This window comes from Candidatus Oscillochloris fontis, from assembly GCF_004138135.1.
Lineage (GTDB): Bacteria > Chloroflexota > Chloroflexia > Chloroflexales > Chloroflexaceae > Oscillochloris > Oscillochloris fontis.
Map to the genome: position 1 here is coordinate 1 of NZ_RYFD01000033.1, position 49,804 is coordinate 49,804.

Sequence of the window (49,804 nt, forward strand, 5' to 3'; positions counted from 1 at the left end):
CTAGGTAACTGTTCACACTTGGGGTAAAAGAAACCTCGTGTTGACGCAAAGGCGCAAGGACGCAAAGGTTTTGTTGCAGGCTTTGCGCCTCTGCGTCTTGGCGTCAAAACCTGGAAGCTAGGAGAAGTGTGAACTGTTACGATGCTAGGAAAACTGTGAACCGCCACAAAACCATGCGCCTACTCTATATTGCGTCCGGCATTCCCGTCCCCGGCGCGCTCGGTGGCAGCACCCACGCCTACGAAGTTGCACGTGGCCTCGCCCGGTTGGGCCACGCGGTACACTTGGTGGCGGCGGGGCCAGTGCGCCAACCGCGCCAACTCGATGGCTTTACGCTCTACCAGCGCCGCACGCCCAAGGCGCTCAGCCTGGCCGACACGCCGTTTGTGCTCGGTCTGGCGCGCCGCTTGCGCCCGGACGCGATCATCGAGCGCTACTACAACTTTGCCGGGGCCGGGATGCTGGCCGCCCGGTGGCTGGGCATCCCCAGTCTCCTCGAAGTCAACGCGCTGATGGTGGATCCACCCGCCGTGCGCAAGCGCCGCCTCGATGACCGGCTGGGCGGCCCGATGCGGCGCTACGCCGAACGCCAATGCGACTGGGCAGCGCGCATTGTCACCCCACTCCACACCACCGTTCCGGCACGCATCGCCCGCAGCAAGATCATCGAGATGCCCTGGGGAGCCGACGTAGATCGCTTCGATCCCACTGCCCGCCCGCCCCAGAACGGTGCGCCCAACATCGTCTTTATGGGCAGCTTCCGCGCATGGCATGGCGTCACCGACGGGGTGCGGGCAGTGTTACGCCTGCTCGACGCAGGCCACGATCTGCGTATGACCCTGATCGGTGACGGGCCGGAGCGCGGCGCAGCCGAAGAACTGGCCGCACCGCACCGCGAGCGTTTCCACTTCAGCGGAGCCATCCCCTACACCCAGATCCCCAGCGAACTCGCCCGCGCCGATCTGGGCATCGCACCCTTCAACACCGCCCCGCACCCAGCGCTGCGTAGCGCCGGATTCTTCTGGTCGCCGCTGAAGATCTACGAGTACATGGCGGCGGGGCTGCCGGTCGTCACCGCCGCGATCCCGCCCCTGGACACGATCATCCGCGAGGGGCAAGAGGGCGCACTCTACCCAGAGGGGGATGTGGACGCCCTGGCTGCCGCGATAGCGCGGGTGGTTGCCGACCGCGCCGCTGCGCAGGCGATGGGCCAACGCGCTCGCGAGCGGGTGGTGGCGCACTATTCGTGGCAGCAGCACTGCCGCGAGTTGGAGCGCGTGCTAGGGGAGATGCTCTAGCCCTGCCCCCACAGCAGCGCCATCAGGCTCGGATCGAGGTTGCCGCCACTGATCACCACCCCCACGCGCTGACAGTCGCTGGGCAGCATACTGCCCAAGACGGCGGCAAGGCCGACGGCACCGGTTGGCTCGACGACCATCTTGAGGCGCAGGAGGAGGATGCGCAGCGTATCGAGGACGGCGGTATCGCTCACCACCAACGCTTGTTCGAGATGGCGCTTGAGGATCGGGAAGGTGAGTTTGCCGGTGGTTGGGGTGCGAATACCGTCGGCGATAGTGGAGGGAGGTGGTACAGTGACCCGATGACCCTGCGCGAGGGACTGACGCAGATCGTCGGCACCCTCTGTCTCGACGGCAAAGATACGCAGGTTGGGGTTGATGGCGTGGGCCGCCACGGCACAGCCCGCGAGCAACCCACCCCCACCGACCGGGGCTACCAGGCTATCGAGATCGGGTACCTGATCGAGCAGTTCGAGTGCAGCAGTGCCCTGACCAGCGATAATATCGGGATGATCATAAGGCGGGATGAGCGTCATAGCACGCTCGAAGGCCGCATCACGCGCAAACGCCTCGCGGTCGGTGGTTTGGCGCGGGTAGGTCAGCACCTCAGCCCCGTAGCCACGGGTCGCGACGATCTTCACCGGTGGGGCATCGTCAGGCATACAGATCAGCGAAGGAACGCCGAGGAGTTGTGCGGCGAGGGCCACGCCCTGGGCGTGGTTGCCACTGCTGAACGCCACCACGCCCGCGCTGCGCTGGAGCGGACTGAGTTGGCTAATTGCGTTATACGCCCCGCGAAATTTGAAGGCACCACCGCGCTGGAAATTCTCACACTTGAGGTAGACTTCGCGCCCGGCGAGTGCATTTAGGGTGCGGCTGGTATAGATTGGGGTACGGTGGGCTACGCCATGTAGCCGTGCCGCCGCCCGGCGAACATCCTCCATGCAGATCGCTTGGGTTTCGCGCATAGTCGTTTCCTCATAGGGGTGGGTAGATGGTTGTGCTTTTTCTCCTACACAAGATAATAGCATATCGCGCTGGTTAGAGCATGCCTCCGGCTGGGGTTCGCAGGGCATGTGCAAAGTCACCTCCGGTGGGGGTGCGGGGGCGGTTGCGCCGCCCCCGCAGAATTTTTTTGTGGTGTTTTGGCGGCGAAGCCGCCAAAACACCACAAAAAATGAGGCTTGGGGTTCAGCCCCAAGGACTTTGCCCATGCCCTGCTGGGGTTCGGAGGAGGCGAAGCCTCCCCCGAAGAGCTTTTTTCTCTGATTTTGGCGGCGAAGCCGCCAAAATCAGAGAAAAAAGAGGGTTTGGGGCGCTGCCCCAAGAACTTTGGGTATAATGGGCATCTGTACCGCCACACCCTGAGGAGTCATCTCATGATCGTTATCGAGGCGCACCTGCAACCGGGCCATTTTTTTCGTGTCTCGCTCCTGCGTCATATCCAGCGCACCAGTTTCTACTTCTATGCACTTACTGCTGCCGGCTTGAGCGCCCTAGCCTATACGATGACAGTCAGTTATTTGGTGTTGCTGGTAGCCTGGATTCCCTTCGTCATCTACTTGGTTTTGGGCCTCGTGAATGCCATTGTTGGGAGTCGGCGCGCCGATCAGCCCTACTTTCTGCCCACGCGCTATGAGTTTGGCGACCATGCGCTCAAGTTGCGCACCATCCAAGGGGCGAGTGAGGTGGCATGGGACGATTTTCGTGAGTGGCGCAAGGTGGTGGGCTGTTATGTCCTCTATTTGAATGCCGGAGCGGTGATCGCTATTCCATTGGAGGATGTGACTAAGGGGCGCGAATCGGCAATTGAGGGTTTTTTGAAACAAAAAATTCCGGTGTAGAGACGCAAGATATGGCGTAGTAGAGACGCAAGATATTGCGTAGAGACGCAAGATATGGCGTAGAGACGCAAGATATGGCGTAGTAGAGACGCAATATCTTGCGTCTCCACACCATATTGCATGGCGACGTTATTCATACCGCAACGCCACAATCGGATCGAGGCGGGCCGCGCTACGCGCCGGGGCGATGCCAAAGAAGAGGCCGACTGCTAGGGCAAAGCCAAAGGCTAACAGCGCCACATCCCAACTTAGAACGGCGGTCATGAGTCCGGTCATGCTGACGGCAAGGGCGATCCCGGAGCCGATCAGCAACCCGACTATCCCCCCCACCCCGCTGAGTGCCAGCGACTCACACAGGAATTGGAGTAGGATGTCCTGCTCGCGGGCACCGAGCGCTTTGCGTAGCCCGATCTCGCGGGTGCGTTCGCGTACCGAGACGAGCATGATGTTCATGATCCCGATTCCTCCAACAAGGAGCGAGATCCCCGCAATCGCCGCCAGGAAGAAGGTGAGCATCTGGGTGGTCGAGGTCACTGTTTCGAGGATCTCTTGTTGGTTGATCACGCTGAAGTCATCGTCACTGCCATCAAATGCAAGATCATGCTCCTCGCGCATGGTGCTCTCGATCTGCGACTGGGCCGCATCAACCTCCTCGGCGCTGCCCGCTTGCACCACGATGGTCGAGACGCTCCAACTGCCCCCGACGGCCCGCGCCCCGAAGAGGCTGCGCTGGGCGGTGCTCAGCGGGACGATCACCCCGTCATCCACCGATCCAAACCCGGTGCCGCCACTGCTCGCCAACACTCCGATGACGCGGTATTGGCTGCCGTTGACCCGCACGTGTTGGCCAATCGCCCCGCCCTCCGCAAAGAGGCTTTCGGCTACATTGGCCCCCAGCACGATCACCTTGGCGGTCGCACTCACATCGGCGGCGCTGATGAATTCGCCCTCCGCCAGTGTGTTGTTGTGAACCTCGGCGTAGACCTCGGTGGCTCCGGTGACACGGGCGCTCATGTTGGCGCTGCTCGCCACGAGTTGGGCGTTGCCGCTATATTCGGGTGAAACCAGGGCGATGGCCGGGTTGTGGCTCGTGTCGGCTAAGGCGTCGGCATCGGCCATGGTGAGGCTGGCCCCCTCGCCAATCGCGCCGCGTACCCCCGCGCTGCTGGCGGCTCCGGCGCGGATGGTGAGCAGGTTGGCCCCGTTGGCGGTGATCGAGGCGGTGATCGATTCTTGTGAGCCGCGCCCGATGGCGAGTAGCGCCACTACCGCCGCCACGCCGATCAGCACCCCCAACGTGGTGAGCAGCGTCCGCATGGGGTTGGCACGCAGCGTCGCCAGCGCAAAACCTAGCGTCTCACCCCAACTGATGCCGTCGCTGAGCAGAGTGTCAATCTCGGTCTCCAACTCGGCATCACTGGGCGCAATCTCAATGGCTGCGGGCTGCATAGTACCTCCGCTTGCCGACAGAGCGGCGCTGCTGGCTCGGCTCAGTGCCGAGGCTAGGTGTGGGATGATCGCGCACCAACGCACCGTCGCGGATCTCCAAGAGCCGCCGCGTCTGGTGCGCCACGTCGGGTTCGTGGGTCACGATCAGCACCGTCATGCCGGAGTGGTTGAGGTCGCTGAAGAGTTGCATAATCTCCTGGCTCGTGCGGGTATCCAGCGCCCCGGTTGGCTCGTCGGCCAAGAGCAACGCCGGGTCGCTGACGAGGGCGCGCGCAATCGCCACGCGCTGCTGCTGGCCACCCGAAAGTTCCTGTGGGCGGTGGTGCATGCGGTCGCCCAACCCGACCCGTTCGAGCGCGGCGGCGGCGCGGTCGAGCCGCTCATGGGCTGCGATGCCGCCCCGGTAGGCCAGCGGCAGCGCCACATTCTCCAAGGCACTGCTGCGTGCCAACAGGTGGAACTGCTGAAAGACAAAGCCGATCTTGCGATTGCGCACCGCCGCCAAGAGCGCCGGATCGAGCCGTTCCACCGGCAACCCATCCAGGTCGTAGCGCCCCGCCGTGGGCGTATCGAGGCAACCGATCAGGTTCATCAGGGTTGATTTCCCCGACCCCGACGGCCCCATGATCGCCACAAACTCACCGCGCTGGATCTGGAAACTGACCCCACGCAGCGCGTGGACTTCAAACTCGCCCATCATGTAGGTGCGGCACAGATCCTGAACCGTGATCATCGCGTTCATGGGCGGCCTCCGCCATCGGGCGGCGGGCCACCCATGCCACCACTAAAGAGGCTGCTCTGCCGGGTTGTGCTACTACTGCTGCTGCTCGAACTGACGATCAGCACCGTATCGCCCGCCTGGAGGCATGTCGCCTCGCCTTCAGCACAACCAACAATCTCGGTCATCCCATCACTACTCAACCCGGTCTGCACCTGCACCACCCGTGGTGGCTGGCCACTCTGCTGCACACGCACCACCTTGGTATCATTCACCGTCTGAATGGCGCGGGTAGGTACGAGCAGCACATCGCGATGCTCCACCGTCTGGATGTCACCCGTGGCGCTCATCCCGGCCTTAATCGGCGCATCAGCAGCACGGAAACTGACCCGCACGGTATAGGTGGCCACATTCGAGGTAACAGTCGCAACCGGGGCGACACTTTGCACCTCGCCGGTAAGGCTGAGATCGCTCAGGGCATCGAAGCTGAGCGTCACCGGCTGCCCCACTGCAACCGTACCAATGTCGCTCTCACTTAGGCTGAGGTCAATCACAAACGCACTGGCATCAATCAGGGTGATCGTGGCCGCCGAGGCCGCATCACCGGGATCAGCGGCAACCTCGGCCACCACCCCGGCGAAGGGCGCGGTCAGGCTGGCGTTCGCGAGATCCAGTTTGGCCTGCGCGTAGGCCACCTGGGCCTGGGCCAGATTCGCCTCGGCACTGGCCAGTGTACTCGCCGAGCCGGGGCTACTCAGGTTCTCCAGGTTGAGTCGCGCCTGTTCCAAACTCGCCCGCGCCATAGCCAGATCCTGGGCACTAGCCGGGTGTTGCAGATTGGCCAAGTTGGACTTAGCCGAGGCCAAGGAAGCCCGCGCACTCGCAATCTCACTCGCGGTTACCCCATTTTGCACCTCGGCCAACTGCTGCTCGGCATCACTCAGATTGGCCTCGGCCTGCTGAATCCCAATCGTCTCGGCCTGTTGCGCCTGCTCATAGGCCAACTCAGCTTGGCGCAGATTCTCCTGCGCATTCTCAACCGCCCGCAGCGCCGCCGCCTCATCATCCTTGGCGCTCTGGGTCAGTTCGCCACGCGCACGCTCCTGCTCACGGTTGTTCCAGTAGATCGTACTGTAACTCTCCTGGGCATCGCGCAGCGTATTCGCCGCCGTCGTCAACCCACTCTCGGCCTTGGTCTTGGCCGCCGAGAGGCTGATGCGTTGCGATTCGAGGCTCAAACGGGCCTGCTCAACGCTACTCTGCGCATTGGCCAGATCAGTGCTACTCGGCCCATCCAAGAGATCATCGAGTTGCGCCTGGGCGCTCGCCACCTGCGCCTGTGCTGCCGCCACCTCCGCTGCGGTCACATCACCCGTGCGGGTCTTCTCATACGAAGCCTGGGCACTCGTCAGTTGCACCTGGGCCAGCGCCACCTCATTGGCGGTGGCCCCTTCACCCTGTGCCGCTGCGACATTGGCCTGCGCCGACTTCAGATTCGCCTCCGCCTGAAGCAACGCCATCTGCAAATCCTGCGTGTCCAGGCGGGCGAGCGGCTGCCCTTGCACAACCGTATCCCCTACCTGCACCAGCACCTCACTCACCGTCCCCGCCACCGCAAAGGTGAGGTTGCGCGTCTGGATGGGCTGCACCGTACCACTCCCCGAAACACTCAGGCTGAGCGTTCCAGTCGTAGCTGTCGCGGTAGTGATCGTCACCGCCGGGGTGGCGGGGGTACTCATACTGCGCCAGAGCCAAAAACCTGCACCGAGTAACAGCACAAGCGGAAGAAGGAGCCAGGGCGAGAAACGTCGCCGTGCCTTATGGCGCCCCAAACGACCAACAACCCGTTGTTCGACGGGTGGAGAAGAGACACTCATAACAAAACCTCCTTGGTAGGCGTTAGCGGTCGCCTACCTAAGGAGGGTACTGCGCAGATGTTTAGTTTTTGCGAAGATCTGGGGTACTTAGCGCTTGCGTCGCAGCAAGAAGAACCCCGCAAAGATCAACAGCGCCGGGAAGATCAAGCTCATATCCAAGCCGACCTGCTCAAGGAAGATCAGCCCACCGATGCCGATCAGGATCATGCCCAGTGTGCGCCAGTTGCGGGTGGGCTGCTGGGGCATCGGATTGTAGGGGGTGGACATGTTCAGGTTGACCGTCTCACCCGTTGCGGAGCGCTCCGGGTTAATCGGCTGGCCAGTGACGGGATCGAAGCGGTAATCGGGCGGCAATGGCGCTTGGGTTGCCACACCACTGCGCGCATGGCCCTGACTCTGGCCGCCTTGCCGCAGCACCTCACGCCCAATTCGCGCCGCCTCCTGACTTACCTCCTGGCCAAAGCGCGATGCTTCGCGGCTAAACTGCTCAACCCCTTGTTGGAATGTGTGTGATGTGGTGGTTGCATTGGGGCGCGGCATCACAATCCAGAGCAGCAGATAGACCGGCAGGCCAATCCCGCTCGTCAGTGTCACGAGGACAAAGATCAGCCGCACAATCACCGGATCAATATTGAAGTATTCAGCCAGACCGCCACAGACACCGGCGATCATCGTCTCAGTTGCACTACGGGTCAATCGGGGTTGCATGGTTCTTCTCCTTGGAACTCTGCTTGGATTCCTTGGGCCATGTCAATGTGATTGGGGCTGCGCCCCAATCCCCATGGTTGGGATTATGTGGCGGCTTCGCCGCCCCTGAAGATCGTTGTTTAATATCTTTTGGCGACGAAGCCGCCAAAAGATATTAAACATGAAGGTTTGGGGCGTAGCCCTGTTGGCATGGTAACGGCGATCAACATGGCCCGTTCGTTCTGTGCATTCGACGGTCACACATTCCTGAATGTTGCATTTGTGTTAACAGATATTGTGACAGTAGATGTCACAAGTACGATCTAGAATAGTTGTATCAAGAAGATTATCATCGCGAGTATCTAGGAGATCCTCTTTATGGCCAGCCAGACTGACTCCTCAGCCACACCGGGTGCATCGTGGCCAGCCAACGGACTCGCCTGGATCGGGCGGCAACTGCTCCTCGTTCCTGAGGCAATCCTCTTTGTTACGCTGCTCTGCATGCATAGCCTCTACGGGCCAAACCCCTTGCTGGCATTCCTCGGCATTATGCTGATGTTCTGGTTTTTGTTGCGGATTGGCCTCCTCGCCCTCGCCCGCCGCGCCGTTGATGCAGCCCACTATCAGCGCGGCTTGCAACTGGCGCAGATCGCCTTACGCCTCTACCCGCTCTCGGCAGATGCGCACGCACTCTTGGGCAGTATCTATTTGGGCATGGGCAAGCCGAGTGCAGCGATCAGCGCACTGCGCCAAGCGGTACGCTACTATCCGTTGCAAGCTGGGCTGTATGTGGCGTTGAGCGCGGCACTCTTAGAAGACGAGCAACCCCAAGCCGCACTCGAAGCGGCCAGCCTCGCGCTACGGCTCGACCCGCGCTACGCCCCGGCCTATCTGCACCACGCCAGCGCCTCCGAGGCGTTACGCAACAACCCGATCCTGATCGAATCCTACCTGCGCCATGGCCTCGCCCACCCGGCCACCCCCGCCGACGAAGCCGCATTGCGCTGTGCCTTAGCGCGGGTCTTGTTGCACCAGGGGCATATGAGCGAAGCCCGGCACATGCTAGAACATGCCGAAACATTGCTCCCAGCCAGCCCCACCCCGCAGCGGGCCGAACTCCACTTCCAGATCGGCGAGATCCTGCGCATGAGTGGCCAACCCGATGCCGCCCGCGACCATTTCCGCGCCAGCGAGCAGATTGATCCGCGTGGGCCATATGCCGCCGCCGCGTGGCGCGCCGCTCGGTTGTAGAATCGTCTGGCCCGATGGGCCTCAGGGGGAGAGCAGAACGCCTCGCGCTACTCCACCTGCACCATCTGCTGCGCACTCACCGTGGCTCCGCTGGGGCCAATGACGCGCAGGCGGATGCTGTAGGGGCCGGGTGGCAATCCGCCCAGCGACCAGACCCCCAACAGGCCGTTCTCTACTGGGGTGGCCCCTTGGCTGATCGGTTTCCATACCTCCGGGTTGCTGCCTGCCCCGTACTCTACGCTAAAGGGGCCACGCGCTGTCCCACTGATGAAGATCTGGCTGCCCCGCACCCGTCCAGCATCCCCGATGGGGTTGAGCAGCGCCACGGCTTGGGTCGGGTCGAGTGGTGGTGGGCAGGGCTTGGTGGGCGGTTGCGGCACATTCCGCGCCGCCCATTCGCGGAACTCCGGCGGGTAGATCGCATACTGCACCTCACGCACCTGATCCGTTGGGGTGTAGGGCTGCGCTAGGCACGTCCCGTCGCCACCCACGCGCACCATCTGGTAGACCACATCCACCGTCGTGGGGGCAGTTCCGGCCACAAACAGTTCGCTGATCGGACGTGGGCACGCCTCGCCCGCCCGCCCGCCCGTATCGCCACAGATCAGAACCTCCTCGATGCTCGGTGGACGGCTGAAGGGATGCGTCGGGCGTTGCTGGTGGTAGGCGAGCATCAGATCGCGCCAAATGAACCCGGCACCATTCGAGCCGGCCACTTCGGTCATCGGTGAGCCATCGTTATTGCCCACCCACACCCCCATCGTCACCTCGCTGGTATAGCCCAACGCCCACGAGTCGCGCCAATCGTTGCTGGTGCCGGTCTTCGCGGCGACGATCATGTCGGGGAGTTCGAGGACATTATTGCGCCCGAACATGAACCAGCGCGCCTGATTATCGCTGAGAATGTGCGAGATCAGGTAGGCAATCGCCTCGCTCGAAGGGCCAAGCAGCGCCGGGCCGCGCTGGGGCGTCCAGCGTTCAAGCACCGCCCCCCGGCTATTGGTGACGTTGAGGATCGCTACTGGTGGGGTGGCGTGGCCAGCGTTGCGCAGCCCATTGTAGGCTCCGGTCAGTTCGAGCAGGCGTACCTCGTTACTACCCAACGCCATCGCCAGCCCATACCGGCTAGGGTCATCAAAGGTCGTAACGCCGAGGCGACTCATCAGTTCAATGAAGTTACCCACGCCCACAAACTCCAACGCCTTCACAGCGGGAATATTGAGCGAATTGGCCAGACTCATCCGCAGGCTGAGCGGGCCGTGGAACGTGTCATCATAATTACGCGGCGCATAGAGCACCCCGTCGGGCATCCGCCACTCACTGGGCGTATCCCAGATCACCGTCGCCGGGGTCCAGCCGCGCTGAAGCGCCAGCGCATACACAAACGGCTTGAGCGCCGAACCGGGCTGACGGCGCGCCAGCGTCACATTGACCTGCCCATCGGGGGCGCTGTAATCCACACTGCCCACCATCGCCAGAATCTGGCCGTCGGGGGTAAGAATGACCACCCCGGCGTTCGAGACATTCCGCTCGCGCAGTTCGGCGACACGTTGCTGGGCCACCTGTTGTGCGGTGGTCTGCCAGGTGAGATCGAGGCTCGTCACAACACGCAGGCCAGCGCGGTAGAGCAGATCGGGGCCATAGCGTTGCTCAAGAATGTCGCGCACATAGAAGGCGAAGTGCGGGGCAAGCAGGTTGGTCTGGGGCGGGTTGAGCGTGATCGGGGTCGCAGCGATCTCTTCAGCCTGAGCCGCGCTGAGATAGCCCGCCTCCACCATCAGATTGAGCGTGACCCGTTGGCGCGCCTTGGCGGCCTCCATATTCTCAAACGGGTTGTAGGTGGTTGGCGACTGGGGCAAGCCCGCGATCAGGGTTGCCTCGGCAGCGCTCAGTTCCCCGACATGTTTGTTGAAGTAGGCTTGCGCGGCGGCCTCGACCCCATAGGCTTGGGCACCATAGTAGACCTCATTCAGATAGATCGTGAGGATCTGGTCTTTACTATACTCACGGCTCACCCGATAGGCTAGAATCGCCTCGCGCAGTTTACGCTCGTAGCTACGCTCGCTCCGTTCGCTCGGATCGAGCAGGATCGTGCGTACCAACTGCTGCGTGATCGTACTCGCCCCGCTGACAATCTCGCCACTCTGATAATTCTGCCATGCTGCACGCACAATCCCGCGCAGATCGACACCGGGATTCTCATAAAACCCCGCATCCTCTACCGCCACCGTCGCTTGGCGCAAAATCAGCGGAATCTGCTCGAAGGGCACCGGCGTGCGCCGCCCCGCATCGGGGCCAACCAACTCATAGAGCAACGTCGTCCCATCCCGCGCATAGATACGGGTGGTCTCGAAGTTACGATACTCACTGATCTGATCAGGATTGGGCAGATCGCTGCCATAGTGGTGGTAGAGCCAGGCTCCAAAAGCGACCAGCGCGAGTGCGGCCAAGAGACTCAGCTTGAGCAAGGCCAGCACGAGGCGACCCAAAAAAGCAAGCAGCGGGTAACGTTGACGGAAGGTGCCCTCCCGACGTGGTTGCGGGCGGCGGATAAAATGGGGAGGTGAGGGACGCTGGCGCACATGGGGATTATAGCATAACGAACTTTGTGGGTATGAAGATGTAGGGGCGAAGCATCGCCTGCGGGTGCATCACGGAGGTGGGGGTTCATGGGGGCGAAGTGCCCGCCGGGGTGGGGCGGGATACCCGGTGGCATCCCGCGTGATGCCCGTAGGGGCGAAGCATCGCCCCCACCGACAACGGACGATCCTCCCAGGGGGCGCTGGGGCGATGCTTCGCCCCCATGAACCCGCCGGGGCGAAGCATCGCCTGCGGGTTCATGGGGCGAAGTGCCCGCCGGGGCGGGGCGGGATACCCGGTGGCATCCCGCGTGATGCCCGTAGGGGCGAAGCATCGCCCCCACCGACAACAGACGATCCTCCCAGAGGGCGCTGGGGCGATGCTTCGCCCCCATGAACCCGCCGGGGCGGGGCGTGAGATGTTGCATGTGCGCGATTTGGTGGCATACCCTGAGGTTGCGGTTTTCTCTCTTGCATCCCACCTAGGTGCATAGTACAATTTAACCAAGGTTCGATGATTTATCTTCTCGCGTCACGACGTGGTGGCGCAGCGCGAGGAGAAGTGAGAAGCGATGGATAACCCTAATCGCTACCACACTTCAGATCGCGGAGCTTTGTGATAGTACGCAGAGCCCCTAGACACAGTGCGTGTTTAGGGGCTTTGCATACTCAGTGACCGCTCTGGGGCGACGGTTATCGTGTGTAACGCCCCTTTACCCGGATGGAGGACCGTAATGGATCTCACCGTCAAAAGCCGTAATGGAAAGATCACCGAGCGTCAGCGGCAACACATCGAAGAAAAGCTCGGCAAACTTGGGCGCTACATGGATCAGATCACCAGCGTGACGGTGGAAATACGCACCGAACAGCAACGTCAAGCGGGTGAGGTACATCGCGTTCAAGTCACTCTCACCGGCGACCGTGGGGTCATTCTGCGCGCTGAAGAGCAAGCCTCGGATCTCTACGGCGCGATTGACGAAGTACAGAGCGTACTCCAGCGACAAATTCAGCGCTATAAGGAGAAATATTGGCGGCGTGAACGCCAGCGTCGGCAGCCTGACAAGCTGGCCGTGGTTGATATGCCGGCTGTGGCGGTTGAAGAGCCACCACCGGTTGAGGAGCACGAGAGCCACGATATTGAGATCATCCGCACTAAGCAGCTCACCTTGCGCCCGATGTTCGTTGATGATGCCATCGAGCAGATGGAGTTGCTCGGTCACAGCTTCTTTGTCTTCCATGACGCTGAGAATGAGCGGATGAGTGTCCTCTACCGTCGCCGCGATGGGAACTATGGAATACTCGTTCCTGATCCGGTCTAGGTCGGTTCTCTCTAGTATCTATGGGGGTGGGCGACTGTGTCGCCCACCCCCATAGATTTGTCGAATACACCCGCTCTTATGGGTCGGGTATAATACAGCCTCAGGCTCCCCAGGAAAGAGGCATCCATGGCATCCCAATCGCTCTACCGCAAATGGCGTTCACAAACCTTTGCCGAACTGATCGGCCAAGAACATGTCGTCCAGACGCTGCGCAATGCGATCATTGAGGAGCGGGTGGCGCATGCCTATCTCTTCACCGGCCCGCGTGGGGTGGGCAAGACAACGATGGCGCGCCTGTTGGCGAAGGCGGTCAACTGTACTGACCCCAACCCCGCCGCACGGCCCTGTGGCCAGTGTGCGGCGTGTGTGGCGATTGCCGAGGGGCGTGCGGTGGATGTGATCGAGATGGATGCCGCTTCGCATACGTCGGTCGAGGATGCGCGTGAGATTATCGAGCGGGTGCAGTTCCGCCCGGCGGAGATGCGCTCGAAGGTCTATATTATTGACGAGACCCACATGCTCTCCACGGCGGCCTTCAATGCGCTGCTGAAGACGTTGGAGGAGCCACCCGACCACGCGATCTTTATTCTGGCCACCACCGAGGTGCATAAGGTTCCTGCAACGATCCTCTCGCGCTGCCAGCGCTTCACCTTCACCCGCCACGGCATCGCGGCCACCAGTAGCCACCTGCACCAGATCGCCAGCGCCGAGGGGCTGCGCCTGGAGGCGGGGGTTGCCGAGGCGATTGCGCGCGCCGCTACCGGCAGTATGCGCGATGCGTTGGGCGTGTTGGAGCAACTCGCCTCGTTTGGGCAGGGCGCGATCACACTCGAACAGGTGCATAGCCTCTTGGGCATGACCGCCGCTGCCGAGGTGAGTGCGCTGATCGAGGCGCTGCTCAATGCAGATGTCGGTGCCGCCCTGCGCGCCGTGAATGGGGTCGCCGAGCAGGGTGCCGATGTGCGCCAGTTCACCCGCGATGTCGTTGAGCGCTTGCGCACGCTGCTGCTCTTTCGCGCTACCAATGATCGTTCGCTGCTCGATGTGGGCGAGGACGAACTGCGCAACCTAGAGGTGTGGGCGCAACACGCTGATACCGGCGATCTGGTCGAGTGGATCAAACTGCTGAGTGGGCTGGACTATCAGTTGCGCACGACCCCCTATGGCCACTTGCCGTTGGAGTTGGCCGTAGTCGAGGCGCTGGTGGCTCCCAAGCGCCCAGAGGTGAGCGTGGCCCCGCGCACTGCCTCCAAACGCACAGAGCCAGTGCGGCGCTCAGAGGCCGGTGTGTTAGCGTGGCACCCAGAGGCCGGTGTGCCAGTGGTGGCACCAGCGCAACCGCCCCCCCCAGATGTCGTAGTGGCTCCGATGCTTAGACCCGTCGATCTCGATGATTTTGCACCGTCCCCACGCGCATCGCGTGGACTAAGCGCCAGTCCAGAGGAGTTCCAGGCCGCCAATGCCGAACTGAGCCTCTTGGAGCGCATCGAGGCCGAATGGGACACGATCAAGCGTAATGTTCGCCCGCATAGCCCCACTGTGCAGGCACTCCTCAACAGCATCCGCCCGATTGATGTTGAAGGTAACACCATCGTTCTGTTGGCCACCTCATCATTCCATAAAGATAATCTCGAACGCGCCTCAAATACCAAACTGGTCGAGCAGGTGATCAACAAACAGTTGGGTGGCACGTTTGCCATCCGTTGCACTATCGAAACCAAAGCCGAAGCGCGCGATATTCGCGGCCAGATCCGGCATGCCCGTAATGACGAACATGTGCGGTTTGCCCTTAACATTTTTGATGCCCATATCGTTGATATTGAGGAAGAAGATGCGTAAACCTTGTCGAAATATCTTGCTTTGTGGTAAGCTATCCAAATTCGGCTAGATAGCGCAAGGAGCGATTCCATGAACCCACGTCAACTACAACAGATGGCCCAGCAGATGCAGCGCCAGATGCAGCAGATCCAGGAAGAACTTGCCGTTGCAGAGGTTGAGGGCAGCGCTGGTGGTGGCGCGATCACAGTCAAGATGAACGGGCACCGCGAACTCAAGGCCATCAGCATTTCGCCCGATGCGATTGATCCTGATGACGTGGAGCTGCTTCAGGATATGTTGATGGCAGCGTTTAATGACGCCTCGAAGAAGGCTCAAGAGATGGCCGAAAAGCGGCTTGGCCCGCTGACGGGTGGTATGAAGGGGATTCCGGGGCTGTTTTAATAATACAGAGCTTCCGGGAAGCTAACAGCTTCTCGGAAGCTGCCTACGGGTAAGACGTATGCGTCCAGAGAGCGCCATTATCGTTGAGCCGGTCGCCCGGCTGATCGAGGAACTGAGTAAGTTGCCGGGGATCGGTCCCAAGACCGCCTCGCGACTCACCTTCTTCTTGTTACGCGCCGAAGAGGGCCAGGTGCAAGCATTAGCCCAGGCGCTCCTCGCGATGAAGGAGCAGGTGCATTTTTGTAGCCGCTGCTTCAATATTACGGTGGCTGCGCTCTGCCCGATCTGCCAGGATACCAACCGCGATCAGAGTAAGATCTGTGTGGTTGAGGAACCCCTTGATGTGCTGGCCATCGAACGCACCGCTGCCTATCGCGGCCTCTACCATGTCTTGCACGGCCATATTGCTCCCTTAGAGGGGATCTACCGTGAACATCTGAAGATTGATGAACTCTTAGCCCGTGTGCGTAGCGAACCTGTTGATGAGGTCGTCTTGGCGATGAACCCCAACACCGAAGGCGAGGCGACTGCCTTTCTCCTGCTGCGCGATCTGGTTCCCCTCGGTGTGCGGGTGACCCGTCCGGCACGCGGCTTGCCGACGGGTGGTGATCTGGAATGGGCCGACCCGGAGACGCTTGGATCCGCCATACACGGTCGGCGTGAGCTATAGACCAAGGAATCATTCCTATGAGCCTAAACGAGATTATCAATGAGGCGATCAGTACGACATCGGGCGCGCTCTTTGCCGGCGTAATCAGTACCGACGGACTAGGGGTGGAGATGGTCTTCACCGAGAGTGATGATCACTTGGATTTGGAGTTGGCGGATCTGGAACTGAGTAACCTCGCCGCAGCCGCAGCGGCCGCTTCCGAGCGGATTGGATCGGGCCAATTGCTCGATCTGATGCTGGAGACGGAGGATGTGACCTACTTGACTAGTGCGATTACGCCTGGTTACTATGCTTTGATGGGGGTTGACCCCGATGCGAGTTTGGGCAATGCGCGCTTTGCGGTGCGGCATATGGTGAGTCGGATTAAGAAGGAATTGTAGGGGAACTGTTCACACTTCATCCCGTAAGGGCGAAGCATCGCCCGCCATGGATCAGGGGAACCCGAACGAGGTTGGCGGGCGATGCTTCGCCCCTACGGCGTAATACTGGTAGCCAGCCGCTCCAGTGCAACACCAGGGTCATCACAGAGGCCGACATGCACTTCCGAGGGTTGGATGACGGCGCTGCGGGGGGCACTCAGCCAGCGGAAGCGTTCGTGAGCGGGGAGTTCGCCAATTGGGCCTGCTGCTCGCCCTCCGGCGCAGATGATCGGGATGTGTTCGAGCTGCGTGTGCAGGGTTTCGAGATCCAGATTGGGCGCCAGTGCCGCTAGTCGGGTCGGCTCGAAGATGAGACGGGAAGCCAAAAAGCGGCGCTCGCGGCAGAAGAGCACCACCCCAACATTGATGAACTCATCGCGCTCGACGCGGGGGACGGCGCGGATGAGGGTGTACTCATAGGCGCTGCGTGCGAGCATGGGCCGCCTCCTCAACAAAGAGTCGCGGGGCTTCAATGCGCTGGGTGAGGTACGCGCCATACGCGGCGCGGTCACTTGCAGCCTCCAACCAAGTATCAGGGATGGCGGCGATAATCGTGGCGATCAACTCCGGCGTGATCAGTGGGGCGAGTGCGGCATCGGCAGCAAAAAGATCACCGGCCCCGGCGAGCAGGATGTGGTCACGGATGGGCGCGAAACGCCCCGTCGCACGGGTATGCCAATCGGCCCCGCTGTGGTGGGTATAGAGCGCCGCCCCGTGGTCAATCAGCCAGAGTTTGCGGTGCCAGAGCAGCATGTTGGGGTTGCGCGGCGTGCGATCCACATTGGTGATGTAGGCATCAAACCAGACAATCTGCGCGGCTACGTCGGGGGCGACCTGGGCGGTATTTAGCGGATCGAAGTTGAACGACCCCGGCAGGTAGTCGAGCGCCAGATTGAGTCCCGCACTACGCACCACCAACTCCTGAATCTCAGCGTGGGGTTCGTTCCGCCCCAGCGCCCCATCAAAATCCACCAGCACCAACTCAGGTACCGGCAGACCCAGGGCACGCCCGATCAGCCCGCCGATTAGTTCGGCGATCAGCGCCTTGGGGCCTTGGGCTGCGCCGCGAAATTTGAGGACATACATCCCGTCATCATCGGCCTCGATGATGGCCGGGAGCGAGCCGCCTTCGCGCAGCGGGCGCACGTAGCGGGTAGCGGTTACGGTGCGGATCATGGGAATACCTGTCTGAATATGTAGAGTCTCGCAGCGCAGTATAGCATGCCGAGATGGATGGATCGCGCTTCGTCCCTGCTGGATCTCAGGTATACTCAGAGGGCTGAACCCGTCACGTATTCCTGTGCAGGAACGAGATACTATGTCTGAAATCATCCTGATCAATATCACCGGCAAAGACCGCCCTGGGCTGCTGACGCGCATCACCGGCGTACTGGCCGAGCACGATCTGAATGTCCTCGACATCGGGCAGGCGGTCATCCATGATTATATCTCGCTGGGCTTGTTGGTGGAGATCCCGGCCCCCCAACATGTCTCTTCCATGATCAAGGATCTCCTCTTTACCGGCCATGAGATGGGGATTGAGGTGCGTTTTCGCCCCACGACCCTCGAAGACTACGAGGCGTGGGTGCATGAACAGGGCAAGTCGCGCCATGTGATCACGCTCTTGGGGCGCAACCTGAGCGCGGCCCAGATCTCGCGGGTGGCGGCGGTCTGTGCTGCCAACCACCTGAATATTGATGTGATCACCCGCTTAACCGGACGCTCCTCGCTCCGCAACCCGGTGCGGCTACCCAAAGCCTGTGTGCAGATGACGGTCAGTGGACATCTCGCCGATGAAGCCGCCATGCGTCGCCAGTTATTGCCGCTCTCGCTGGAAATCGGGGTGGACATCTCCTTCCACGCCGATGACATCTACCGCCGCAATCGGCGCCTGGTGGTCTTCGATATGGACTCGACCTTGATCCAGGCCGAGGTGATTGACGAGTTGGCCAAGGAGGCCGGGGTTGGCGCGGAGGTCGCGGCGATCACGTCGGCGGCGATGCGCGGCGAACTCGATTTTTGCCAGAGCCTCACCCGGCGGGTCGCGCTGCTGGCCGGGTTGCCCGCAACGACTCTGGAGACAGTGGCGGCGCGCCTGCGCCTAACCGACGGGGCCGAACTGGTGGCCAGTACGCTCAAGCGGCTGGGCTATAAGATCGGGATTATCTCTGGTGGCTTCGACTATTTCGGGCGGCGTTTGCAGCAACAACTTGGCTTTGATTACATGCACGCCAATCAGTTGGAGATCATTGATGGGCAACTGACCGGGCGGGTGCTGGGGGAGATTATTGATGGGCCGCGCAAGGCGGCGCTGCTGCGCGAGATTGCCGCCGCCGAGGGCTTGCACCTTGAGCAGACGATTGCGGTTGGCGATGGGGCCAATGATCTGCCGATGCTCAGTATTGCGGGTTTGGGCGTGGCCTTTCATGCCAAACCTGTGGTGCGCCAACAGGCCAGCAGCGCCATCTCTGACATGGGCCTCGATGGCTTACTCTTTCTGATCGGTATTCGTGAGCGCGAATGGGTGTATCCGGAAGGGTAGGGGCGAAGCATCGCTCGCCAACCTTGTTCGGGTGCCCCTACCACATGGCGGGCGATGCTTCGCCCCTACGCGGGCTTGGACAAGCCCGCGTAGGTGGGCTTTGCATTACCTAGCCGGGGGCTTCAGCCCCACGGCAACCCGGCAAGGGAATAATGACGTGGCCCTGACCGCATCCCTATCTGGTATAGCCATTGTTCCCCCACTATGCTATAGTTCCCTACACTTCCCGTCACATAATCATGCTATCGCCACAATTATGACAATCAATCTGCGCTCCCTACGTGTACGCACGCTCCTCGCCATGCTGGCCATGTTGGTCGCGTTGGTGGCTGGCCTGCTCTTTCTGGCCGAGCGTATCATTGGGGAGAGCTTTGTCGAACTTGAAGAACGTACCACATTCATACGTGTAGAACAAGCAATAAATGCTATTGATAATAGTGTATTTAACCTGAGTCGTAGTACCCGCGATTATGCGTTTTGGGACAACACCTATGCATTTGTCGAAGCACCGAATGACGAATATATTGGAGAAAACCTAAACGATAGTGTCTTTATTGGCCTCAATATCTCATTGATGGCCATTATCAATCCTGCTGGTGAAGTGGTGCATGCACGCGCCTTTGATCTGATCACTGAAACAGAGATCGCCGTCCCCACCGAACTGCAAGATTTTACTGGCCCCATGGCGATCTTGTTGCAGCACGATTACGCTGGGAATGTGGAGCGTGAGCGCTCTGGATTGGTGCTCTTGCGCGATGGCCCCTGGCTGATCGCGGCACGCCCCATCCTCACCAATGAGATCCAAGGCCCCGCCGCCGGTACCTTGATCATGGGGCGGCGCTTGGATGCCCACGAGATTGAGCGACTGAGCGAGGTGACGCGCTTGCCGATGGTGATCACCCGTAGTGATGATCCCAATCTGGCTCCGACGTTGCAGCAGGCATTGAACCAGATCAATGCGGGTGCTGCGGTTGCGGTCATCCCACTTGATGACCAGCAGATTAGGGGTGTCAGTGGTATCCGTGATCTGTGGGGCGAGCCGAAGGTGCTGCTTTCGCTCGATCTGCCACGTGAGGTGTCGCTACTGGGTCGCCAAGCTACCGGCCAGTATACGCTGGCCCTGCTACTCGTTGGCCTGATCTTTGGTGCCTTGATCTTTGCAATGCTCGAACGCACCGTGTTGGCGCGTATCATCTCGTTGAGTAATCAGGTCGCTGCGATTGAGGCCAACCAAGTCGGGAGCCAGGTGATGCTGGTTGGCCGTGATGAGCTTGGGCATTTAGCCACCACGATCAACCAGATGCTGGGGCGCTTGGCCCAGGCTCAGCGCCGGATCGCCGAGAATGAGCGTCGCTATCGCCAATTGATCGAACTGACCCCCGATGCGATCATTGTGCATGATGGCCAGCAGATTCGCTACATCAACAGTGCGGGGCATCAATTGCTTGGTGCCGAGGTGCAGGTCGGGCAAGCGCTCGAACCCGCACTGGCGGCGGTGCTGCCCCAACCCGATGGGACTCCGATTCTGAAGGAGCAACGCATTACCCGCGCCGATGGGAGTGTGATCGAGGCCGAATTGCTGGCGCTCTCCTTCCTTGATGATGATACCGTGGCGACCGAACTGATCGTGCGCAATATCACCGAACGGAAAGAGGTGGAACGTACCCTGCGTGAGGCCAAAGAGGCCGCCGATTCGGCGAACCGCGCCAAGAGCCAGTTCTTGGCCACCATGAGCCACGAACTGCGCACGCCACTGACCTCGATCATCGGTTATGCCGAGTTGCTCAATCGCGCCCTCACTCCCATCGCCAACGATGAAGTCATGCACGATCTGCGCCGCATCCAAGTGGCCGGGGCGCATCTGTTGGCGATCATCAATGATGTGCTCGATCTCTCCAAGATCGAGGCCGGTCAGATGCATGTGCATTCCGCTCCGGTGCATCTCGATAAGCTCATCCAAACGGTAGTGGATAGTGTGCAGCCGCTGATTGCCCGCAATGGTAATCAGTTGACGGTGCAGGGTGTGGACGCTGCTGGCCTTATGGTGACGGACGAGGTGCATGTGCGCCAGATCCTGCTCAATCTGTTGAGTAATGCGGGGAAATTCACCGACCACGGTCAGATTACGCTGCGGGTCTTTGATGACGCGGCACGGGTGCATTTTGAGGTGCGTGATACGGGCATCGGTATCCATCCGAACCAAGCCCAACACCTCTTCCGCGATTTTGTGCAGGCCGATGCCTCGACTACCCGCAGATATGGTGGTACGGGCTTGGGTCTGGCGCTTAGCCGTCGTTTGGCGCGCTTGTTGGGTGGCGATATTACGCTGGAGAGTGCTTTAGGTGCGGGTTCGACCTTTACGCTGAGTCTGCCGCGTACCATGGAACTGGCGGAGAGTGAAGCGCCAGCGCAAATAACGGATTCGCGCCGCACGAGTGAGGCGATAACTGAGGATAGAACCCTGCAAACCCGGATCATCCTCGTGATTGACGATGATCCGGCGGTGCTCGATCTGGTGCCGCGTGTGCTGGCGCACCCCGGCTTGCACTTCGAGACGGCAACGAGTGGCGCGGAGGGCTTGGAGTTGGCAACTGCGCTCCTGCCCGATCTGATCATTCTTGATGTGTTGCTGCCCGAACTTGATGGCTGGGATGTCTTGCGTCAGTTGAAGGCCAATCCCGAAACGACCAACATCCCAGTGCTGATGCAGAGTATTGACCCCAACGCGGATCATGGCTTGGTGTTGGGAGCCGCTGGGGTGTTACACAAACCAGTAGATATGTTACGATTAGCCCAGGAGATGCGTACCCTCCTCAACCCCTCAACATCCCCCATGCATGTGCTCCTCGTTGAGGATGATGCCGAATTACGTGAATATCTGCAACGAACCCTGGAACAGCATGGCTGGCAGGTCAGGGTTGCTGGTGATGGGCCAACTGCCCTGAACCTCTTTGACCAACAACAGCCCAATTTAGCGATTGTTGATCTCATGTTACCGGGTATGGATGGGATTAGCCTGATCGCCGCGCTCCGTGAGCGCCCAGGAGGGGAAAGCCTCCCGATTCTGGTGGTGACGGCGAAGGATTTGACGGTTGCTGAACAGGATCATCTAAGCCGCTCGGTTGAGCAGGTTTTACATAAAGGGGCCTTCCGTGGTGATGATCTGGTGCGCTGTGCGCGCTCATTGGTGCAGATCAATCATGATGAGGGTTCCCGTCCATGAGGTACGCCTATGCCGCGTATTTTAGTTGTTGAAGATGACGAAACTATCCGCGAGATGGTGGCGACCTATCTGCGCCTCTCAGGGTTTACTGTAGAACTGGCCGTTGATGGGATTGATGCGCTGACGAAGGTACGTGGTACACAGCCCGAATTGATTATTATGGATATGGGGATTCCCAAGCTGAATGGCTGGCAAACAACCCAGCGCCTGCGCGCCCGTAAGGAGACGGCCCAGACGCCGATTATTGCGCTGACGGCCTATGCCTTGGATGAGGATCGCGAACGTGCCTTCAATGTGGGGTGTGATGCGTTTGAGAGTAAGCCGATTGATTTCAATAGCCTGATCGGGAAGATTCATACGCTGCTGGCACGTTCGAATACGCCGGTATGATACACGCCCTGTACCCTACGCTGCTATACTAGCTATGAAGACTCGTGCCTAGCACCACGGGCTAGAGATGTCTGTGGGGTATCTAGAAAGTAGCAGCTATACCGTGACAACGGATAACAAACTCATTCAATCCGACCTCGCCCACCTTATCCATCCGCTCTACCACCCAAGCGGCCACCAGTCGCCGAAGATCTGGGTCGAGGGGAAGGGTTCGATCATCAAAGATAGCGAGGGTCATACCTACCTTGATGGTCTCAGTTCGCTCTGGAATGTGAATGTGGGCCACGGGCGTGAAGAGTTGGCCGAGGTGGCCTACAATCAGATGAAGCAACTGGCCTACTATTCGACCTACACTGGTTCGACGAATCTGCCAGTTATTCAGTTGGCCGAAAAGCTGAGCGAGTTGATCTACCCCAGCATTAACCACTTTTTCTTTACGAGTGGTGGTGGTGAGAGTACCGAGTCGTCCATCAAGACCGCACGCTTCTACTGGAAGGTCAAGGGGAAGCCTGAGAAGGTCAAGTTCATTTCGCGCATGCGCGGCTACCACGGGGTGACGCTGGCGGCGATGAGTGCAACTGGCCTGACGGCCTATTGGCCCATGTTTGAGCCGCGTGTGCCCGGTTTCATGCATATTGAGTCGCCCTATCCCTACCGCTTCGTCAATCCTACTCCCGAACTGAGTGATGGGGTGGCCGCCGCGAATCTGCTTGAGGAGGCGATTCTGCGCGAGGGGCCAGAGACGGTGGCGGGTTTTATTGCCGAGCCGATCCAGGGGGCGGGTGGGGTGATCCCACCGCAGGACGACTACTTCAAGCGTATCCGCGAGATCTGCGATCAGTATGAGGTGTTGCTGATCTCGGACGAGGTGATCACCGGCTTTGGCCGCACCGGGCGCTGGTTTGGGCTAGAGCATTATGGTATCGAACCCGATATTGCCCAGTTCGCCAAAGGCATCACCTCCGGCTACATCCCGCTCGGTGGGATTGGTGTCTCCGATGCGATCAGCGAGGCGATCAATACCGTCGCCCCCGATAAGCGCTGGATGCACGCCTTCACCTACTCTGGCCACCCGACCGCCTGTGCGGTGGCGTTGGCGAATATCGCGATCATTGAGCGCGAGGGCATGGTGGAGCACGCCGCCGTGCAGGGGGCGCGGCTGATGGCCGGGTTGCAGGAGCTTGAGGAGATGCCCCATGTCGGTAATGTGCGCGGCAAGGGACTGATGGCGGGGGTAGAGTTGGTGGCCGATAAGACGACCAAGGAACTCTTCCCGGCCTCGGCCAATATTACCGTGCGCCTAGGCAACGAATTGATGCAGCGCGGCCTCTTCACCCGCGTCTTCAATGATACCGTGCTGCTGGCACCGCCGCTCTGCACCACCCCCGAACAGATCGATCAGATCGTGCAGATCGTTGGCGAATCGATAGCGGCACTGGGGTAATTGTAGGTTGCAAACGCCCCAAATTCTTTTGTTGTTGTTTACAACAACAAAAATCTTCGGGGGCGGCGTAGCCGCCTCCGAACCCCCACCAGAGGTAACATTGCCCATTCCTTGAGGTTGAGTATCGCCGACTATGCAGATCACCATACAACTGGCTTGGCTGGGTGAAGGCATTGATCGCTGGTTGCCTACGGTCGCCTTGATTGGCTTACTGGCGACGTTAGCAACCCTGATTGGGTTTGCGATCAGTGATTGGCGTGCCCATCGGCAGCGTAAGCCGCGCACTGGCTATCGTTACCGGCGCAGTGCGTATGATCGCTTTGCCTCTGGGGTAAGCTACCAGCGCCAGCATACTACCCCACCCGCACAGGAACCCCCTCCGCCCGTGCCTCCCCGCACTACCCTGCCCGCGCAGGATGATTCCGATGATCTGCTGCGCCAGTTGTTGGATATGTAGGGGCGGGGTCTGGGGCGTAGCCCTAAAGTTCATGTCAATGGGCGATGTGTCGCTCCTACAAGTTCCGCCCAGCGCGGAGGGTCGCCTCAGCGACCCATGCTTCGGCATTGATCGGGAGTTTCGTTGGGCCAATAATGGCACGTACCTGATCCACACTCGTCTCGGCGAGTTGGGCGAAGGTGGTAATACCAGCATCACCGAGGCGGCGGGCATAGGCTGGGCCAACCCCGTTGATCAGGGCTAGATCTTCACCCCGGTTATGCTTTGTAGACGCTTCGGTGCAGATCGCTCCTCCGCCAATCATCTGACTCCAGGCATACTCTTTGGGCTGGTTACGCCCAGCAAGGGCCATACTGATCGTCACATCGGCCATTGTCTTGACCACCCAATCGAAGTAGTGGGGCGTCAGGGCATTGACATCAAAGTTAGGGGCCGGATTCGTGAGATCAATCGCGAAGGGAATACCATCTTTGATCGCAAACTCGACGGTATTCATTTCATAGCCTAGCGCACGATTGATTCTGAGGGCGTTATCAACAACCAGATAGCCCTCTTCAAGCGTGAGGTAGTGGTCATCGCGGAAGTAGCGATTGGGCCAAGCGGCATTGGCATCGAACTTAATCGTCATCACATGCTCTTGGCCGATCACAATGCAGCGCACATACTTTTCCCAGGCGATATACTCCTGGAGCATCATACACTCAGCACCGGTATCGTTATAGGCGCGCCATAGTTCATCAAAGTTGTTGATCTTATAGACGCGCTTGAAGTCACCGTTGGTGATCGGCTTGAGGATCGCTGGGAAGCCGCCAACATACTCGACATGATCCTGCCAAGGGATGGGATAGCGCAGGTTGCGGAGTGCTTCCTCGGTAATACCGTCGGTGTAGGAATGGGAGGGCAGCGCGATAGTTTTGGGATGGGGAATACCGAGATTCGTGCAGAGACTTGCGCCGAAGAACTTATCATCAGCGCTCCACCAGAAGGGGTTATTGATCACCCGTGTGCCACTCAGGGCGGCAGTCTTGAGGAAGGTGCGGTAGTAGGGGATCTCGTGGCTGATGCGGTCAATGATCACATCATACTCGCACACCTCAGCCATGCGGGTTCCACCGATTTTGATAAACTCGGCGATCACCCCAGCATTGCGGCGGTTGACCTCCTCGATGAAGGCAGGCGGCCACGACCACTCACGACCAACCAACACGCCGATCTTTTTGGTGCTCACAGGCGTTCTCAGAATCTGCTCCGTCGTATACGCAGGTGGGGAGGAACCTACATCAGCATTAGGGCTACGTCAAAGTTGTCGGCATACCATCACCCAGCCCGTAAACGGGCGAGCTATCACGGCGAAGGCCGCCGACGCGGCCTAAGTTTAGCCCGCGTCGGCGGGCTTTGCGAACCTAGCCCGCCCGTTTACGGGCTGGGTAAAGAACGTTGACGCGGCCCCCCCCCATCAGCATGGATTGTACCATACCGATCATAGATATATCCTGCCTTTAGGCGCGGAAACCCACGAGCTTTAGCCGTGGGAGGAGCGCCCCGCTTGAGCGGCTTTAATCCAGAGTTGTACGGATGTTCGATATGTGGTAGAATGCTCATGGTATGAGACTTACCGCACAGCTCAAATTGCAGCCCACTCCTGAACAGGCCGATGCGCTGCTGCGCACACTGGTTCGGGCGAATGAGGCGTGCGACTATATCAGTCAGGTTGCCTGGGAGACGAAAACCTTTCGTCAGTTCCCCATCCACCGACTGACCTATACGGCAGTGCGTGAGACGTTCGGGCTTGCCGCCCAACTCACGGTGCGCTGCATCGCGAAAGTGGCCGATGCCTACAAGCTGGATACGAAGGCCCAGCGCACCTTTGCCTCGCATGGTGCGATTGCCTACGATGACCGCATTCTCTCGTTTGCCCTGCCCAATGCGCACGTGTCGATCTGGACCCTGGATGGCCGGCAGCGCATTCCGTTTGTCTGCGGTGCGCGGCAGCGCCAGTTGCTCGCCGCGCAGCACGGCGAGACCGATCTGGCCCTGGTCAACGGCGCGTGGTACCTGTTCGCCGTGTGTGAGGCCGAAACCCCAGAGTTGATCGACGTAGAAGGCGTGCTGGGCATTGACATGGGCGTCACGAATATTGCCGTCGATAACGATGGGGAGACGCATTCGGGCAAGGCGATCAAGAACATTCGCTATCGGCATCGAAGCCTGCGAAACAAGCTTCAACGCAAGCGCACCCATGGCGCCCGCCGCCGCTTGCGAAAGCTGGCGGGGCAGGAACGTCGCTTCGCTACCTGGGTGAACCATAACCTCTCCAAACGGGTTGTCGCGAAGGCCGAACGCACGAAGCGGGCGATAGCGTTGGAAGATCTGACGCACATTCGCACGCGGGTCAGGGCTCGCAGGTCTCAGCGTGCGACGCTCCATAGCTGGGCATTCGCTCAACTGCGTGCCTTTATTGCCTATAAAGCTGCGCTGGCGGGCGTTCCTGTCCATGCGGTTGACCCGCGGAATACTTCTCGTACCTGCCCCGCGTGCGGTTGTATCGACAAGGCCAACCGCAAAACCCAGGCTTCGTTTCTCTGCACATCTTGTGGCTTCGCTGGGCCAGCAGATGTGATCGCGGCGGTGACTATTTCCCGCCGGGCGCCTGTAAGTGCGCCACACTACCCGGTTGCCGACTCGTCGGTAGTGCAGGGTAAAGCCCACCAGCTTTAGCGGTGGGTAGCTTACACTATCTGTGCTATACTTTCCTTTAACGGTTGAATTATTTGTCCAAGGCAAGGTTGCGGGCGCCATGCGCCTGCGGAGGATCACGTATCATGGAGAGCTCCCGCATGCGGGATGCGCTGCCCGATGTAGACCCATTCGCGCGCGACGACAAACCCGCGCATGAGTGTGGTGTCTTTGGGATTGTCGCTCCCGACGCTGATGTCGCCCGTCTGACCTTCTTTGGTCTCTACGCCCTCCAACATCGCGGTCAGGAGAGCGCTGGTATTGCTGTCTCCAACGGGCGCGGGCTACGCTATTTCAAGGAGATGGGGCTGGTGTCGCAGGTCTTCAACGAGGAGAAGTTGCGCCCACTGGTGGGCCACATGGCGATTGGACACACGCGCTATTCCACCACTGGCTCCTCCAAACTTGAGAATGCCCAGCCATTTGTGGTTGAGAGTGTGCTTGGCCCATTAGCCGTGGGGCATAATGGGAATTTGACCAATGCGGCCGCGCTGCGTCGCGAACTGCTCCAACGTGGGGTGGGGTTGACCGGAACGAGTGACTCGGAGGTGATCACCCAGATGCTCGCCGGTGGCGACGGGCGCACCTGGGAGGAGAAGTTCAAGGTCTTTATGGTGCGTGCCCAAGGGGCGTATTGTCTGACGGTTCTGACCCGCACTGCGCTCTTTGCGGTGCGTGATCCGTGGGGCTTACACCCGCTCTGTTTGGGGCGCTTGGGTGATACGGGTTGGGTGGTGGCTTCGGAGAGTTGTGCGTTGGGCACGATTGGGGCCGAGTTTGTGCGCGAGATTGATCCGGGTGAGATCCTCATGATTACGGAGGAGGATGGCCCGCAGACAATTGCGCGCATGCCAGCGGCGCACCCAGCGGGATGCCTCTTCGAGTATATCTACTTTGCCCGCCCGGACAGTGTTTTGTATGGGGCGACCCTGCATGCGGTTCGGGTTGCGCAGGGGCGGGAATTGGCCCGTGAGTCACCCTGCGAGGCCGATGTGGTCATTCCGGTGCCCGATAGTGCCGTACCAGCAGCGATTGGGTATGCGCAGCAGTCGGGGATTCCCTACTCCGAGGGTTTGATCAAGAATCGCTACATTGGGCGAACCTTCATCCAGCCCGATGATCGTCTGCGTAAGTTGGGTATTTCGCTCAAGTTTAACGCCCTGACAGAGAATCTGGCCAATAAGCGCGTGGTGCTGATTGATGATAGCATCGTGCGCGGCAATACCTCTGGCCCGATTCTGCGGCTGTTGCGCGATGCCGGGGCAACCGAAGTGCATGTGCGTGTTTCGTCACCTCCTATTCGCCACCCGTGTTTCCTTGGGGTGGACATGGCTACCTACCCGGAACTGATTGCCCACCGTCTCAGCATTCCAGAGATTCAGGCCCATCTTGGCGCGGATAGCCTTGCCTACCTGAGTCTGGAGGGGTTGATCCGTTCAACCCGCCGCGAACCGGACAGTTTCTGTCGGGGCTGTTTTACCGGTGAGTACCCTGTGGATATTGAGGTGGTTGACAAGGAAGTCTTTGAGGTGCGGTAGATTAGTCTCTCTATCCGTTATCTGTATATCATAATCTGCACATAATATTCTATGTGCAGATTATTTTTAGCCGAAAGTAATATAAATGAAAATTAAACTCCTCAATCGTTATACTACAAATTTAACATCTGGAATAGTAAAAGTTGTTGTCATGTCAATTTTATTTATTTTTGGGATTATTATATTCTTCAGTCCGACTGATAACTGGATTTGGGATCCTTCTTTCTATTATGCACAAATGCGATCACCTATTGTTGAACATGATCTTGATTTGCGCAATGAAACACTTACTGGAAATTATGTATTTGAGTATACCAAAACCGGATTACAAGAGAGTCCCTGGCCAATTGGGCCAAGTATATTATGGTCGCCCTCTTTTCTTATGACCCATACTATTATGCGTTGGGTCAATTCTTCGCAAGCAAATGGCTTTGATCTACTCTCTTTGACAAGTGTTGCGCTAAGTTCTATTGGGTATGGGGCCGCAGGATTGATACTTATCTATGCGATTTGTCGTTACTCAACAGATCTATACACGTCATTATTGATAACTACTCTGAGTCTATTCGCAACACCACTCTTCTATTATATGTTTCGTCAGCCAATTATGGCACATACTGCTAGTTTGTTTGCATTTTCCTTAGTAGTATGGATATATCTTCATCTGAATCAACATGATGGTGTTGACCCGCTCAGCGGTTTGCTCTTTGGGGTCGCTCTGGGTTTGTGTTTTCTTACGCGCTGGACTGGTTTTGTGATGGCAATCATTCCTGGGGTCTATTTTGTACCACGGATGTTCTATGCACTCAAAGAGCGTTCTTTCACTCTAGCAAAACAGACAATACTTCAAATTATCATTTTATCGTTACTTGCCTTTATTACGATAATGCCACAACTCTCTTTCTGGTACCGATTACATCTTGATTTCTTTGTTATGCCACAAAGCAAAGATGCGTTTGTTGATAGTATTTTACCTATAAATACATTGAGTATATTCTTTCATTCCAATCGTGGAATTTTCTTTTGGGCACCATTTATTCTACTAGGCATGTTCGGTCTTTGGTTTATTCCTGATACACCAATTCGATTTGCTGCTATTTCGATTATAATATTACAAATTATTTTAATCGGTTATCGGGTTGATTGGTATAGTGGTGGTGGTTTTGGTGTTCGCTATATGATTGAGAATTTACCATTATTGGTCTTAGGTGTGGTTGCTCTGTTTAATGAAATCAAACAAAAGGTTTCTTTTATACCGAAAATCGGTTTAAGGTTTATTTCCGTGTTTTTTTGTACTGTTCTGATTATACACCAATGTGTGCTTATCGCTTCATATCATAATATAGGTATTGGATGGATTGATCCGGGTTATGGAAAAGGTGCTGATATAGGTGTTGCGTGGCAGTGGGAGAATTTTTTACGTTTATGGCACGATCCAAGCTTCTGGATGGCACCACGCCTATTTGTTGGCCAAAATCGTCAAGCCGCGATTGTCAACTATCTTGCAGGTATCCGTGAACCGCAAGCGTATGTGATACCATATGTGAGTAGTATTCTTACTCCATTGCTGGTTAGCGCACTTTTTGTCTTTGCTCACTTGTTGGATAGGCGTAGGTTGGCAGTTTTACTCAGCGTGATAGCTTGTTATTGCATTGCTTGGGCTGGGTTTTTATACCTTGTGTAAACAAGTCATGGCTCATTTGGCACATCCGAGTTTATCAAGTACTATGATCTATTATGGAAGAACTACTCTTGGAGATCCACGGCATCGCTCAGGGCGGTGACGGGGTTGGTCGTTTGGATGGGATGGTGGTGTTTGTGACCGGGGCGCTGCCGGGTGAGGTGGTGCGTATCCGGGTGAGCGAGCGCCGCCAGACCTATATTCGTGGCATGGTGCTGGAGGTGGTGACGCCTTCGCCGGATCGGATCGCGCCGATCACTAGCGATGATGGCCACGCGCCATGGCAGCATGTGGATTACTCAGCCCAACTGCGGCTGAAGGAACAGATCGTGCGCGAGCAGTTGGCGAAGCTGGCGGGGCTGGAAGCGCCGCCTCTTGCGCCGATTATCGCGGCTCCGCAGCCGTGGGGCTACCGCAATACGGCGCGCTTTCATGTGGATGGTGCGAAGATTGGCTACCACTATTCGGGTAGCCGTCATGTCTCTGATCTGACCAGCGATCCGCTGCTGTTGCCGGTGTTGAATACGGCGTTGGCCGGGTTGCGTGTGGTTTTACCGCCCTTCAAACACGCGATTGAGGGTGTGACGCTGCGCGCCAGTGCGAGCTATGGGTATGCGATTGGCTTGCTGCACGGCCATGCACGTTCCGCACCCGCCGATCTGGCTGACCTTGGGGTGGCATGGTGTGCGCAGACGCCTAATCTGGCGGGGGTGGCGGCGGAAGCGCCGGGTTATATTCAGCCGACGCCGGTGCAGTTGCATGATGATCTGGGTGGTGTGACCTTCATGCTCAGCCCGGAGAGTTTCTTTCAGGTGAATACGCCTCAGGCGGAGCGTATGCTCGATCTGATCCGCCACGAACTCGATCTTCAGCCGGGCGAGCGCTTGCTGGATGCCTATAGTGGGGTGGGCAGTTTTGCCTTGCCGCTGGCGTATGGGTTGACAGAGGTGGTGGCGGTTGAGGAGAACCCGAAGGCGGTTGCCGATGGGGTGAGTTGTTTGCCCTACAACGGGATCACCAATGTGTCGTTTGTGCAGGGCAGCGCCGAGCGCTTGCTGTCGCGCATAGAGGGCCAGTTTGATGCGGCGATCCTCGATCCACCCCGGCGCGGTTGCCACCCCGCCGTGATTGAGGAGCTTGCCCGGTTGGCTCCGGCGCGCTTGGCGTATATCTCGTGCCACCCCGGTATCCTCGCCCGTGATCTGGGGGCGTTCCTGCGCATCGGCTACTGCTTGGACCTGGTGCAGCCGATTGATCTCTTCCCGCAAACACCGCATATCGAGTGTCTGGTGGTGTTGCGGAAAGGGTAGGGTCGTAGGGGCGCATCGCGATGCGCCCCTGCAATCGATCATCAGAATGTGGCGGTCATGTCGGCGACCACCGCGTAGCGATCTTTGATCGCTGCGAGGAGGTTGGCGTCTACCTCGGCGGCGTTGCGGTAGACTTGCTTGTCGAGCATGCGCGTCTTGTCGCCGCCGGGCCAGATGCGCCACGAGTCGTTATCAATCACGTCGGCGAGGATGAGTTGGCCCGTGGCGCTGCGGCCAAACTCGATCTTGATGTCCACCAGGGTTACGTCTTGGGCGGCCCAGGCGCGGGCGAGTGCCTCGCAGACGGCGCGCCCGGTGTGGATCATCTGCGCGACCTCGGCGGGGCTGGCGAGGCCGCGCTCGACAATCTCGGCTTCGCTGATCTGCGGGTCGTGGGCGGCGTCGTCCTTGAAGAAGAACTCGACCAGCGGCGGCGTGAAGGTGTGCCCCTCGCTCACCTCTGGGTGGCGGCGCAGATAGGAGCCGGTGGCGAGGCGGCGCATGACCACTTCCAGTGGGAGCATGGTGCAGCGCTGGGCCACGGTTATGTCGTCGGCGGGGGCGCTGACGAAGTGGGTGGCGATGCCTTCGCGTTCCAGGTAGGCAAAGACGTTGGCGGTAGTGCGCCCCGCCAGTGCGCCCTTACCGGGGATCTCGTTGCGGCGTGCGCCATCTCCGGCGGTGATGCCGTCTTTGTGGCAGATCACCACTAGGTTCGGATCGTGGGGGTGCAGGTAGATGATTTTGGTCTTGCCCTCGGCGATGGGTGCTCCGAGTTGCATATAATGTTCCTTCCTTTAAACCAACCGCACGCCAGATTGATCGCTGATGCTGCCCACATGGCGCGCATCAGGCACCGCTGCTAGGGCGGCCTCGACCGCATCTGCTGGGATGACTACGAGCATGCCCAGGCCCATGTTGAGCGCGTGGTAGGCTTCGTGCTCGGCGATCTGGCCCTGCTCGACTAGGTAGGTGAAGATCGGCGGGATTCCCCACGTACCGCGCCGGATGTCGGCCCCCAAGCCCTCCGGCAAGATACGCGGCAGATTGTCGAAGATGCCGCCGCCGGTGATGTGGGCGAGACCCTTTACCGTGACCGCCTTGCGTAGCGCGGCGACCTCGTCCAAGTAGCAGCGGTGGATGGCCAGCAGCGCTTCGCCGAGGCTCTGGCCGCCCAGGATGGCCGGACGAGCGGCGTAGCCTTCACCCGCCTCGACAATCCGGCGTGCCAGCGAGTAGCCGTTGGTGTGGAGGCCGGTGGCGGGTAGGGCGAGTACGGCATCCCCGGCGGCGATGTTGGGCAGCGGTAGCATCGCATCGCGCTCCACCACCCCCACAATCGTCCCGGCGAGATCGAACGCCCCCGCCACATAGACAGCGGGCATCTCGGCGGTTTCGCCACCCAGCAGGGCGCAGCCGACCGCCTGACAGGCTTGGGCCGCACCGCCGACGACCGCCGCGATCTGTTCGGGGTCGAGTTTGGCCGAGGCGACATAATCGAGGAAGAAGAGCGGGCGTGCGCCCTGGACGAGAATATCGTTGACACAGTGGTTGACGAGATCCTGGCCGACGGTATCGTAGCGGCCTAGTGCGGCGGCCACCAGGGTTTTGGTGCCCACCCCATCGCTACTGGCCACCAAGACCGGCGCATTCAGCCCAGCCAGGGCCAGTGTGGCATCGAAACAGCCGCCAAACGCGCCCATCCCGGCCAGCACTGCCGGGCCGTGGGTGGCGCGCACAGCCGCCGCCATCAGATCTTTCGCACGAGTGGCGGCGGCGATATTCACGCCCGCCGCCGAATACGAATCGGTCATAAAAACTCCTTGTTATTCGTAACTGTTCACACTTGGGGTAAATTGAAGCCTTGTGTTGACGCCAAGACGCAAAGGTTGCGATGAGCGCCTCTATGATGAAAGCTTTGCGCCTTGGCGTCTTTGCGTCAAAATCGGGATGCTCGGAGAACGGTGAACAGTTATTCTAATGCAGTCAGCAGGCGCTCAAACGCCTCGCTCTGCGAGCGGAAGACATGCTGCACCTGGAGGGTGGTAATACTAAAGGCTCCGATACTGCGCAGGTGATCAATTGCGGGCAAGAGTTCTTCCTGGGGAACAACCACATTCACCGCGTACCAGGGAGTTGTCACATCGTCTGCCGTTGAGAACTTACTCCACACCGAAGCGATGGTCGGGCCTTGCAGCCCCGCCAACTCCTGCTTGGCCGTCACCTTGCGCCCGACCACCTCGACCGACTCGCCGGGGATGTTGGCGGTGAGCGAATAGAAGAGGCGTCCCCGACGGCGGGCCTCGATCAGTTCGAGCAGTTGGCGGATCAGGGCCAGTTTGGCCTGATCCCCGCGCAGGCTACGCCGCGAGCCAATCAGGACAGCCTGGGAGCGCAGCAATGGCCCGCCGACGATCTTCAACTTATTCTCGCGGATGGCCGTACCGGTCTCGGTAATATCGGCGATGATGTCGGCATAGCCGAGGCTAGGTGCGGCTTCGGTAGCCCCGTGGGATTCGACCAACTCGAAATCGTTGATCCCCTGGCGGTAGCAGAAATTGCGTACCGTATCAATATACTTGGTGGCGATACGCAAGCGGCGACCTCGTGCCTTCATCTCGACGGCGAGATCGGCCAAATCGGCCCACGAGTCGACATCCACCCAGCCCTGGGGCACGGCGAAGACCAACTCGACGCGCCAGAAACCGAGATCATCGAAGATGACGAGCAGATCCTCATCATCGCCGCGCTGTTCGTGTACCAGATCGAGGCCACTGACGCCAATATCAATAGTGCCGGTGGCCACCTTCTCGACAATATCGGCGGGGCGGTGGAGCAACACCTCCGTATCGGGCAGACCGCGCAGGGTGGCCGTATACTGGCGTGGATTGGCACGAGTGACCCGCAGGCCACAACTCTCTAACAGTGCCAGGGTTGCATCATAGCCGCCACCCTTGGATGGGATACCAAAACGTAACATAGATCAACTCTCCGCCGGTGTGTCGTGAATAAGATCGGCCCACCACGCCTGGGTCGCCTGATCAAGATCAGTGCCGAAACGCTCAAGGAAGGCGTGGCAGCGGGCGCGGCGTTCGGTATAGAGTGCCTGAAGCGGTGCGACATTGTTGGCGATCAAGAGCTCGTTGACCGCAGCGGCGAGGCGTTCGCCAGCCAGATTGAGCGCACTATTCCCCAACGAGGCCGAGGCGGTATCGCGGGGATCACGCCCAATCACGCCACTGGTTTCGGGGCGGAGGGGAGCGGAACCGAGGCTCTGGAGGTGAACCAGTTCGGGCCGCAGTGCGAGGGCGACCGAGGACTCCCAGAGGGCGGCGCGATCATGCATTGCTTCATCAACCAGGGCGAAGCATGGCGCGGCGAGTACCAACAGCCCGTGCTGCTGAATAGCACGCTCAGCGGCCGCGATCATGGTCAACTCGTGGGCGTGGCCATAGTGGCCGCTGGTGAGTGCGACGACGCGCCAGCCCGCTGCGGCGAGTTGGGCCAAGATGGTATCGAGCAACTGCGCCAAGAGCGAGCTAGAGATACTAATCGAGTCGGGATGTGGTAGCAGACTGGACGCTAACCAGACCGTGGGCAGCAATACCCCACCCGTGCGCCGCACCGCCCGTAGCGAGACTGCTTCGGCGACAATCCCATCCACCCCAAGGGGAAGGTGCGGCCCGTGCCACTCCATTCCACCCCACGGCACATAGGCCACCGGGGTGTGGCTGCGGATAGCCGCGAGTTTGTCCGGGCGTAATTCAAGGTAGCGTCCCCAGATCGGCGCTTCGCTCATAGTCTTCTCCTGGCCTGAACCCTGTTTGATGCAGGCGTTGGCTTCGACAAGCTCAGCCAACCTCAACTCTAGTGGACAACGCGCAAATAGCCTCGTTTGATGCAGGCGTTGGCTTCGACAAGCTCAGCCAACGGCTGCCCAACGCCGCCTGCCTGCGTTGGCTTTGCCTCTACCCTAGCAGCGTTTCACACCAGTGTATCCAGTTCTGTCATCCGCATCTGCTGCTGCTGCCCGGTCTTGAGATCGTGCCACACCAGCCCTGAATCACCCACCAGGGCTAGGTGGGTCGCTCCGTGTTGCCGCGCAGTTTCGGGTGTGGCGGTACCAGGCACGCCAACATCCATGATCGCCACCAAGCCTTGTTGGCGCAACTGATGGGCCACCTCGATGGCCAGCGGGTAGGTGATTGCCTCTTCGGCGGCGACCAAGACCAGTGCTGGCTGGGCGGGGGGCGGTAGTGTGGCTCCGCGTGCGACGCATTCGAGCACATAGCTGAATCCGACGGCGGGGGTTGGGGCTGATCCGCCCAGCGTTTGTACCAGATCATCATAGCGCCCACCGCCACCGAGGTGCTGACCATCGGCGGTGTAGATCTCAAAGATCAGGCCGGTGTAGTAGTGCAAGCCGCGCCCTAAGCCGAGATCGATCTCGACCCGTTGTTGATCGATCCCATGGGCGGCGAGCAGGGTGAGGATGGTTTCGAGTTCGTTGGCTGCGGGAGAAGTGAGCGCATACTCAGCCAACAGGGTACTGATCTGGGGCAACACCTCAACGGGGGGGCCGTGCAACTCCACCAGGCGCGCCAGCAGTTCCAGGGCACGATCTATTGTGGGTTGCGGATCACCTCGGCGGAGCTTGCGCAGCAGACGTTGGATGACCTCGTGCGGACTGCGGGTGCCGGTGCTCAGATCGATCTGCATCGCATCGAGCATCCGTAATAACCACGCAGCAGCCTGCTCATCATCGAGGCCACTCGGCAAGGCCATATCATCCGGGGGGGTGCTGATCGTCTCGCTGATGCGCTCGCGCACCGCCGCCAAGCCCTCGCTGCGTAGGCGCTCCATACTCCATGCCAGGATGCCCTGGGTGCGCTCTTCTAGACCCAGCCCGGCCAGCACCTCGCGGATCATGCCGATGTGGCCTACCACCAGCCGGTAGTTGTGGAGACCAGCCGCCTCCAACCCGGTGCAGGCCAACGCCAGTACCTCGGCATCGGCGCGGGGGGCGGCGCAGCCCACCAACTCCACCCCCACCTGGGTGAATTGGCGCGTGGCTCCCACTTGGGGTTGCTCGTAGCGGAAGACCGGCCCGGCATAGGCGAGGCGCAACGGGAGCGGTTGGCCCTGCATGTGGGCGATATAGGCACGCAGTACCGAGGCGGTCCATTCGGGCCGCAGGGCGAGGTGGCGCTCACCAAAATTGAACTCGTAGACCTTGCCGACCAACTCCTCGCCCAGTTTGCGTAGGTAGAGTTCGCGCTGCTCAAGTACTGGCAGATCGATCATACGATAGCCGTGCCGATCCAGCGTCTGCTCTAGGCTCCGGCGTACCTGAACCAGCCTGCATTGCTCATCAGGGAGCACATCGTGCATCCCACGCACCGCCTCTATCGGACTGCTCACCTGCCACCTCTCCCTCATGACGCCATTTGTTCAACCGCGCCGCAATTGTACCCGATGCAACCATCGGCGACAAGGAAGATGTGCTAGGCTTTTGGGGCGAGCGAGTGAGACAATGCGACAGGTTGCACGATATTTGGTATAACAGGATACAGAATATCATCTTGAATCTGGCTGCACCCGTCTATTGGTGTACCGAAGCCGTACAACAGACAGATCGAACAGTTGAGGAGTGACCTTCTATGAATTACAGCGCATGGTTTGCCGCGCAGGACGATCCGAGTGAGCGCTATCCACTAACGGACGTGGTCTACTATTCCAAGTCGGGTGGGTTGTTGGAGGTGCAGCACAACATGGACGCGCTGCGCCAGCTTAGTGCCGCTGAGTGGAAGCAGCTCTTCGAGAGCCGTTGGATGCGTACCAGTTGGCCCTATGGCAGTGGCGTTTGGGGCAAGAAGGAGTGGGTCTGCCCGGAGATCGAGGATAAGAACATCGTCAGTATGTTCGAGGGCGGCACCAATCTCTTCTGGGCCGACCGCCTCGGTCAGGAGATCGGGGTGGACGAGCTCTGGATCAAGATGTGTGGCAATAGCCACACCGGCAGCTTCAAAGACCTCGGCATGACCGTGCTGGTGAGCGTGGTCAAGCAGATGATCAGCGATGGCAAGCCGATCCGTGCGGTGGCCTGCGCCTCGACCGGCGACACCTCGGCGGCCCTGGCGGCCTACGGCGCGGCAGCGGGCATTCCCACCATCGTCTTCCTGCCCAAGGGCAAGGTCAGCATTGCCCAACTCGTCCAGCCCGTGGCGCACGGGGCGTTGGTGTTGGCGCTCGACACCGACTTCGACGGCTGTATGCGTGTGGTACGCGAAGTGACCTCGCACCCCGATAGCGGGATCTACCTGGCCAATTCGCTCAACTCATTGCGCGTCGAGGGCCAGAAGACCGTCGGAATCGAGATCGTCCAGCAGTTTGACTGGGACGTACCGGACTGGATCATCATTCCGGGCGGCAACCTCGGCAACACCTTTGCGCTCGGCAAGGGCATGCAGATGATGTACGACCTGGGCATGATCAACCGTCTGCCGCGCATTGTCTGTGCGCAGGCCGAACGCGCCAACCCGCTCTACCGCGCCTACCGCAACAACTGGAACTACGAGCCTATCGCGGCCCAAAGTACCGCCGCCAGCGCCATCCAGATCGGCGACCCAATCAGTATCAGCCGCGCCATCAGCACCCTGACCCGCTTCAACGGCGTGGTCGAGCAGGCCAGCGAGCAGGAACTGGCCGATGCGGCGGCGCGGGCGGATCGCACCGGAGCCTATGCTTGCCCACACACCGGCGTGGCGCTGGCCGCCCTTACCAAACTGGTTGCGCGGGGCGAGATCAAAAAGAGCGACCGCGTGGTGGTCATCTCAACTGCCCACGGCCTCAAATTCAGCCGCTTCAAGGTGGACTACCACGAGGGCAAACTGAACGGGGTACAGAGTAACCACGCCAACCCACCCATCGAGCTACCCGCCGATGTGGATGCCGTGCGCCGGGTGATCGCCGAGCGGATGGGATAAAGGATCGGCATGCGTTCTAAAGAATTTCGTAACCTCGTGGGCGATCTGCTGCGTGCCGGTGAAACCATTGCGCCACGCTGCCCGCACGCCCACGAGTGTGGCGGTTGCGCCTACCAAGATCGCGCCTATAGCGCCCAGATCGCGGCCAAGACCGAGGCGCTGATGCGCCTCTTTGACGCATCAGATCTGGGTGGCATCGGGTATGACCCGGCCACCTTTCAGGTGGTCGGGTCGCCCGACCCGTACACCTACCGCACGCGCATGGACTACGTGGCCACCAAGGGGCGTTTCGGGCTGCGGGCGCGTGGCAAATTCAACTACATCATCGAACTGAGCACCTGCCACCTCATCCCCCCGGCGGCCTTCGCCGCCGCGCATGCGGTCTGGGTACGCGCCAACGAGTTGGGTCTCCCTGACTACAACATCCGCAGCCACGCGGGGTTCCTGCGCTATGTGGTAGTGCGGCGCAACCCCGACGATCAGGTGCTCATCGCCATCGTCACCGCCGAAGGCCCCTACGCCGACGAGGTGGAAGAACTGGCCCGCACCGCCCTCGCGCAACCGGGGGTGGTCGGGTTCCACTGGCTGCTCAACAACACCCGCACCGATCTCTCATTTGGCAGCCCGCTACGCCACTGGGGAGCCGAAACCCTCGCCATGCGCGTCGGGGCCACCCACCTGATGATCGGCCCCAACACCTTCTTCCAGAATAACGTCCACCTGCTCGATCAACTCCTGGCCGCCGTGGGCGACGCGGTCGGGCCAGTAGCGAGCGTCGCCGATCTCTACGGTGGCGTGGGCACCATCGGCATGCACCTCGCACCCCAGGTCGGCCAGGTCATCAGTGTCGAGGAGGTGGCCGAGAGCGCCGCGCTGGCCGCGCAACACAGTGCGGCCCAGGGCGTAACGAACCTCCAGGCAATCAACCAGGACGTGCTGAGCTACCTGCGCACGCAAGCCCCGGCGGCGTGGCCGGTGGCAGTGGTAGATCCACCGCGCATCGGATTGGGGCCGGAGGTGTGCGCCGAACTGCTGCGCATCGCCCCGCAGCGCCTCGTCTACGTCTCGTGCAACCCGATCACCCTGGTTGAGGATCTGCGCCTCTTGGGGGCGCACTACCGGCTGCGCCACCTCACCGGCTACGACATGTTCCCGCACACGCCACATGTGGAGGTGCTGGCGGTGTTGGAGTAATCATAAACTACAGACGATCATAGGCTCGCTCGGATCATCGAAGGAGAAGACACATGGAACCCAAACTCTCCCGTGGTACACTCCTCGGTTCTAATGGGCGTTACCAGGTTGAACGCTGGTTGAGTCAGGGCCGTTTTGGCCAGACATACCGAGCCTATGATCGTCGGCTAGGCCACACAGTGGTGGTGAAGCGGTTGAAACACGATCCGAACTGGAATAGCGATGCGCAGCACCAAGCACAACAACATTTCAAGGCCGAGGCACACCTCTTACTTCAACTCAATTTTCCGGGTTTTCATGGCATCCCTGAAATCTACGACTACCTTGAGGATGAAGCGTGTCTGGTTCTGCGCTATATCGAAGGCCAAACCCTCTTTACCCTCGTTAATGCCCAACCTGAAGGCCGCCTAGCAACGAACGACGCTCTGCGTTACATCCGCGATGCATGTGCGGCGTTGGTCTATATGCACCTACACACACCCAACCCCATACTGCACCGCGACATCAAGCCCGACAACATCATCCGTGATCTGCGTGGGCGTGCCTGGTTGATTGACTTTGGGATTTCCCACGCCTTTCAATCAAGCGACACCTTCCGTACCGCCATTCCAACCGCCGGAACCCGTGGCTACATGCCACCCGAACAGGAGCGCGGTCAGGCCGAGCCACGTTCAGATGTCTACGCGCTTGCAGCCACTCTCTACACCCTCATTACGGGTGAAGAAGTAGGAGTGCGCGAGAATCGCTGGGAACTCGTAGTGCAGGGGCAGATTGCGGTTCAACCAGAAGTCATGGCACTGGTAGATGCTGGTTTGAGCGTGGATGTGAATGAGCGCCCAGACGCACAATCATTCCTGGCCGCGCTTGATAGCATGATCGAACATTGCCCGATCTCCCTCCCGCCACCAAGATTCCCCCTCCCCCAGCCAGCAGGCTTGGTATGGAGACCAGACCGAGTGCGCCAGATCATTGATCAGGTGCAGACACACCACCGCGCACTCTTAACCGGAATCAGTGGCACGGGCAAGCGCATGTTCATGGCCGAGATCGCCCAACACTGGCCCACATCCCAGATCTTCTGGTACCGTTGTGATCGTGGCTCAGGGTTTGATCTCCTGGTGAGTGAACTTGCGCTCTTTCTTGCCCACCATGGATCACCCGAATTGTGGCATCAGTTTCAGATGACCGAAGAGAGCAAGAATCTGCCCTTGCCTCCCGATCTGATCAATACCTATCTCATAGAACACATAATCAATCACGGCTATCTGCTTTGCCTTGATGATCTCGATCTCCTTGATCTTGGTGATTTGCGTAGTAAGCAGTTACTCGTGAATCTGGTACACAAGGCAACCCAAGGCCAGGTAACCATTTTGGCCAGTGCGCGTGGCATGCTCACGGAGTTTGCCGCAGAGGCGTCAATCAGGCTCGACGCAAATCCGGTTGTAGATGGGAGGCAATTCCTTCAGATCCATGCGCCGGGGCTTGCGCCAACACAAATAGAGCGCCTGCATAGAGCCGTGGGCGACAACCTCTTCTCACTCAAACAAGCCATTGCGGCATGCAAACGGGGGGCCGACCTCGAAACCATGTTGGCACAATTAGCCACTCCGCAACCTATTAGCCTGACTCTCGTGCGTGTGATTGATGGATTGTTGCATCAACATGAGCGCCTCGTCATCCATGCCTTGGTGCTGCTCCCTGATCGTTATAGTCGGGCTACGATCCTTGCTGCGATGATCAACAATCCGCAGCTTGATCTCGCTGCGATTCTCACCAATCTGGAAACGTTAGACCTGCTGGAGCGCAGAGAGAGCCCATTAGGGCCAGCGTACACCCTCCACGCAGCCGTGCAAGACCTCTACGCTGACCAGATTATGCTACGGCGACGCCTGCTCTGGAATCGGTGGGCTGCCGAATACTACCGCACCGATGAGCCTGATCCGATGCGGGCGGCGCTGCACTATCTCGTAGCAGGGGCCATTACCAAGGCCATCGGGCTGATCATGAGCGAGATAGATAGCTTGCTCAGTCAGGGTTATGCTCCGCTACTCGCGCGCCTAATCGATAGATTAGAAGCCCACCCTCCTCGCCTTGAGCCGAGCCAGTGGGTGCAGCTCCTTATTGTGCGTGGTGAGTTGTATGCGCGAGCCGATAATAGTGAAGCTGCCCTGAATGCCTTACGTGCGGCACATGAACAGATGGATGCCCTACCCGCAAGCGAAGATCTGTGGCGCTGGAAGATACGTATCTGTCGCGATTTTGCCAACCTGCTCGAATATACCGATCCCAGACAAGCCTTGCACTGGATAGATAACGGACTGGAGCTAAGTAATGGGCAATCAGTGGCCGATGAAGCAGCCCTCCATATTCGGGCTGGTTCGATCTATATTGGCAATAATGTCCATGATAAAGGGTTAACCCACCTTCACCGTGCTATGCCGCTTGCGCCTGAAGACGAACAACCGCACTTGCGCAATACGCAGATCCCGCTCCAACTACGCATCAAGGCGCTCAATAATTTTGGGATCGCCTACTGCAAGTTGGGTGATATGGAGCGCGGGGTGGGGTATTACCAGGCAGCGCTCAAACTCGCTCGTGACACCCATGACATGTGGCAGATGGTGGCTATTCGGCACAATTTCAGCATCTCACGTGAGGATGCGGGGGATTGGCACGGCGCACTCGCCGATTACCACGAAGTCCTTGGTTTGGCACAGCAGTATGGCAGTGTTAGTACCCAGGTGCAGATTGAACTCAGTATTGCACTTCAGGAGATGGCACGCGGCCAGACAGCACGGGCAGAAGAGCGATTTGAGCATCTGCTGGAGCGAACCTGCACATGTGCTCTGCATGAGCATCAGATCTATATCCTCACGAGTTATGCGGATCTCGCCTTACGCCTGAAACGCTATGCGCAGGCCAGAAATCTCTTCAGCCAAGCGCAAACCCTGAGTGTAGAGATTGAGGTAGATGGCCAACTCTCCGAGATTGAGCGTGGCTATGCCCAGATCTGGCTGGCTCAAGGCGATTCCAGCATGGCGCACTCGGCGGCTGAGGCAGCCCTGGCCTTCGCCATAGAACAAGAATCTCCCCTTGATGAAGCTGAGAGTCGGCGGGTCTTGGCGCGTGTCCATTACATGAGTGGTGATCACGCCGCTGCCTGGAATGCGTTTGCACAGAGCCGCGCTATCCTTGCCGAGCATCATTTTACGTACCCTCTCGCACGTACATGCCTCTGGTATGGCCAGGCGCTTGTGGCTGCTGGTGATACCGATGCTGGCCAGCGACTCTGCGCAGAGGCTCATGCGAGTCTTGCTACACTAGGTGCCGATCCAGCAATGGCATGAGATCATGCTGAACTAACAGAGCAGATACCCAGAGAACTCTGAGATTTCCCACCTTCTCACACGATCTCCTAGCCACCACCGATGCCTTTGATGGGTATCTGCATATCTGGATGAAGATCTGCTTGAAAGTTGAAATCGCAGCAATACTCATCCACATGTACGTGGACATATTACCATCACTGGCGGCGAGCCTTTCGTCTACAAGGATCTCTTTCAACTCCTTAAGATCATTGCGGCCAAGAGAGAGCGCTACAGTTTTGCCCTACTCTCCAATGGCACACTGATTGATGCCACACTTACCCAGCGCCTGCAAGCCCTCCACCCCAGGTTTGTCCAAGTCAGTATTGAAGGCACACCTTCTTAGTCGGCGGCGGCACACCCTACCACTGCACCGCTGGCGATAGTTTGCTCACCGTGCAACCGAATGGCGATCTCTATCCATGTCGGCGTATGCCCATAGTTGTGGGGAACCTATGCAAGACACCCCTGGCCGAACTCTACTATCAGAGTGAAATCCTCAGTAGCTTGCGGGATCGTCAGCGGATAAGCACCGAGTGCCAAGGGTGTTACTTTGCCCAGCACTGCCGGGGCGGGTTGCATTGCTTGGCCTATGCCACAACCGGCGATCCCTTCCGTGCCGATCCTGGCTGCTGGGTCCATTCGGTATAATATTATAGATGTGGGACATCACCCATGACAATGCATACCTTGTCTCGGAACAGGAAAAAGGTATCCACAATGCCCCCCACCCGCCCCGTGCTGATCGCCCTCAGCCTCGGTCTTGTGCTGCTGCTCAGCCTGTGCGGGCTGAGCGGCTTCCTGATCACCCGCAACCCCAACGGGCGTCACCTGAGTTTCGATACCCCCCCGATTGCGGGGCACGTCTACTCGATCTGGCTCCTTCCCTGCGACGCCTACAACCCCGGTCAGATCATCCTGGGGCGCGATCTGATGATCTATAGCCGCTATCCCCCGCCGGGCTTCAGCATCCCGCTGGCTCCGATGTGCCCGTAGGAGGAGCCTGTTCGCAGAAACACGAACGGCGGCTCTCAGATGAGAGCCGCCGTTCGCGTGGAGTATGGGGCAACAGCCGCGCCACACTACCAAATCATCTACCCCCAGCGGGATTCGAACCCGCGATCTTCACCTTGAAAGGGTGACGTCCTAGGCCGCTAGACTATGGGGGCGCAACGTGGGATATTATAGCAGGGGTTGCGATTCCTATCAAGTTGGCGATTCGCCGAAATTGTTCACACTTGGGGTAAAAGAAACCTCGTTTTGACGCAAAGGCGCGAAGACGCAAAGGGTTGTTGCAGGCTTTGCGCCTTTGCGTCAAAATCGGAATGCTAGGAGAACTGTGAACAGTTACGATTCGGCAGCCTCGATCACATCATAATAGTCGGCGAGGCCAGCCAGAGTCATCTGGGCCAGGAAGGGGGTCACTTCGTGGCCGAGTGAGGTTCGGAAGGTGTTGGAGTCGATGGCGATGGCCTCGTGCCAACGTTCAGCTTGGGTGTAGATCGGCAGGGTGCGCCGCAGTTGGGTGGCGAGGAAGCGGCGGTTGTTGGGGGTGGCGATGCAGTGAACCGCATGGCGCAGGTAGTCGCTGAAGCTGGCTTCATCCTCAGCCGACTCGACCACGGGCGGTTCGCCATATTTGGCAATGATCTTGCCAATGAGCGTTGCGCTGATGTGGAGCGGGGCAAAGGTTGCTTCACGGAAGAGTTCAAGGCAGAAGGTGTTGAAGGCGGCTTCGTCTTGGTGCAATGCGTGCGCGAGGCTGCGTTGCTCGCTGAGGATCTGGGTGGCAGCGGCAATCCGCGCTTGCTCCGCATCGTCGGGTGGGGTGGCTAGCCACGTGTCGGCACAACGGGTCAGCCGCAGGGCAAGCTCGCCGCCGCCCGCAAGGTGGCTCTTGTAGATGATTGGTCTGCGCATCCGGTACTCCGCTGGGATTTGTGCTGTGGGTATTCCAAGCGGTTAGTATACCGCACCCCTTTAAACTGAACTATTTCTATTAAGAACTTGACTTTATATCTAATTTGCGCTACAATAATGCAAGACATGAGCAATAGCACTTGGGGCTACGCCCCCCACCACAGGTGGCTCGATGTGATGACCTAGCCTGTAATGAAAGGAGCGCGACCCTATGGCGCGGATCTATCAGGATATTACCGAGTTGATTGGCAATACGCCCTTAGTACGCCTGAATCGGCTCAACACGACTGAGGCCACCGTCTTGGCCAAGCTGGAGTTCTTTAACCCGGCGGGGAGCGTCAAGGATCGGATCGGGTTGGCGATGATCGAGACGGCGGAACGTGAGGGTAAGATCCGGCCAGATGAGACGATCCTTGTCGAGCCAACCAGCGGCAATACGGGGATCGGATTGGCGTTGGTCGCGGCGGCCAAGGGCTATCGTCTGATCCTCACCATGCCGGAGACGATGAGTATTGAACGCCGCAAGCTGCTGCGCGCCTATGGGGCGGAGATCGAACTGACGCCTGGTGCCGAGGGAATGCGCGGGGCGATTGCGCGTGCCGAGGCGCTGGTGGCCGATCTGCCGAATGGCTTTATGCCCCAGCAGTTCAAGAACCCGGCTAACCCGGAGATTCACCGCAAGACCACGGCAGAGGAGATCTGGAACGATACCGATGGCACGGTGGATATTCTGGTGGGTGGGGTCGGCACGGGTGGCACGATCACCGGGGTGGGTGAGGTGTTGAAGGCGCGCAAGCCCGGTTTGCAGGTGATTGCGGTTGAACCCGAAGCCTCGCCGGTGCTCTCTGGGGGTGCTCCGGGGCCGCATAAGATTCAGGGTATTGGGGCTGGGTTTGTGCCCGATGTGCTCAATACCGGGATTATTGATGAGATCGTTCTCGTCAATAATGATGATGCCTTTAGTATGGCACGCCGTTTGGCGAAAGAAGAGGGCTTATTGGTGGGCATTAGTAGCGGAGCAGCCGCTACCGCCGCGCTGTGGGTAGCGGCGCGCCCTGAGAATGCTGGGAAAGTGATTGTGTTTGTGGTACCATCGAATGGCGAACGCTACCTCTCGACGCCGTTGTATAACGAGGAGTAGAGACGCAATATCTTGTGTCTCTATATGGCATATGTGCAACACTGGCTCCATTCCCCACGTCACATGGCTAGAATGACTGGATGGAAGGAGTCGCCCAATGTCTACCGATGCCCCTCCGCGCACACCAATGCCCGATGAACCCTTCTACCGTGGGGCGCAGTCGCGGCGTTGGGGTGGCTTACTGTTGCTGCTCGGTCTGGTCTGGTTGGTGTTTGAGCTGACTAGCCGCAGCGCGATTTTTGCCTTTGCGCTGGTGGAAGAAGAAGCCAGCACGCTGCCCCAGTCGTTTAGTGCGACCCACTTGGTGGTGCGGGGGGGTGATGATCAGATCAGTCTGCACGATGAAGATGGTGATCAGGTGACGGTGACGGCGGTGCGCCATGGCTTTGGCTGGAATAGTAGTTCCGCTCGCTCGGCATTGCAGCGGGTTGATCTCCATATCACCCAGCAGGGCGAGACGCTTAGTGTGGAGGTGCGCCATAATGGGGGTGTCCCGTTCCTCTTTGGTCGTTCGCCCTATGCTGATGTGCAAATCGGTGTGCCTGAAGGGATGAATCTTGATGTGCAGACGATCAGTGGCGATCTGGCGGGCGAAGGCATACGTAGCACCGGGATTCTCCAGACCGTCAGCGGTCAACTGACCCTGGTTGATGTGGCGGGCGATCTTCAACTCAGAACCACCAGTGGCGATCTTCAGCTCCGTGATGCTGGCCCAGGATTGAAGATCGAGACGATCAGTGGGGATGTGCGTATTGAGGGGGGCAGCGGGGCGCTGCGGGTTGAATCCATCTCTGGCGACCTTGATCTGCGCGATCTGCGTGAGGCGTTGTTGGATCTCGACACCACCAGTGGGGATATAGAGGTGGTTGGGGTGTTCAGCGGTCAGATTCATACGACTTCGGGCGATGTTGATCTGCGGTTTAGCCCTAGCGCCAATCTGAAGCTGAGTGTTACTACAATGAGTGGCGCGATTGAATATGATCTGCAACTGCGTGAGGTTCAGCAGGATTGGCGTAGTTTGCAGGCGGTGGTGGGGGCTGGACAGGCGCAGTTGCAGGTGAGTACGGCGAGCGGGGATGTGGAGCTACGCTCGGATTCTTGATTTATCCTCTCACCTCCGGTGGGGGTTCGGGGGCGGCGCAGCCGCCCCTGAAGATATTTTTTTGGTGTGTTTTGGCGGCGTAGCCGCCAAAACACACCAAAAATGGGGTTTGGGGCGTAGCCCGTAGAGACGGCCCGCCGGGCCGTCTCTACGGGCTACGCTACTTCCTCGCGCTTGCCCACCAAGACCGGGATGGGGCTAAGATCGAGAATATCACCGGCCAGATCCTCCAACAAGATCCGATCTAGTCGGCTAGAGATGCGGTGCGCCCCGATCATCAAGAGATCGTGCTCGCGGGCCGCATCCACCACCGCATCCACCACCGAGCCGATCTGGACAACCACCTCGGTCTCAACCTCCTGCGCCCGCAACAACGCGGCGGCCTCGCGCAGTACCGCCGCTTCGGGGCTTGGCCCGTTGAGGAACTCATCTGCATGGGGCGGGGCGTTCTCGAAGATGAGCGGTTGGGCTGAGATGGCGTGCAGCAGGGTGATGCTGGCACCGAGTGGTTTGGCGATCCGCAGCAGGTAGCGGGCATGCGCGATGGTGCCTGCATCACCGCCGCTGGCGAGCAGGATGCGCCGGATCGGGCCGATACGCCCTTGCACCCGCAGCACCGCCACGTCAAGCCGCTGGGCCAGCCGCTTGCTGCGTCGCCCCAGGATGATCCGTTGCAGACTCGGCTGGAGCCGCCCAATGATCACGAGGTCGGCTGCGTGTAGCCCCGCCTCCCACGTCAGCGCGCCCACGGCATCGCCCGCGTGGATGCGTAGGATACTCGGTATGGTGGGGGGTAGATCCAACTCGGCCTGGGCAGTCCGCAACAGCGCTTCGTTGCCCGCACCACCACCACTCACCAGCGTGACTGCACGCGCAACTTGGTGTAGGAGCGGGGCGGAGAAGGCGATCACCGCGCCATACGAGGGCGCTGGGCCAGCATAGATCACAATACGCATGCAAGATTAACCTCAATGGGATTAAAAACGAAACAGTAGCAGCAGCAGCGGAATCAACAACATGACCCCCAGGAAACTCGCCAAAGTACGGTTATCGCGGATGATAAACTCTTGTAATCGCAGCACCCCACTGGCGAAGGGACGGTAGGCGAAGATGAGGACGACAAATGAGAGTAGCGCCACACTCACCATTTCAACCAATACAATCGTGAAGGCTGCCGCGCCCCCCACGATCAGCGCCGCGACCAGCGTATCAATAAAGGTGGTAATGTTGGCTCCCATGATATAGGGGAGTGTATTTTCGCGGCGCACCATCCCCTTGGCCGAGAGTGGCACCAGGATCGAGAGCGACACCGAGACCGAGAGGGTAACGGAGGTGATCGCGGCTCCCAGCAGGAACATCGAGACGGGCCGATAGACAACCCGCCCAATCCGGCGGAAGGCGCTGCGTTCAGCGTTCATCTCCGGCAAGGCACGGTCGAGCAGCGCGAAGGCTGCGAGGAGCGCCCCAATCCCGATCAGAAAGAGCGACCATGCGGGAACCCAGGTGGTGATCAGGGTGACAACGGGATCGATCAGCAGGTCTATCACCGAGGCGAGGGGGCTGCTCGCGCTGGCGTGAATGATCGTCACTGGTTGCGTGCTGAGGAACCAATAGCCTAGCAGCAGCGCGGGCAGATAGATTGCGGCGGTGACGAGCAGCGCCAGCACCCCAATTGCGATGCTGGAGCCGCGTTGGTGACCGCGTAGGTAGTAGATGAAGCCGACCACCAGCACGATCAGCGACGCACCTAGGCGCGAGCCGGTGATCATTGTGAAGGTCTGCAAGGCATCGAGCGTGCCGGAGGAGAAGAGCGAGACCGCAATCGCCGCGACGGGCGAGCCACTCAGGAAGATGTAGGCCAGCAGCCAGCCGAAACCGAGCGCATTGGCGGGGCTGGTAACATTCAGCAGCCCGATGACTTGGCGACCATAGCCCGCCGCACCTCTTTTCAGCAACTCCAGCGCCAAGGCGAAGAGCAGCAAACCCAAGAGGAGCGCGGCAATGCGCGCCAAAGCCACACGAATCCGACTCAGGGTGAGTGGTTCTACCGGCGTCGTCGGATCAACATTGGTTGGAACTGGTTCACTCACCTCTACCTCGGTTGATAGGTTGATGCAGCGATCTGCGTCGATCATGCTGGCCTCCTTTGTGGCGACGTTGCCAAGCCAGTTGTACACCCCGGAAAAGGTCATTATATCTGGCTGGGAGCGCGGTTGTCTAGCTTCATACTCCAGCTCTCCAGCTTTCAGGGTATGTGCAACATCACTTCCGGTGGGGGTTATGGAGGGCGATGCTTCGCCCCTACGACGGGCGGGGTGGGGGTTCATGGAGGGCTTCGAGGGCGAAGCATCGCCTGTGGGCGACCCACCGAGGTGGGGGTTTATGGCGGGCGATGCTTCGCCCCTACGACGGGCGGGGTGGGAGGCCACCGGTATGCCGCGATG

General features: G+C 59.4%; 41 protein-coding genes, 1 tRNA gene and 1 pseudogene. 25 read left to right on the forward strand and 18 right to left on the reverse strand.

Translation table 11 applies throughout. The annotated features are described in order from the left end of the window. The first annotated feature begins 155 nt into the window (after positions 1 to 155). A complete protein-coding gene (locus EKD03_RS12670) occupies positions 156 to 1,298 on the forward strand; it encodes a glycosyltransferase family 4 protein (protein WP_238613512.1) in 1,143 nt (380 codons plus the stop codon). Here EKD03_RS12670 and EKD03_RS12675 read toward each other — a convergent pair. Continuing rightward, the gene (locus EKD03_RS12675; protein ID WP_129631249.1) at positions 1,295 to 2,266 is read right to left on the reverse strand and encodes a pyridoxal-phosphate dependent enzyme; all 972 of its coding nucleotides are present in this window, start codon (positions 2,264 to 2,266) and stop codon (positions 1,295 to 1,297) included. The two genes, EKD03_RS12670 and EKD03_RS12675, sit on opposite strands and share 4 nt — an antisense overlap. Positions 2,267 to 2,677: 411 nt before the next feature. Between EKD03_RS12675 and EKD03_RS12680 the strand changes: the two genes are divergently transcribed. Beyond that, positions 2,678 to 3,142, forward strand: a complete 465-nt coding sequence (locus EKD03_RS12680; RefSeq protein ID WP_129631252.1) for a YcxB family protein — start codon at positions 2,678 to 2,680, stop codon at positions 3,140 to 3,142. 129 nt (positions 3,143 to 3,271) lie between these two features. On the opposite strand, the gene EKD03_RS12685 is transcribed toward EKD03_RS12680, so the two are convergent. From EKD03_RS12685 to EKD03_RS12700, 4 genes are all read right to left on the reverse strand, one after another. Beyond that, positions 3,272 to 4,591 (reverse strand): ABC transporter permease, encoded by a 1,320-nt coding sequence (locus tag EKD03_RS12685; RefSeq protein ID WP_129631255.1) that lies wholly within the window; start codon positions 4,589 to 4,591, stop codon positions 3,272 to 3,274. Continuing rightward, positions 4,572 to 5,333 carry an ABC transporter ATP-binding protein gene (locus EKD03_RS12690; protein ID WP_129631258.1) on the reverse strand — a complete coding sequence of 254 codons (762 nt, stop codon included), beginning with the start codon at positions 5,331 to 5,333 and terminating at the stop codon, positions 4,572 to 4,574. The genes EKD03_RS12685 and EKD03_RS12690 overlap by 20 nt, the downstream gene beginning before the upstream one ends. Beyond that, on the reverse strand, positions 5,330 to 7,186 hold the full coding sequence (locus EKD03_RS12695; protein WP_129631261.1) for a beta-barrel domain-containing protein: 1,857 nt from the start codon (positions 7,184 to 7,186) through the stop codon (positions 5,330 to 5,332). Before EKD03_RS12695 ends, EKD03_RS12690 begins: the two co-directional genes overlap by 4 nt. An 87-nt stretch (positions 7,187 to 7,273) precedes the next feature. After that, the gene (locus EKD03_RS12700) at positions 7,274 to 7,894 is read right to left on the reverse strand and encodes a PspC domain-containing protein (RefSeq protein ID WP_129631263.1); all 621 of its coding nucleotides are present in this window, start codon (positions 7,892 to 7,894) and stop codon (positions 7,274 to 7,276) included. Between the two features lie 357 nt (positions 7,895 to 8,251). On the opposite strand from EKD03_RS12700, the gene EKD03_RS12705 reads away from it, so the two are divergent. Then, positions 8,252 to 9,124 carry a tetratricopeptide repeat protein gene (locus EKD03_RS12705; protein WP_129631265.1) on the forward strand — a complete coding sequence of 291 codons (873 nt, stop codon included), beginning with the start codon at positions 8,252 to 8,254 and terminating at the stop codon, positions 9,122 to 9,124. A 47-nt stretch (positions 9,125 to 9,171) separates the two neighbouring features. Here the strand turns inward: EKD03_RS12705 and EKD03_RS12710 are convergent, their stop codons facing one another. Further along, entirely contained in the window at positions 9,172 to 11,706 is a 2,535-nt protein-coding gene (locus EKD03_RS12710) for a transglycosylase domain-containing protein (protein ID WP_129631267.1), read from the reverse strand. 731 nt (positions 11,707 to 12,437) lie between these two features. Between EKD03_RS12710 and hpf the strand changes: the two genes are divergently transcribed. The 5 genes from hpf to EKD03_RS12735 all read left to right on the forward strand — a co-directional run bounded on the left by hpf (position 12,438) and on the right by EKD03_RS12735 (position 16,292). Beyond that, the gene (hpf, locus tag EKD03_RS12715; RefSeq protein WP_129631269.1) at positions 12,438 to 13,022 is read left to right on the forward strand and encodes a ribosome hibernation-promoting factor, HPF/YfiA family; all 585 of its coding nucleotides are present in this window, start codon (positions 12,438 to 12,440) and stop codon (positions 13,020 to 13,022) included. 126 nt (positions 13,023 to 13,148) lie between these two features. Beyond that, positions 13,149 to 14,861 (forward strand): DNA polymerase III subunit gamma/tau, encoded by a 1,713-nt coding sequence (dnaX, locus tag EKD03_RS12720; RefSeq protein ID WP_129631271.1) that lies wholly within the window; start codon positions 13,149 to 13,151, stop codon positions 14,859 to 14,861. A gap of 69 nt (positions 14,862 to 14,930) precedes the next feature. Then, complete coding sequence (locus EKD03_RS12725; RefSeq protein ID WP_129631273.1) at positions 14,931 to 15,242, forward strand: YbaB/EbfC family nucleoid-associated protein; 312 nt, start codon at positions 14,931 to 14,933, stop codon at positions 15,240 to 15,242. 58 nt (positions 15,243 to 15,300) lie between these two features. Further along, on the forward strand, positions 15,301 to 15,912 hold the full coding sequence (gene recR / locus EKD03_RS12730; protein ID WP_129631275.1) for a recombination mediator RecR: 612 nt from the start codon (positions 15,301 to 15,303) through the stop codon (positions 15,910 to 15,912). 17 nt (positions 15,913 to 15,929) lie between these two features. After that, positions 15,930 to 16,292 (forward strand): roadblock/LC7 domain-containing protein, encoded by a 363-nt coding sequence (locus tag EKD03_RS12735; RefSeq protein WP_129631278.1) that lies wholly within the window; start codon positions 15,930 to 15,932, stop codon positions 16,290 to 16,292. 92 nt (positions 16,293 to 16,384) lie between these two features. Here the strand turns inward: EKD03_RS12735 and EKD03_RS12740 are convergent, their stop codons facing one another. Continuing rightward, a complete protein-coding gene (locus EKD03_RS12740) occupies positions 16,385 to 16,768 on the reverse strand; it encodes a DUF3037 domain-containing protein (protein ID WP_129631280.1) in 384 nt (127 codons plus the stop codon). After that, positions 16,746 to 17,507: a HipA family kinase gene (locus EKD03_RS12745; protein WP_129631283.1), complete on the reverse strand. Its 762-nt coding sequence runs from the start codon at positions 17,505 to 17,507 to the stop codon at positions 16,746 to 16,748. The genes EKD03_RS12740 and EKD03_RS12745 overlap by 23 nt, the downstream gene beginning before the upstream one ends. A 142-nt stretch (positions 17,508 to 17,649) precedes the next feature. Here EKD03_RS12745 and serB point away from each other — a divergent pair, with 142 nt between their 5' ends. From serB to EKD03_RS12770, 5 genes are all read left to right on the forward strand, one after another. Further along, on the forward strand, positions 17,650 to 18,873 hold the full coding sequence (serB, locus tag EKD03_RS12750) for a phosphoserine phosphatase SerB (RefSeq protein ID WP_129631286.1): 1,224 nt from the start codon (positions 17,650 to 17,652) through the stop codon (positions 18,871 to 18,873). Positions 18,874 to 19,129: 256 nt separating this feature from the next. Beyond that, positions 19,130 to 22,096: a response regulator gene (locus tag EKD03_RS12755; RefSeq protein ID WP_129631289.1), complete on the forward strand. Its 2,967-nt coding sequence runs from the start codon at positions 19,130 to 19,132 to the stop codon at positions 22,094 to 22,096. A 9-nt stretch (positions 22,097 to 22,105) separates the two neighbouring features. Next, positions 22,106 to 22,486 carry a response regulator gene (locus tag EKD03_RS12760; protein ID WP_129631292.1) on the forward strand — a complete coding sequence of 127 codons (381 nt, stop codon included), beginning with the start codon at positions 22,106 to 22,108 and terminating at the stop codon, positions 22,484 to 22,486. 103 nt (positions 22,487 to 22,589) lie between these two features. Then, positions 22,590 to 23,930 (forward strand): aminotransferase family protein, encoded by a 1,341-nt coding sequence (locus EKD03_RS12765; protein ID WP_129631295.1) that lies wholly within the window; start codon positions 22,590 to 22,592, stop codon positions 23,928 to 23,930. Positions 23,931 to 24,063: 133 nt separating this feature from the next. Next, entirely contained in the window at positions 24,064 to 24,387 is a 324-nt protein-coding gene (locus EKD03_RS12770) for a hypothetical protein (protein ID WP_129631298.1), read from the forward strand. Between the two features lie 55 nt (positions 24,388 to 24,442). Here the strand turns inward: EKD03_RS12770 and EKD03_RS12775 are convergent, their stop codons facing one another. Further along, the gene (locus EKD03_RS12775) at positions 24,443 to 25,615 is read right to left on the reverse strand and encodes a helix-hairpin-helix domain-containing protein (protein ID WP_129631301.1); all 1,173 of its coding nucleotides are present in this window, start codon (positions 25,613 to 25,615) and stop codon (positions 24,443 to 24,445) included. A gap of 377 nt (positions 25,616 to 25,992) precedes the next feature. Between EKD03_RS12775 and EKD03_RS12780 the strand changes: the two genes are divergently transcribed. From EKD03_RS12780 to EKD03_RS12795, 4 genes are all read left to right on the forward strand, one after another. Continuing rightward, the gene (locus EKD03_RS12780; protein ID WP_129631304.1) at positions 25,993 to 27,105 is read left to right on the forward strand and encodes an RNA-guided endonuclease InsQ/TnpB family protein; all 1,113 of its coding nucleotides are present in this window, start codon (positions 25,993 to 25,995) and stop codon (positions 27,103 to 27,105) included. Between the two features lie 104 nt (positions 27,106 to 27,209). Continuing rightward, positions 27,210 to 28,661, forward strand: a complete 1,452-nt coding sequence (purF, locus tag EKD03_RS12785) for an amidophosphoribosyltransferase (RefSeq protein ID WP_129631307.1) — start codon at positions 27,210 to 27,212, stop codon at positions 28,659 to 28,661. 85 nt (positions 28,662 to 28,746) lie between these two features. Continuing rightward, a complete protein-coding gene (locus EKD03_RS12790; RefSeq protein WP_129631309.1) occupies positions 28,747 to 30,345 on the forward strand; it encodes a hypothetical protein in 1,599 nt (532 codons plus the stop codon). 53 nt (positions 30,346 to 30,398) lie between these two features. After that, positions 30,399 to 31,652: a class I SAM-dependent RNA methyltransferase gene (locus EKD03_RS12795; protein WP_129631312.1), complete on the forward strand. Its 1,254-nt coding sequence runs from the start codon at positions 30,399 to 30,401 to the stop codon at positions 31,650 to 31,652. Between the two features lie 41 nt (positions 31,653 to 31,693). Here the strand turns inward: EKD03_RS12795 and EKD03_RS12800 are convergent, their stop codons facing one another. From EKD03_RS12800 to hisZ, 5 genes are all read right to left on the reverse strand, one after another. After that, positions 31,694 to 32,434 carry a phosphoribosylaminoimidazolesuccinocarboxamide synthase gene (locus EKD03_RS12800; protein WP_129631314.1) on the reverse strand — a complete coding sequence of 247 codons (741 nt, stop codon included), beginning with the start codon at positions 32,432 to 32,434 and terminating at the stop codon, positions 31,694 to 31,696. Between the two features lie 15 nt (positions 32,435 to 32,449). Next, complete coding sequence (gene purM / locus EKD03_RS12805) at positions 32,450 to 33,466, reverse strand: phosphoribosylformylglycinamidine cyclo-ligase (RefSeq protein ID WP_129631317.1); 1,017 nt, start codon at positions 33,464 to 33,466, stop codon at positions 32,450 to 32,452. 158 nt (positions 33,467 to 33,624) lie between these two features. Beyond that, complete coding sequence (gene hisG / locus EKD03_RS12810) at positions 33,625 to 34,632, reverse strand: ATP phosphoribosyltransferase (RefSeq protein WP_129631320.1); 1,008 nt, start codon at positions 34,630 to 34,632, stop codon at positions 33,625 to 33,627. A gap of 3 nt (positions 34,633 to 34,635) precedes the next feature. Beyond that, positions 34,636 to 35,451 carry a creatininase family protein gene (locus EKD03_RS12815; protein ID WP_129631323.1) on the reverse strand — a complete coding sequence of 272 codons (816 nt, stop codon included), beginning with the start codon at positions 35,449 to 35,451 and terminating at the stop codon, positions 34,636 to 34,638. Positions 35,452 to 35,636: 185 nt separating this feature from the next. After that, entirely contained in the window at positions 35,637 to 37,073 is a 1,437-nt protein-coding gene (gene hisZ / locus EKD03_RS12820) for an ATP phosphoribosyltransferase regulatory subunit (protein WP_129631327.1), read from the reverse strand. 239 nt (positions 37,074 to 37,312) lie between these two features. Here hisZ and thrC point away from each other — a divergent pair, with 239 nt between their 5' ends. From thrC to EKD03_RS12850, 6 genes and pseudogenes are all read left to right on the forward strand, one after another. Next, a complete protein-coding gene (gene thrC / locus EKD03_RS12825) occupies positions 37,313 to 38,638 on the forward strand; it encodes a threonine synthase (protein WP_129631333.1) in 1,326 nt (441 codons plus the stop codon). A 9-nt stretch (positions 38,639 to 38,647) separates the two neighbouring features. Beyond that, positions 38,648 to 39,832, forward strand: a complete 1,185-nt coding sequence (gene rlmD / locus EKD03_RS12830) for a 23S rRNA (uracil(1939)-C(5))-methyltransferase RlmD (protein WP_129631339.1) — start codon at positions 38,648 to 38,650, stop codon at positions 39,830 to 39,832. A 53-nt stretch (positions 39,833 to 39,885) separates the two neighbouring features. Next, positions 39,886 to 43,179 carry a protein kinase domain-containing protein gene (locus EKD03_RS12835; RefSeq protein ID WP_129631345.1) on the forward strand — a complete coding sequence of 1,098 codons (3,294 nt, stop codon included), beginning with the start codon at positions 39,886 to 39,888 and terminating at the stop codon, positions 43,177 to 43,179. Positions 43,180 to 43,354: 175 nt separating this feature from the next. Further along, the gene (locus EKD03_RS19110; RefSeq protein ID WP_420808803.1) at positions 43,355 to 43,543 is read left to right on the forward strand and encodes a radical SAM protein; all 189 of its coding nucleotides are present in this window, start codon (positions 43,355 to 43,357) and stop codon (positions 43,541 to 43,543) included. 35 nt (positions 43,544 to 43,578) lie between these two features. Further along, positions 43,579 to 43,848: pseudogene (locus EKD03_RS12845) on the forward strand (SPASM domain-containing protein); the annotation flags it as partial. A gap of 69 nt (positions 43,849 to 43,917) precedes the next feature. Further along, entirely contained in the window at positions 43,918 to 44,193 is a 276-nt protein-coding gene (locus EKD03_RS12850) for a hypothetical protein (RefSeq protein ID WP_129631353.1), read from the forward strand. Positions 44,194 to 44,292: 99 nt separating this feature from the next. Here the strand turns inward: EKD03_RS12850 and EKD03_RS12855 are convergent. Together EKD03_RS12855 and EKD03_RS12860 are read right to left on the reverse strand one after the other, a co-directional pair. Further along, a tRNA-Glu gene (locus EKD03_RS12855) sits at positions 44,293 to 44,366 on the reverse strand. 178 nt (positions 44,367 to 44,544) lie between these two features. Next, complete coding sequence (locus EKD03_RS12860) at positions 44,545 to 45,117, reverse strand: hypothetical protein (RefSeq protein ID WP_129631356.1); 573 nt, start codon at positions 45,115 to 45,117, stop codon at positions 44,545 to 44,547. Positions 45,118 to 45,328: 211 nt separating this feature from the next. Between EKD03_RS12860 and cysK the strand changes: the two genes are divergently transcribed. Together cysK and EKD03_RS12870 are read left to right on the forward strand one after the other, a co-directional pair. Next, the gene (cysK, locus tag EKD03_RS12865) at positions 45,329 to 46,258 is read left to right on the forward strand and encodes a cysteine synthase A (RefSeq protein ID WP_129631359.1); all 930 of its coding nucleotides are present in this window, start codon (positions 45,329 to 45,331) and stop codon (positions 46,256 to 46,258) included. A gap of 97 nt (positions 46,259 to 46,355) precedes the next feature. Continuing rightward, positions 46,356 to 47,360 carry a DUF4097 family beta strand repeat-containing protein gene (locus EKD03_RS12870; protein WP_129631362.1) on the forward strand — a complete coding sequence of 335 codons (1,005 nt, stop codon included), beginning with the start codon at positions 46,356 to 46,358 and terminating at the stop codon, positions 47,358 to 47,360. Between the two features lie 155 nt (positions 47,361 to 47,515). Here the strand turns inward: EKD03_RS12870 and EKD03_RS12875 are convergent, their stop codons facing one another. After that, positions 47,516 to 48,316, reverse strand: coding sequence for a universal stress protein (locus EKD03_RS12875; RefSeq protein ID WP_129631365.1), 801 nt, complete (start codon positions 48,314 to 48,316; stop codon positions 47,516 to 47,518). A 21-nt stretch (positions 48,317 to 48,337) separates the two neighbouring features. Continuing rightward, a complete protein-coding gene (locus tag EKD03_RS12880) occupies positions 48,338 to 49,495 on the reverse strand; it encodes a hypothetical protein (protein ID WP_129631368.1) in 1,158 nt (385 codons plus the stop codon). Positions 49,496 to 49,804: the final 309 nt, after the last annotated feature.

Bases quoted from the DNA above. Each gene is read 5' to 3' on its own strand.
- EKD03_RS12675 (WP_129631249.1), bottom strand. From the start codon at position 2,266: ATGCGCGAAACCCAAGCGATCTGCATGGAGGATGTTCGCCGGGCGGCG.
- EKD03_RS12680 (WP_129631252.1), top strand. From the start codon at position 2,678: ATGATCGTTATCGAGGCGCACCTGCAACCGGGCCATTTTTTTCGTGTC.
- EKD03_RS12685 (WP_129631255.1), bottom strand. From the start codon at position 4,591: ATGCAGCCCGCAGCCATTGAGATTGCGCCCAGTGATGCCGAGTTGGAG.
- EKD03_RS12690 (WP_129631258.1), bottom strand. From the start codon at position 5,333: ATGAACGCGATGATCACGGTTCAGGATCTGTGCCGCACCTACATGATG.
- EKD03_RS12695 (WP_129631261.1), bottom strand. From the start codon at position 7,186: ATGAGTGTCTCTTCTCCACCCGTCGAACAACGGGTTGTTGGTCGTTTG.
- EKD03_RS12700 (WP_129631263.1), bottom strand. From the start codon at position 7,894: ATGCAACCCCGATTGACCCGTAGTGCAACTGAGACGATGATCGCCGGT.
- EKD03_RS12705 (WP_129631265.1), top strand. From the start codon at position 8,252: ATGGCCAGCCAGACTGACTCCTCAGCCACACCGGGTGCATCGTGGCCA.
- hpf (WP_129631269.1), top strand. From the start codon at position 12,438: ATGGATCTCACCGTCAAAAGCCGTAATGGAAAGATCACCGAGCGTCAG.
- dnaX (WP_129631271.1), top strand. From the start codon at position 13,149: ATGGCATCCCAATCGCTCTACCGCAAATGGCGTTCACAAACCTTTGCC.
- EKD03_RS12725 (WP_129631273.1), top strand. From the start codon at position 14,931: ATGAACCCACGTCAACTACAACAGATGGCCCAGCAGATGCAGCGCCAG.
- recR (WP_129631275.1), top strand. From the start codon at position 15,301: ATGCGTCCAGAGAGCGCCATTATCGTTGAGCCGGTCGCCCGGCTGATC.
- EKD03_RS12735 (WP_129631278.1), top strand. From the start codon at position 15,930: ATGAGCCTAAACGAGATTATCAATGAGGCGATCAGTACGACATCGGGC.
- EKD03_RS12740 (WP_129631280.1), bottom strand. From the start codon at position 16,768: ATGCTCGCACGCAGCGCCTATGAGTACACCCTCATCCGCGCCGTCCCC.
- EKD03_RS12745 (WP_129631283.1), bottom strand. From the start codon at position 17,507: ATGATCCGCACCGTAACCGCTACCCGCTACGTGCGCCCGCTGCGCGAA.
- serB (WP_129631286.1), top strand. From the start codon at position 17,650: ATGTCTGAAATCATCCTGATCAATATCACCGGCAAAGACCGCCCTGGG.
- EKD03_RS12755 (WP_129631289.1), top strand. From the start codon at position 19,130: ATGACAATCAATCTGCGCTCCCTACGTGTACGCACGCTCCTCGCCATG.
- EKD03_RS12760 (WP_129631292.1), top strand. From the start codon at position 22,106: ATGCCGCGTATTTTAGTTGTTGAAGATGACGAAACTATCCGCGAGATG.
- EKD03_RS12770 (WP_129631298.1), top strand. From the start codon at position 24,064: ATGCAGATCACCATACAACTGGCTTGGCTGGGTGAAGGCATTGATCGC.
- EKD03_RS12780 (WP_129631304.1), top strand. From the start codon at position 25,993: ATGAGACTTACCGCACAGCTCAAATTGCAGCCCACTCCTGAACAGGCC.
- purF (WP_129631307.1), top strand. From the start codon at position 27,210: ATGGAGAGCTCCCGCATGCGGGATGCGCTGCCCGATGTAGACCCATTC.
- EKD03_RS12790 (WP_129631309.1), top strand. From the start codon at position 28,747: ATGAAAATTAAACTCCTCAATCGTTATACTACAAATTTAACATCTGGA.
- EKD03_RS12795 (WP_129631312.1), top strand. From the start codon at position 30,399: ATGGAAGAACTACTCTTGGAGATCCACGGCATCGCTCAGGGCGGTGAC.
- EKD03_RS12800 (WP_129631314.1), bottom strand. From the start codon at position 32,434: ATGCAACTCGGAGCACCCATCGCCGAGGGCAAGACCAAAATCATCTAC.
- purM (WP_129631317.1), bottom strand. From the start codon at position 33,466: ATGACCGATTCGTATTCGGCGGCGGGCGTGAATATCGCCGCCGCCACT.
- hisG (WP_129631320.1), bottom strand. From the start codon at position 34,632: ATGTTACGTTTTGGTATCCCATCCAAGGGTGGCGGCTATGATGCAACC.
- EKD03_RS12815 (WP_129631323.1), bottom strand. From the start codon at position 35,451: ATGAGCGAAGCGCCGATCTGGGGACGCTACCTTGAATTACGCCCGGAC.
- thrC (WP_129631333.1), top strand. From the start codon at position 37,313: ATGAATTACAGCGCATGGTTTGCCGCGCAGGACGATCCGAGTGAGCGC.
- rlmD (WP_129631339.1), top strand. From the start codon at position 38,648: ATGCGTTCTAAAGAATTTCGTAACCTCGTGGGCGATCTGCTGCGTGCC.
- EKD03_RS12835 (WP_129631345.1), top strand. From the start codon at position 39,886: ATGGAACCCAAACTCTCCCGTGGTACACTCCTCGGTTCTAATGGGCGT.
- EKD03_RS12850 (WP_129631353.1), top strand. From the start codon at position 43,918: ATGCCCCCCACCCGCCCCGTGCTGATCGCCCTCAGCCTCGGTCTTGTG.
- EKD03_RS12860 (WP_129631356.1), bottom strand. From the start codon at position 45,117: ATGCGCAGACCAATCATCTACAAGAGCCACCTTGCGGGCGGCGGCGAG.
- cysK (WP_129631359.1), top strand. From the start codon at position 45,329: ATGGCGCGGATCTATCAGGATATTACCGAGTTGATTGGCAATACGCCC.
- EKD03_RS12870 (WP_129631362.1), top strand. From the start codon at position 46,356: ATGTCTACCGATGCCCCTCCGCGCACACCAATGCCCGATGAACCCTTC.
- EKD03_RS12875 (WP_129631365.1), bottom strand. From the start codon at position 48,316: ATGCGTATTGTGATCTATGCTGGCCCAGCGCCCTCGTATGGCGCGGTG.
- EKD03_RS12880 (WP_129631368.1), bottom strand. From the start codon at position 49,495: ATGATCGACGCAGATCGCTGCATCAACCTATCAACCGAGGTAGAGGTG.